Genomic DNA, 55,763 nt, shown 5'->3' with positions numbered 1-55,763 from the left:
GTCAGGCGGGTGGTCAGACGGCCGTTTGATGGCGACGCCGGATATATGATCGTCGACGCGTCGAGTCCCTGATTCCCCATGCGTGGCGCGTGAGTTGTTTTCACAATGGAATCGCAATAATTTCCTAGACGTTGCTCCATTGAATGAAGCTTCTCACAAACGAGGTCATCATGCGCTACGTCGCTCCCGTCGCCCTTGCAATGCTGGTTTCCACGGCTTCGCACGCCGCTACAGTCGAGCATTTCGCTCCTGAGGGAGTGCCAGCGAGTGTCACGACCGCTCCGCCGTTCAGCAGCGCAGTTATGGCTGGCGACACGCTCTACATCTCCGGCACCACTGATCATGACCCGGCCACGGGCAAACCGGCCCTCGACGCGACCGCCGGCGCCAAAATCGTGCTGGATAACATCAAAAAGACGGTCGAGAAGGCTGGTCTGACGATGGACGACCTCGTCTGGGTGCAGATATTCGCCTCTGACCTCAAGAATTTTGCGGCCTTCAACGCCGTTTACCGGACCTATTTCAAGGGGCCGATGCCTGCGCGCGCTTTCATCGGGGCGGGAAGCCTGCTGGGCGGCGCTCACTATGAGGTCATGGGCATCGCCGTCAAACCGAAGTGAGCGCCACAAAGTCAGGTCGTTTTAAGGTGGGGCGGGACGCAGCTGCGTCCCGCGTTCTCGTCTGTTGGCTGTTATTTAATTTGTGAGGCGTGATACTAGTCGGTGATATCAGAGGCGAAATATACCTATGTGCGCCAAATGGAGGGTGTATCGATTTTCGTTTTTGTAGTAGTTTAGGATAGCAAGATTCGTAGTGTATGTGAGTTGTGGGCACGAATTTCCATAAATGGTATTTGATCGATATTTTCCCGCGCAGCGTTTATAGCCCATTCAGGAAGAAATGTATTCTCTTCTAAGTCGCGGAGATATTGATCTCGCATTTCATTAAATTCTCTGCTTTCCATCTCTCGGAACCACGGCTCCGCGAATTCCAGTACAAGAGAACCGCCGATGAGCCGACTGATCTCGAAAATCTCTAGGAGTGTGCTCGCAAAAGGTTTGAATGGCCCCTTCTTGCGGTGGCGATCGAAAATTTCCTCTGGTGCAATAGCTCGAACGTGATTTGATATGACTGTGCCTGAAGAGGCTATGTCCATGCCGCGATGGATAGTAGCGTTACGTAGCTCTCGCAAATATCCTTCATTATTTTCTCCAGTTTGACCTCCGGTGCCATCCAGTTTTTTAATGAACTGCTGCTTAAACAGCGGACCGTAAAACTCTACTGCGAGGTCTATGAGGGACATAAAATTGATAATGAAAAGCGAGTGATGAAATCGTACGTCTCTGGCTGGGGGACTGAATCCGCGGATCTCCGCCAAAGCCCTATTCATACATTCCGCATACCAAGCCAACTGGCAAATATTTTCGTCGATATGGTGCCCCATTTTTTGCCCTTTGGAATAGAAATTCAATATTTATATCATACCTTTAATGGTGGTCGAGTGCCTATAACGATAGATGCGCTTTATCTTCATGTTGTTCATCTCGTGAGCGCACGATGTACGTAGCGCGTATTGTCCGTTTTGAGGTGGTAGTCATGGTGGTGTAGACGTCATTAAACCGATATCGTAATAAAAAATATATATTATGGATGTTGTTACCATGAAAACAGTTCCTTCAGCGTGGACGAACGTCATCGAGCAACGCGACGCTGGAAAAGCGGAGCTTCTGGCGCGCGTTTATGACGGCGCGCTGCCCCCCGCCCGGCAGGTCGAGGTGTTCTCGGCATTGCGCGACATTCTGCCATGCCGCGTTGTCAAGCATGGCGAGCCGCGGCCGCTGGTTTACGATGACGGCGCGTTGCGAAATCTGCTCGGCCTGAAAGTGGAGACTGCAGGCAAGGTAAACGATTTTTATGACTACCTCTCCCTAAACCGGGTTGCGGGAATGCTGATCGCGCATGAAGGTCGGGTCGTTCTGGAGCATTATGACCTCGGGGCTGGGCCGGACACGCTCTGGCCGTCCATGTCCGTCGCCAAGTCTGTCAGCACCACTCTGATCGGCATGGCGATCAGGGATGGCCTGATCGGCAGTCTGGACGACAGGCTTGAGCAATACCTGCCGGAGTTGAGGGGCGGCGCTTATCAGGGCGTGTCTGTCCGCAATCTGTTGCAGATGACATCAGGCGTTGGGTGGAACGAGACCTACACCGACCCGACGTCTGATCGCCGCAGGATGCTGGCGCTGCAATCCGCTGGTCGCCCCGGCGCGATCATGAATTTGATGACGAGCCTGTCGCGCGTGGCGGAGCCCGGTGCGGTCTGGAATTACAGCACGGGTGAGACTTGTGTCATGGGCTATCTGCTGCGTGCAGCGCTGGGGCGGCCGCTATCGGAGTATCTTTCGGAAAAACTGTGGAAACCGCTTGGGATGGAGCATGACGCGCATTGGTGGCTCGACAGTCCTGATGGGACGGAGACGGCGGGTATGGGTCTGAACGCGACCCTTCGTGACTTCGCGCGCTTTGGGCTGTTCGTCCTGGATGGCGGGCGCATCGACGGAAAATCCCTTCTGCCGGACGGATGGTTTGAGGAGGCGGGTCGCCCGAGGACGCTTTCGGGCGGTGATCGGCTGGAATACGGCTACATGTGGTGGCCGACGCCGGACCGTGATGGTGGATTTTCGGATGGCGCCTTTTCCGCGCGAGGTATTTTCGGGCAACGTATCTATCTGAATCCGAAGCGGAGGACGATGATTGTGGAATTGCGGGCGCGCTCCAAGCCGATCATGGAAGATCCTGTAGATTCGAACGCGTTTGCACATGCGGTCATGGATGCTTTGGCGGAGTAAAATATCCTCATGTTTTTCTAAGAAATTTTCCTTTTATTTTTATTTTGTTTATAAAATTTTTAAACACCGCAGGTTTGTAACTTGGTGCGTCAGGAACATATAGCTGTTCATGCATCCACTCACGAGCGTTGAGTATTTGGATCTGATATTCATTGTAGTTCTGCATCAAAATAGCTCCTATCGATTTTATTTCTTGTGAGAGAAAGTCTAAATCTCGTGTCATCGATTGTTATTTTTCTTCGGTTATTTTTGCAATGTTGTTGATACCGCTAATTTCGCGTTCTCTTTCTTGGTAAGAAAAACATTTTCTTTTGTATAATAAATTCATGGTGTTGTAAGTCATGCAGGCGTCGATGGCGATTCCGATGGGGCTGTCCTCTTCGAATTGGCTATAAAAAACACGCATGCAATCGTGAAGGATATCCTTCAGAGCTATCGTTGCTAATGGTTGATCAAGAATGGACGCTACTTCTTGAACTTTATTGCAGTAAGATTCGAATCTCTCCATTCGTTTTTCGTACAACGATATTTTATATTGATTTTCCGCAATTTTCATCTGTCCATTGGTTGCTCGCCAAGACATGGCTGATACGACCAACGATAGAAACGACACAAGAAGCGTCAAAAAATCATTTTTGTGAGATAGTGTCTTTGTAATTAGGTATAAAAATACCGAATTATCGGCTGCAATTTGATGCGCAGACATGGCGTGGTCCCGAGTGGAAAAATTTTATCGAAAAAGTTGTGCGCTTTCTAAAACTAAAGTCATGCTCTCTGAAACTATTACAGATGCGCCCAGCGTGTCGCCAGTGTATCCACCAATCTGTCGCCGTGCCTGCATTGTGACTGCTCCGGTTGCGGCAATAGATATGGCCCAGCTTACAAGCCCGTGGGAGGGGTTGGGCGTACTTAGTAAGAACGTGAGCGGCGCAACCAACCCAAAAACCACTGCGAATACCGGCGGTTTGCCAACAGACCGCCCCAACCCATCCTCGCGCGCGGGCTGCAGCAGGGTCATGACGAGCGGCAGCGCGCCGCGCGAAGCCGCCGATGCAAGGACCAGCGTCGCCAGCGTCATGTTGACGGGAATCGCGGCCATAGCGCCGGCGCGCAGCATTGTTGTCAGGACCAACGCCAGCGCGCCGTAACTGCCGATACGGCTGTCGCGCATGATGGCGAGTTTCCGTTCCCGATCCCGCCCGCCCCCAAAGCCGTCTGCGACATCGGCCAGCCCGTCCTCATGCAGTCCGCCAGTCAGCAACGTCTGGACAGACAGCGCGCACAGGGCGGCAACCGGCGCTGGTATCCCAAGAGCGCGCAGCGTCTCCATCGCGCCGCCACCGATCAGCCCGATCAGCCCGCCGATGAGTGGCCATGTCCAGGAGGAGCGCGCCATCGACATGGCCGCGCCGTTCACCCCTAGCCATCCTGTTGGTAGGCGGGTCAGAAGCCCCAGCCCGCAGGCGAGGTCGGCGCGGAGGGCTTGCGTCACGACGCGCGGGCGTCGCTGGTTGTGGCGACGCCCGCGGAATCGAAAGTCGCCATCCCGGTGTGGCAGGCGATCGCCGCCCGTACGAGCGGCGCCGCGAGCGCGGCCCCTGACGCTTCGCCGAGGCGCAGGCCAAGATCGAGCAGAGGCTCCATTCCAAGGGCGGCGGCGAGCCGTGCATGTCCAGCCTCCGCCGAGCGATGGGACACCAATGCGTGGTCGAGGCCGTCGCAGCTCAACCGGGCCAGAGGGGCGGCGGAGGCCGTGCAGACGAACCCGTCCAGCAGAACGGGCACGCCGTGGCGTCGGGCGGCGAGCGTTGCGCCCATGATTGCGGCGAGTTCGTAACCTCCCAGCCTACGTGCGGCTTCCAGAGGATCGGGTGCGAGACCACCATGCAGTGAAAGCGCGGCGTCTATGGCGCGCACCTTGCGGGCCAACCCTTCGTCGTCGATCCCGGCGCCACGTCCGGCCCAATCCGCCCCGCTTCCGCCAAACAGGCCGGCGGACAGAGCAGCGGCGACAGTCGTGTTGCCGATGCCCATCTCTCCCAGACAGAGCAGGTCGGCTTCCGGCGACACCGAGGCGTAACCGAGATTCACAGCGGCGAGGAACGCGCGCTCTTCCATCGCCGGACCGGCTGTGAAGTCCCGCGTCGGCGCCAGATCGGCGACTTCGATGACACGAAGCGTTGCGCCTGCGACGCGCGACAACTGGTTGATCGCCGCGCCGCCGTTGCGGAAATTCTCCACCATCTGCGCGGTGACGGCGGATGGCCATGCGGAGACGCCCTGCGCCACGACCCCGTGATTGCCTGCGAATACGAGGACGTCGATGCGCTCCAGCACCATGGGCCGTCCACGCCTCCAGCGGGCGTGCCATTGGGCGATGCGCTCCAATCGTCCGAGGCTGCCGGGCGGCTTGGTCAGTATCCGGTCGCGGGCGGCGGCCTGGGCCTCGGCGTTCGCGTCGCCGCGCCAAAGCGAGGTGGCGGCGTCGCGGAGGGCGGCGATGGTAAGGAAAGATTCTGACATGTCCCGGTATGTGCGGCCTTCGGGCGTGGGCGGCAAGCCAGAGTGGGGCATTCGCTCGCCTGTGATACAGGGATGAAGATGCTTGCGGACGTCAGGTTGCGCTGAGTCAACTGCAAAGATGGCGTCAAGGAAAACATACTCTAAGTTATTATTTTATCGATGATATTTACCCGTTCAAACGAGTTTTTTGAACGAAACCCGCTCCAGCCCCCTCTAGGCAAGAATGCTCACCCCGTTCCGAATGCGACACAAAAAAGCCCGGAACCTACATCATCAAGTGCAACACACTTAATCCCTCAACTCAGGCGGAACACATGCGACGTCGGCGCTTGCTTCAGTATGGCTCGGTATTGCTGGCCTCTCCTGCTTACGCGCTGCCGCCCCCGCCACAAGCGATCGGGACGTACGAGCGCGAGAGCGGCGGCCACATAGGTGTTTATGCCGAAAATCTTGCGACTGGCGGCAAGTTGCTGTGGCGGGCCGACGAACGTTTCGTAATGTGCAGCACGTTCAAGGCTTCGCTCGCCGCCTGTGTGTTGCGCCGCGTCGAGCGAGGGCAGGAGAAGCTCGATCGAAATGTCGCCTATACGAAAGCGGATGTGCCGGACTGGTATGCGCCTGTGGCCAAGGAGAAGTTGGCGCGCGGGTCGATGACGGTCGCTGAGATGTGTCGGGCCGCTGTGGAGCAGAGCGACAACACCTGCGCCACGCTGCTTCTCTCAAGTGTTGGCGGCCCGGCGGCCCTGACGGCGTTCTGGCGTTCGATCGGCGATACGCAGACGCGCCTCGACGATCCGGAACCGTATCTCAACCGGACGCCTCTCGGCGGCGTTCGCGACACGACGACCCCGGAGGCGATGGCGAAGGTCCTGCAACGCGTGGTGCTGGGGGACGTGCTGTCGGACTCGTCGCGGGCGTTGCTGACCGGGTGGCTGGTCGGGTGCCAGACTGGCGGAAACCGCCTGCGCGCCGGTCTTCCCAAGACGTGGCGCGTGGGCGACAAGACCGGCAACAACGCGAAGGATGCGGCTGGAGACATCGCGGTGCTGTGGCCGAAACCGGACGCCCCGATCATTGTGGCGGTTTATACGAGGGGCGGAGCGCCGACCGACGCGCAGCTGACTGCGGCTTTCTCTGGCGTCGGCGCGCTTGTCGCAAAGACGCTGGGTTGAGGCTCCGGGCGGGTTGCGTGGCAAGATGTCGCGGCGCCTTGGAGTAGGAAAATTACGCGCGGCGTCCGTTCGAGAAAAGTCGCGTGGCGTGTGGGGAGCAAGCGGTTCTGATGACGCCTGAGGTGGTTCTGACGCCCGTTTTGACGGGGCTGGACGGAACGGTTCTCGTTCTTGGCGGCGCGCGCTCGGGCAAGAGCCGGTACGCGGAGGCCCTGATCACCGCAATGCCCGCGCCGTGGGTTTACGTAGCGACCGCGCATGCCGGAGATGACGAGATGGCGCGGCGGATCGACAAACATCGCGCGGATCGGAAAGACGGATGGCGGACCGTCGAAGAGCGTTTCGATCTTCTCGGTGTTCTGGACCGGGCGGGAACCGCTCCGGTGCTGGTGGACTGCCTGACGCTTTGGCTGACGAACCTCATTTTAGATGATCGCGATATCGCGGCGGCGTCGGAAGGGTTGATGGAGGCGCTGGTCCGGCGTGCTGCGCCGACGGTTCTGGTCGGGAACGAGGTAGGGTTGGGGCTGACGCCGGAAACTCCGCTCGGCAGGTGTTTCCGTGATGAAGCGGGATTGCTGCATCAGCGCATCGCGCGTGACGCGGGACAGGTCGTGTTTTTGGCTGCGGGGCTTCCGCTGCGTCTCAAATAGGAGTCAGGACGGCCCCGGCGCGCTGAACGGGCGCGAGACGCCGTTATCGACCTCCCGGCTGTTCAGATTGAGATCGTAATCGTGCAGATCGGCCGCGCGCGGACAGGCCTTTGCGACGCCGCGCACCACTTCGTCGCGATACATATGCAGGCTGGCCTCTCGGAAAGGATGGGCGCGCAATCTGGCGACTTCCTCCTCGGTATAGGGTTGGGCGCCCTGCGGGGCGCTGCCTGCGCCCAGCCTGAACACGACGAAATTCATCATCGTCGCCAGATCCGCTGACGACAGGTTGGCAAAGGCGACGTTGGGCAGGCGGATCAGATACTCGCGCCCGGCGGGAGTGCAGAGGAAATAACCGACATGTCCGGCAAGATCCGGGACCACGCTGCGGCCGGAATGTCCCTGCACGCCGTGGCAGCCGCCGCAACCGGTCAGATAGTTCCCCTGAACGCCTGGCAGAACGGGGACGGAGGCCATGGGAACCGGCGCCACGTTCACGGAATTGTCGCCCGCAAGTGCAGCGGCGCTTCCACCGAGCAGCGTCGTCCCAACGAACAGGGCGGCGAGCCAGCGTCCGGGCGCGCGGGACACCGCAGTCGTTTCAGAGCTGGTTGTGCGCCGGGTGTGTCGCCGGACAGGAAGCGCACGCTCCATAAACGGTGCCCGCAGGCGCGACGCGAAGCGGGGACCGAACATGATGGAGCCTAGCTGGCCTGACCGATGATCGCCGCCGTTGAGCAGTGATACGTGGTGGATTTGGTGCCAAAGCACCAGATGATGTCGTTGCTCGTCTGCGGGCGGTAGATCGGCATTTCACGGTCGGACGTATTGCAGTCGCACTCCTTCGGCACGTTGCACATATTGCGACCGCAGCAATCACGGTAGGCGATGACGTAGGAACGGCCGTCCTCCGGGTTGCGGCAGGTGCCGATCCATGAAACCGGGGAGGGTTCCGTGCCCGGAGGGCAGGTGTGCACGCCGCCTCCGCAGCAGCCGCACAGCACGCCGTCGATGGCGCAGTGCCGCCAGTAATCGCAGCGATCCGGATCTTTGGACTGCGCGTTACGCTCGAAATCCGTCAGAGTCGGCGGCGGGTTCGGCGCCGACGCTTCTGCACGCGTGACGGGCAACAGCGGGAAGGCGGGGGCGACGGCCATGGCCGTGCTCACCTTGCCGAGGACGCTGCGACGGGAAGAGTTGACGGCAAGGTAACGGGCGAATTTCTCGCTCAGTGTGTCGAACAGCGACACGGACATGCTTTACTCTCCCCTGACCAGTTCGAACTTCAGTTCTGCGGGCGCCCCGAAGGCGCCCGTCAGGACCGGCGATGTATGTGCGACACCGCTGCGCGTCAGATCATGCCGCATGGGCGTGACCGGCGTGCGACCGCGCTGCGAGATAAGACTGGACCGTCGCGAAACCGGTCTCGTGCGCTGTCAGCAGGCTTTCCAGATGCTCGCGGCTGTTGACCAGGCCTTTCGCCACGATCGCGCCTTCCGTGCCGAGCAGCGCCGCGAACGGCAGCTTGTCGACGCCAATCATGCGGCCATAGCGGTCATCGTTGACCATCTGCCCGCGCGGCAGGCCGAACGACGCGACCAGACGCTCCTGCGCTTCAGCGCTGTCGTCGCCCATGAACACCAGATCCAGCGCTTCCCGCCGGGCGAAATCGCGTGCGATCGGCGCCAGTTTGCGCGAGATCGGGCATCCCTCGCCGACGAAGAGCAGGAGTTGCATCCTGAATCGCGGGCCACCGAGAACGACGGGCGTTCCGTCCAGGGCGGAGCCGCTCCAGGTTGGCGCCTGCGCGCCGGGGGGAGGGCCGCCTCCCGCCATCAGGGCGCCGGCCGGGGCTACGACGCGATAAAAGCCGCGCAGGGATCGGAACAGCAGGGCCATCACGACCGCCACTGCAGCCACGAGCAGCCATATCAGCGCCTGCGCTGCGGCGAGCGTGATCATGCGGACGCCCGCCCGGCGGGGCTGGACGACTGCGAAGCGTGCGCCGGAATGTGGATCGATTGAGCCATTCCGCTCACATATCCGGCACGATCGACATCCCGCCGACGCGCGCCTCGACAGTGCGGCTCACCTGTCCGGTGGCTGCGTCGATCACGGTGATGGGGCCGTCGTGGTCTGCCGTTACGTAGACGAGGGAGGCCTTGTCGGGGCTGACGGCGACGCCTTTCGCGGGCGAAGGCAGGTCGATTCTGCGGAGCAGGACCTGTTGCGTCGGGTCGAACTCCCACAACTCCGTGCCTGCAGTCTTGTGCGTCCAGTGGTTGCCGGAATGCATCAGAACGAACAGATGGCCGGTAGCGCTGTTCCAGGCGAAAGGCTGCTGGCCACCCGGACGCCACGCCAGTTCCTGTACGCCGGTTCCAGCCTGCGGCAGGCCAGCGGCTTTCTGTAGGGACCATGTGGCGTCGATCGTCGGATTCTGGCCGAGCGTGACGTTATAGACCTTGCCTGTGTAGCTGATGAACAGCGCCTTGCCGGATTTGTGATCGACCAGCCCCTGTTCGAAGACGGGGTCGTTATTCGCGTCGAAGAACGGCTTGGTGTGGGTGATCGTGGGCTGCGATCCATCGTTCACGCCGACATTGGTCAGAGAACCGTCGCCGCAGAGGCTGGAGAAACCGCCGGATTTCCATGGGAAGATCAGAGCGCAGCCGGGGATGTCCACAGTCCGCGCGACAGAGCCCTTCGAAAGGTCCACCAGGGTGACGGCGGTCGCGGGGCTCATGTCGAAAATATACGCCCAGCGGCCGTCGCTGCTGACGTCCAGATCCTGCTTTTTATAGACGGCGAGGGCGCGGGGCGGCAGCTCGATCTCTTTTGTGAGGGCGAGCGTTTTGGCGTCGTAGACCTGAAGCAGATCCTGTCGCGTGCCATGATCGACGCGCGAATACATCGTGTCCGCGACGTAGATAACCTTGTGATCCGGGGAAATGGCGATGTTCGCCAGCATGCTCGCGGGCACGGTGCCCAGCATCCGCCCCTTGTCCATGTCGAAAATCTGATAGGTGTAATCGGTCGCGGACGGGATGAACCAGTGCGGCCCGATCGGCGGCAACGTGGCGACGTCGTTCTGTTCCGCCTGCAACACCGGGTGGGCGCCAGTAGCCTGAGCCATGGCCGGGGTGTGTGACAGCACGGCGGCGAGACCGAACCCCAGCGGTCCTATCGCGCGGCGGGCGCAGGTCTTCAGCCAATCCGTCATCTCGGTCCTCCACGTAACGCGTGCAAGACAAGCCGAATTACGGGACGCCGCCAAGGGGATGAGAAAAAAAATCTTTCACGATCGCAACAATACCTTCGCGATCAACGCCACCTGAGCGTTTAACTGCGCCTTCGTCGTCAGGCCTTGCGGATGAACAGGGTGCCTGAGCCGTCGGTCTCGTCGCGCTGCGATATGATCGCGTGGCCCAGAGCGGACGCCGATCGGGACACGTTTCGCAGCGGCTCTTCCCCGCGCAGCGTCACTGCCAGCAACTGCCCGGAGCTCATGGTGTCGAGCGCGAGACGCGTACGGACAAACGTCATCGGACACGTATCGCGCGTGATGTCGAGGGTTCGGTCGACGTGACCGACTCGGGAATAATTTTCGGTGGCCGCCGGGGTCGGCTTGGTCGTGTTTTCAGGCGCTTGCATGCCGAGAAAATGGGCGCAAGGCGCCGGTTCGGCAAGGTGTCGAGAGGCTCGCCCTCGTCGAAGGCGGGCTGAAACGGGAACGGCGGACGATGGCGCGGACGCGCGTCTTGGTAATGTACCAGTGGACAAACTTCGGTTGAGTCGGCTACGCGACTTGCTCATGGATCGCAAACAGGTCGGCGATAGGATAAGCGCCGTGAACGCACGTTCGATCGTATCGGAAGACGCGCCCGTCCACGGGACGAGCGCAACGTCTGTACAGGAATCTCGAATCGCCAGGCTGTGCGTTGAGCGCGGCCTGAAGATGACCGGCCAGCGTCGCGTGATCGCACGCGTTTTGTCGGACGCAGAGGATCATCCGGACGTCGAGGAGCTTTACCGCCGGGCGACTGCTCTGGACTCCCGTATTTCGGTGGCGACGGTGTATCGCACCGTTCGCCTTCTTGAAGAGAAGGGCATCCTTGAGCGCCGCGATTTTGGTGGCGGCCGGGCGAGGTACGAGGCGAGCGAGCATGGTCGCCATTACCATCTGATCGACATTGACACCGGCAAGGTGATCGAATTCGAGGACGAAGAGCATGAGGCGCTGATGCGCCGCATCGCCGAGCGTCTGGGCTTTGACCTGGTCTCGTTGCGGATGGAGCTGTTCGGTCGACGCGTTCCCGCGCAGGAAAGCGCCGGTGCGGGCAAAGCAAGCGACAAGGCGGGCGCGGCGGGGCGCGAGCGCAAGACGCCTGCCGCACGTGGCGGGGGAAAAGCCTGATGAGCGCTGAAAAGCCGAGAGGTTCGACACTTTCCACGCTGGACCTTGATCGCACAGGGTTCCACGAGCTTCGTGGCGGCAATCTCGGTGTGCGCATCGCCACGACGGACGCGGAGAAAGACGCGGCGCAGGCGCTGCGCTATCGCGTGTTCTTCGAGGAAATGGGCGCCCATCCCGACGCGCAGGCGCAACGGTTGAAGCGCGACGTCGACGAATTCGATGATTATGCGGATCATCTGCTGGTTATCGATCACGCGATTTCCTCAGGGCCGGAGGGCGTTGTCGGCACCTATCGCCTGATGCAGGGAGACGCGGCGTCGAGACTGGGACGCTTCTACAGCCAGAGCGAATTCGATATCTCGCCGTTGACCGAATTTCCCGGAAGGCTGCTTGAAGTCGGACGCTCCTGCGTTGACGCGCGTTATCGGGGGCGGGCGGCTATGCAGCTGCTCTGGCGTGGCATTGCGTATTATATCTTTCTGCATCAGATTGATGTCCTCTTCGGCTGCGCGAGCTTGCCCAGCCCGAATCCGGACGATCTGAGCGAAGAGCTGACATATCTGTACCAGAACCATCTGGCGCCGCCCGCGCTGCGTGTTCGCGCGCTGCCGGAGCGCCGCGTGGAGATGCTCCGGCGCGACCCGCTGACCATCGACACGCGAAGCGCGCTCGCCAAGCTGCCGCCCTTGATCAAGGGGTATCTGCGGCTGGGCGGTTATGTGGGGGACGGGGCGGTCGTTGACCCGCAGTTCAACACTACCGACGTCGCGGTCTTGGTCAAAAGCGAGCTGATGGCCGACAAGTACTACCGGCATTACGAGCGGCGGCTGCGCGACGCGCTCGACTAAGTCGAGTCCGGCGCTTCGCGGGTTGTTCGTAAGAGTTTAGGCGAACGCTTCATTCAGAATGGGCCGCGTGCGGTCCATCTTTTTTCAGGATTGGCATCGCTGCATGAACGCCCCCATCGCGGACACGCTTTCGTCTAGGGCGAGGCGTCCGCGTTTTTTGCAGCGCCTTCTTCCAAAAGCCGGCGTGTTTCTGAAGTTGGCGGCCTCTGGCGCTGTCGCCGCCTTGGCTTTTCCTCCCGCGCATCTCGTATTTGTGCTGCCGTTCGCATTTCTGATGCTGATGCGTGCGATCAATGGCGCGCGCGACATGCGGCAGGCGGCATGGGCCGGGTTCGCCTTCGGACTGGGGCTGCATACGGCGGGGCTATACTGGCTGACCAACGCCATTCTCATTCGTGCGAGTGAATTCTGGTGGTTCGTGCCGCTGGCGGCCCCCGGTTGCGCCGTCATTCTGGCGCCGTTCGCCGCCGTGCCCGCAGCCCTGTCGCGCCTCGCGCCGCGCGGCTGGCGGCGTGGCGCGTTATTCGCCGGGGTTTGGACGCTGTGTGACATGGGGAGGGCGTTCCTCTTCAGCGGATTCACGTGGAACCCTCTGGGCAGCGACTGGGCGTTCCATGGTTTTCTTGGCGATGTGATGATCCAGCCTGCGGCGTGGATCGGCGTCGACGGGTTGACGCTGCTGACGGTTCTGCTGGCTGTGCTTATGCCGCTCGGACGTCGGGAAGCGCTTCTGGGCGTCGTCGTCTTATTCCTTTGGGGCGCGGTCGGCGCCTGGCGTTTCGAGACTGTTGCCTCGGGCGTGAAGACCGATGAGCGTGTGTCGCCGATCGTGGTGCTGGCGCAGGGCAATGTGGCGGAGAAGGACAAGATCGGCCGCGCTGATGTGCGGACGGTGTTCGAGCGCTATCTGCGCCTGACTTCGGAGGGCGTGAAGGCGGCGGTGGCTGAGGCGGCGTCTGCCCAGGGTCCCGCGCGCCCGGTCGTCTATGTCTGGCCGGAGACCGCGTTTCCGGGCGTACTCGAGGAAGAACCGGTGGCGCGTTCCATGGTAGCGCGAGCGGCTACCGGCGCGGCGGCGGGAATGATCGGCTCCCTGCGGCAGGCGAGCGACGGGCACTGGCGCAACTCGGTCATCGCTCTGGATGATAGCGGCGCGGTGAAAGGCGCCTACGACAAGGCGCGGCTGGTGCCGTTCGGCGAGTATCAACCGGCGTTCATCCCCCTGCAGATTGTGCCGGGCGGGGGCATGACCCCGGGACCGGGCCCCGTGACGTGGCGTTTGCCGGGGCTGGCCTCTGTCGGTCCGCTGGTGTGCTACGAGGTCATTTTTTCCGGCCATGTGGTCGACCGGCGCCATCGACCGGACTGGCTGGTCAATGTGACGAACGACGCCTGGTATGGCGACAGCGCGGGCCCCCGTCAGCATCTGGCGGCAGTCAGGATGCGTGCGGTGGAGGAGGGATTGCCCGTCGCACGTGCTGCGAACACTGGAGTCAGCATCGTATACGACGCGCGCGGTCACGATATGGGGCGGCTGGAATGGGGACGCGAGGGCGTGCTGGTCCGGGCCGTACCCCCCGCCTTGCCGCCACCTTTTTTCGCGCGGTTCGGGCAGGAGATACCGCTGGTTTTCTGTGTATTGACGATCGTCGTTGCGGTTTTTGGGCGTCGCCTCCCGCCGATTAGTCGATAAACGGTTAACAAACACATCTTTTGGTTGTAAAATTAGCATCTGTTTGAATGTTTTGCCGCTGTGCGGTCGAAGTTAAGGATGCTGAACGGGGATGGGAGAAGAAACCGGGCGGAGTACGGAGCGTGACGTTCACGTTGGTGGGCGTATCCGCTTGCGTCGCACGCTGCTTGGCTTGTCGCAGGAAAAACTGGGCGAGGCGATCGGGCTGACCTTCCAGCAGATTCAGAAATACGAGCGGGGCACAAACCGGGTCAGTGCGTCTCGCCTCTACGATATCGCTCACGTTCTCGATGTGCCGATCGGCTTCTTCTTCGATGACATGAACGCAGATGCGCCGCCTGCTCGTCCCGTGGCGGGGGGCGGTCTTGTGGCTGGTTTCGCTGAGGCGCAGCAGGGTTTTGGTGGCCCGCCTGCGGGCGGCGCCGGTTCGACCGGCGTTGATTCCGGCGTGCTGAATCGCCGAGAGACCATCGAACTGGTGCGCGCCTATTACCGTATTCCCGATGAAGGCGTTCGCAAACGGGTCCTCGATCTGATTCGCTCCATGGCGCCTGCGGAATAACGCAGCGAAGCATCGTCCACTCGTAACTTCCGTCAACTGCAACGCGGCGTGACGACGATGATCAGCGTGAGCCGGGTGCGGGGGGAATGGGCATCCAGTGGGTGGCCCGCGCCTTCGGGGCAGTAATCCAGCGGCCGTATTCCGGGTCCCAGCGGTCCAGCCATGTATAATCGCCGCGCCCGTCGATGTGGTTGAACAGCAGCACCGCCGTCCCGTCTTTCGGGGCGCTTGCTATATCGCGCCAGAGGGTCGCCACGAACGTGTTCAGGGCCAGCCGCATACGGGTGCGGTAGAGCGACTGGGCCATCGGGTTCAAGGTTTCCCAAGATCCCTCGCAATAGTCGTAGTAAGAGCGGGCTGCAGCTTCCAGTTGTTCTTCAGAAATCATGCGTCACTCTCTCCGAACCTTTGTCCTGCCGGACGGGCTGCCGCGCCGGGCGTTCCCAAACGCTGGCGTCTTTTCGGTCGACAGGGCGGAGGCGGGCGAGCGGTCGGCGTGCGTCCTGAAGTCTGAAGTCGCGTTTGAAACATTAGGCCGAATGCGTCGGTCAGGTTCAAGACGAACTGCGTCACGTTACGTTTTTATAGCGTTAAGCCTTAAGAGGCGGTTTCCGGCGAGCGGGCGCTTTTGCCCGGCCGAGTCCGCCTCGCTCATTTTCGAAAACCACGGGACGCGGGATGTCACGCATGTTCGTCGCCTGACCGGGGATGCAATCCTCTGACCGGCTTTCATGCAGCGGGCGGCGTTCACGCAGAGGGTAGGGCTGCGCTCGGGTCGTCTTTAAGATTTACGCCTGTGCCGCCGATCCTGACCGCTTCACGCAGCAACCATGCGAGTTTGTCAGCCGCCGACTCCGGCGAAAGGCCGCCTCGGGGTTGGATGTTGGAGATGCAGTTCCGTTCCGAATCCGCGCGTCCCGGACGCGGGTTCGCCGTGATGTAGAGGCTGAGGCTGTCGGCCACGCTCAGCCCCGGTCTCTCGCCAATCATAATGACGACGAAACGGGCTGCGAGCCTTTCGCCGATCTCGTCGCCCAGTGCGACGCGCGCCTGATGCGCGACGACGACGGGAGCGACGCTCCAGCCGGGCAATGCTTTGAGGCAGGCGGCGAGAACGCCAGGGGCTTGTCGCGTGACGGCGGTTGCGGAGAGACCGTCGGCGAGGACAAATACGACGTCATACGCGCCGGGCGGCAGACGAGGGGCGTCCTTTTCGGCCAGTTGGCGTCCGAGATCTGGCCGCTGGAGAAAGGTCGCTCTGTCTGTCGCGCGACTGTGAACCTCGACAACGTTGTCCAGTCCAAGGGTTGCGGCGTCGAGCGTCGCGCCGACGGCGTTGCGCGCCTGTGCGTGGGCGAGTTGAAATGCGAGCACGTCGCGAGCCGGGATAGCGTCTCCGCATCGACCGAGACCCACTCGGGCGATGGTCAGATCCCGCAGATCGGCCCACGGATCGACGCCCCTTGGCTCCGGCGTCCGATCGTTCATGCCACGAGGCCTCCCGTCGGGCCGAGCACGCGGCCAAGCTGCTGCGGCGCGGAGACGCGCATCCTGCCTTCCGCCGTCAGCATGTCCTGACGACGCAGCCACGCCTCGAATTCCGGCGCGGGCGGGCGGTCAAAGGTGGAGCGGAGCGTCAGGATGTCATGGTACGACAGGCTCTGATACCCCAGCATCACGTCGTCAGAGCCTGGAACTGCGATCAGAAAATTCACGCCCGCCACCGTCAGAAGCATCATCAGGTCGTCCATGTCGTCCTGATCAGCCATCGTGTGATTGGTGTAACAGACGTCGCAACCCATCGGCACGCCAAGCAGCTTGGCGCAGAAATGATCTTCAAGCCCGGCGCGGATGACCTGTTTGCCGTCGTAGAGATATTCCGGGCCGATGAATCCGACGACGGTATTCACCAGCAACGGACGGAATGCGCGGGCGACGGCGTAAGCGCGGGCCTCCATGGTTTGCTGGTCGACGCCGTGATGCGCGTTGGCGGACAGAGCGGCGCCCTGTCCGGTTTCGAAGTAGAGCGCGTTGTCGCCTACCGTCCCCCGCGCTAGCGAGCGCGCTGCGTCGTCCGCTTCGCGCAGGATGTCGAGCGTGACCCCGAAGCCCGTATTCGCGGCCTGTGATCCGGCGATCGACTGGAAGACCAGATCGACCGGCGCGCCGCGCTCCATCAGCCGGATGGTGTTGGTGACATGTGTGAGCACGCAGCTTTGCACCGGCATGTCGTAGCGCTCCCGCACGCCGTCAACCATGTCGAGAAGGACTTTGATGTCCGGCAGGCTGTCGCTGGCGGGGTTGATGCCGATTACCGCGTCTCCGACGCCCATCAGCAGCCCGTCGAGCATCGATACCGCGATGCCGCGCACGTCGTCCGTCGGATGATTGGGCTGTAACCGCGAGCCGAGCCGACCGCGCAGCCCCTGCGTATTGCGAAAGGCGGTTTTCACCTCGACCTTGCGAGCGACAGTGATCAGGTCCTGATTGCGCATCAATTTGCTGACTGCAGCCACCATCTCCGGTGTAAGGCCGGGCGCCAGCGCGGCGAGGGTCGGGCCGTCAGCGTCGTAACCGAGGAGCCAGTCGCGAAAGGCGCCGACCGTCATATGTGCGACGGGCGTGAAGGCTGCGCGGTCGTGTGTGTCCACGATCAACCGCGTCACGTCGTCGGTTTCGTACGGAACCAGCGGGTTTTCAAGAAAGTCGGTCAACGGAACATCCGCCAGTGCGTAACGCGCAGCGACCCGTTCCACATCGTCGGCTGCTGACAACCCGGCGAGTTGATCGCCGGAACGCGCCGGGGAGGCGCAGGCGAGCAATCGCTTCAGGTCTGTGAACGCGTAGCTGGTTCCATCAAGTGCGGCGCGGTAGGTCATGACCGTTTTTCGTCCGGGCGCAGGGGCGATGCCTGATTGTTTCGGGTGCGACGTTATCACGCCGTGCCGATTCTGCGACCCGCGATGTCACGCAGTTGCGACTTCAGGCTCGACTGGCGCCTCCGCCTCCAGTACAGCAGGCGCAACGGATACATAGCAGAGCGTAAGGGACGGCCCATGGCAGGCAGCGTCAACAAGGTGATTCTGGTCGGCAATCTGGGCAAGGACCCGGAGACCCGCACCAGCCAAAATGGCATGAAGATCGTGTCGTTGTCGGTCGCGACCAGCGAGACGTGGAACGACCGCGCCTCCGGCGAGCGCCGCGAGCGTACGGAATGGCACCGCGTTGTGGTCTTCAACGAGCGTCTGGCCGACGTCGCCGAGCGGTTCCTGAAGAAGGGCCGCAAGGTCTATCTGGAAGGCACGCTGCAAACCCGTAAATGGACCGATCAGTCAGGGCAGGAGCGCTACACGACCGAGGTCGTGCTGGATCGCTTCCGTGGCGAACTGGTGCTGCTTGACGGTCGCGGTTCGGGCGATGGGGATGGCGACGAGGGCGGTTACGGCGGCGGTAGCGGCGGAGGCGGTGGATATGGCGGCGGTGGAAGCCGCAGCCCTGCCGCGCCGCGCCAGATCGGCGGTCCTGGCGGCGGTGGATCGCGCGGCGGCGGCGCTCCCTCCAGCGGTGGATGGGACGCGCCGGGCGGCGATCTGGACGACGAAATTCCGTTCTGAGGAGCGGCGGCCGAAAATATTGTTGGGGTGTTTCGGGGGCTGCGGAAACGTGGCCCCTTTTTTGTGCAGTTATGAGCCGCCGTAATCTGGACGGGCGGTATTTTTTGACTGAGGTGATTGTCCAAGAATTGGAAAAATTATTTTAGCAAAGGCCTTTGTCGATTTTTGTGGCTTTTTCTGAGCGATCCTGAGGAGGAGGTTCGTCGTCATCGCTGCTTTTTACGAACGCAGGAAAAAGTAGGGTGAGTTCATGAGATTAGGAAAAGCGGCAAAAGGAAACAGGAAAAATCTTTTGATAAAAATAAAAAAGGTTGTATGCGCGGAATCGCGTTGTGATGATCGGTTTACCTCAGGAAAATAACAGCTCTCAGGTTCTTTCGTGTTCTCCTCAGCGTGCGGCCGGTTGATCTGATGCATTCACCATAACTCCTCGATCGTCGTCTCCAGATCCTCTTGTGATGGTGTCGCGATGGGAAAGTCCCCATTCAGCCATAGACTGCATGACGGGTCGCAGCGTTTCCCCCAGATTGGTGAGGCTGTATTCCGTCTTTGGAGGGATCACGGGATATGCCATGCGTGACAGCAACCCCCACTCCTCCAGCTCACGCAGTTCTTTTGTCAAAATACGATCACTGATCGGCGGGCATGCTCTTCGTATTTCCGAGAACCGTAGTGGTTGGCCGCGTATGAGTGACCATACGATACGAGCTTTCCATCGTCCGCCTAATATTTTCGACGTAAACGCGACAGGGCATGGGGTCGTGAGTTGCATGGTCCCGACACTAACAAATATATCCGCACTTGTGTAAAATTGGCGTTCATACTTCGTTGTCCCGGAAGACGATTTTCATAAAATCGACCGAAGGGGATGCGAAGATGAAGGCGATTTGCGTAACGAAAACCCGGCAGCTTGAGGTGCGCGAGGTCCCATCGCCAACGTCGCCTCCTGACGGCCATATTCTGGTGGATATTGCCGCTGCCGCCATCAATCATGGTGATAAAACTTTTCTCTCAAGGCCGACGATCGCCGCAGGTTTGAAGACCAGTCTCAATGAAATCTGGGGAGCTTCCGCTTCAGGAAGGGTGCGCGAAATCGGCAACGGCGTGCCAGCGGAGTTCTTGGGAAAAAACGTGGCGCTCTATCGGTCGCTGACGTCAAGCCCGCACATCGTCGGGTTATGGTCTGAGCAAGCCGTCGTGCCCTGCACCAGCGCCATCATTCTTCCCGATTCTGTCTTGGTCGAGGATTATTCGGGGTCTTTGGTCAATACGATAACAGGATACGCGTATCTGGAGGAGGCTCTTTCGGAGGAGCGCGGAGGCATTATCGTAACGGCGGGAGCGTCTGCGACGGGGCTGGCGATCTCGGCGATCGCTCGCAGAAAGCAGATTCCGGTGCTGGCTCTTGTGCGCTCTGAGCAGGCTGGTGAAATCCTGCGCAGATCAGGCGCAGAGCATGTTCTCTGTACAAAGGCGAATGATTTTGAACGTCATTTTTCGTCACTTGCTGATCGGCTCGGCGCGACGGCTGTCTTCGACGGAGTTGGGGGCGAGTTGATAAATCGGATCGCTCCTCTGTTGCCGTCAGGATCTACGGTGTCGTTTTATGGCTTCCTTGGCGGAGCAAGTCCTATCTCGATTCCGTCTGCGCTTTTTGTAACAAAGACTCTGGAAATGAAAGGATTTAGCAATTTCAACAGCGTCACGGTCAAAGATGCAGGCGCGCTTCGTGGCGCACTGGCGTATCTCGAAGGCATCATCATTGATCCGCTGTTCAGAACGCAATGTGGCGAGAGATTCAGCTTTGATGAGATTGAAGACGCCATGGCTTATGAAACAAGGCATGGCGCACGAGCAGTTCTCGTCCCGAAACTATGACACGTGAGCGACAGGAAGTTAGAGACGCCACGATGAGAATATAGCAGGCGCGCAGTCAGAGCCCAGATAAGCGGGTGCGCGTCGCGTCCATGACGCGCCTGGGAAACATTTCACCCCGCAGCGAGGCCCCGCTTCAACCTCGCGATGGCGCCAGGCAGGCCGCGCACCGTCAGCACACGACCTATCTCGTCATGTTCCTCAGACAGAACCCGTGCGCTTTCGTAAATCTCGCCGATCAGGCTTTGCTTTGCGTAAGGCAGCGTGAGCACGTCGTCCACCATTCCGGCTTCGAAGAACGCGATAATGGTTTCGCGCAGATCGCTGACGTTTTCGGGGTTGTGGGCGGAGAGCATGATTGCGCCCGGATGTTTCTCCATCAGAGCGGCGCGCTTTTCGGCGTCCACGCGATCCATCTTGTTCAGAACGAGCCGGGAGGGGACAGCATCTGCGTCGATTTCATGCAAGACGCTGCGGCTGACCTCAAGCTGCGCTTCGTAAGTCGGGTCGGAAGCGTCGACCACGAACAGCAGCAATGACGCCTCCAGCGCTTCGGACAGGGTCGAGCGGAACGAGGCCACCAGATCGTGGGGCAACTGCTTGATGAAGCCGACTGTGTCGGAGACGAGCACGCGCGGTCGTGTTTCGGGCTGAAGAATGCGAACTGTCGTGTCCAACGTTGCGAACAGCTTGTCCTGTACGAGAACTTCGCTTCCGGTCAGGGCGCGCATCAGCGACGATTTACCTGCGTTGGTGTAGCCGACCAGAGCGACGCGTAATTGATCCCGGCGAGTGGATCTGCGGTGGTCGCTGTCCCGCTGCACGACTTCCAGCTGGGTTTTTATCTCCGCCAGTCGGTCACGAATCTTGCGGCGGTCCAGCGAGAGGTCACTTTCACCCGCGCCGCGTCCCTGTTGCCGCCCGCCGCCGCTAGCGGATTCACGCAGACGTGGCGCGACATATTTCAGGCGCGCCATCTCCACTTGCAGCTTCGCTTCGCGGGTGTTGGCGTGGCGATGAAAGATTTCGACGATGACGCCTGTGCGGTCCAGCACCTGCGCGCCCGTGGCGCGTTCGAGGTTGCGGATCTGGCTGGGCGACAGTTCGTGATCGACGATGACGAATTCGGGTTTGCGGGTGGCGCCCGCAGAGGTTTCGGCTGGCTCGTCCGGTTCGTCGGCCTCCTCGGCCTCCTCGGCCTTTTCGAACCGACGTCGGGCCTTGGTCATAGGGGCCGTCGCCATGGACGTTACGACGCCGCTGCCTCCGGTTATCGCCGCCAGTTCCTCCAGTTTCCCCGCGCCCAGCAAAAGTGCGGCGCCCGTGCCCTCGCGTTTTTGCGACACCGAGCCGACGACCTGATAGCCCAGCGTTTTCACCAGCCTTCCCAGTTCTTCGAGGCTGGCTTCATGCGCGATGTCGTCCACATCGGGCGTCTGGATGCCGACAAGCACGGCGAGCGGAATTGGGGAGGCGGTTTCCATAATGCCCGCCATAGCACGGAAATGTTCGGGTCCGTAGGGCGCCGAATGGAGGCGAGCGACCGCTCCCCGCTGAAACGGCTACGGCGATTGGTGCGCGTTTGCGGCAGGAAAGAGCCGCACTGCGGAGGCGTACACGAGGCGGCTCCGTCAGGAGGCGGGCGAAGACCTGCGTAAGAGCACGTCAGACCGGCGTCGGGAACGCAACTGACCACTTGGCTGCGTCACGGCCCCGGGGTGGCGAGCGGCGCCAGTTATAACGGTATCGAGTGTAGTTCGACGCGGGCAGGGAGACTGCAGGTGAAAGCTGACGACCCGCTATTACGGCTCGCCAGCGGCTCCCCATGCGCCCGGCGCGTTGCGGCCGTTGCCCGGCTGTCCGCCGTAGGTCGTGTAGGTAAAGGCGCCGTTATAGGGCGGCACCACCGGCGCGGTCACGTGCAGGGTATATCCCCCCATTGTCGCGAGCGGCGTCGAACTGCGGTCGTCGCGCGGCGTCTGCTGGGCGTCGACCGGGGCTAGGCCGGGACCTCTATGCGCCGCGATCTGCGGGGAGTGCGCCTCGAGCACCACGTCCATGTCTTGAACCGGCACGTAACCATCTGGCGGCGGCGGGGCCTGCTCCTGCGATTCCAGCGATTGCGGCGAGGAATGATCGGACGTCGACGCGACTGCCGTGGATTGTGCGGAGCGGCCGTGTTGCGCGCCGCGCGCCCGGACGTGCTTCGTGGCGCTTCGTGCGGGGGCCTGTGTAAGCGACGAATCGGAAGGCTGCATCGCATCGTCAGGGGCGGCGAGCGCGTTTGTCGAGGACAGGGCGGTAGCGGCGCCGAGCGCAAGCAGGACGGCGAAAGTCTGCGGGCCCATGCGGCGCGTTAGGGCGCCGGATTCGCCGGGAGCGTTCGTTGTTCTCGCGGTCAAGCCAAGTATGTGGCGAATCATGATGAGCCTCCCTCAAGCGCTCCCGGTTTCTACTGGATCGCGGGCGACGCGCCAGCCCCCGCCCTGAGCGTCGCCGTGTAAGCCCGGCATGGTCGACACGTCGCCTGAACTCACGATCCGTCTTCGCGCAGGGCGAGGTGGATGAGCGACGTTTCGAACCAGCGAACAGGGTTCCACCGTGCGCCTTTAACGTTGGTTTCGCAACGCTTGCGGTCAAGGGGCGTTTCCGCAACCCTGAGTGGGGTCTGCGCGCTATAATCCACTCTGGATAAACAACTCCGAATCATCGATTCTGGCGCGCGCGACATAGTGAGACAGGACGGACTTACATGAATCTCAGCACGGGAAGCGACCTCGCTCCGCTGGCCCTTACGGGCAATCAGATCGCGGAGCTTGAACGGGCGCTCGATCAGGTGGAGTCAGGACGGGGCGTTCTGGTTCGTCTCGCCGATTTGATGGGCGGCGCCGTCGGTCACGCCACACGGCTTGGTCTGCGTGGGTTGGGCATGGCCCCGAACATGCAGGAAAAGCTGCGCGGGATCGCGGAAACCGCGATTGCCCGCGCCTTCGACATGGCGATCCTCGGACTTGGCGGCCCGGCCGAGACAACGCCCCGGACAGGCGAAGGGGAAAGTCTTGCGCCGTCGTCCGGCCGTTCCATGCGCGGGACGGCGGTGCAGGCGGCTGTCGCGGTGTCGGGCGCTGTTGGCGGCTTCGCCGGGATCGCCGGGCTTGCGCCGGATATAGGGTTCACCACCCTGACGATCATGCGTGAGATCGCGCGCATAGCGCGCGAGGAAGGAGAGGATTTGTCTGATCCGGACGCGCGTCGGGCGTGTCTGGAGGTGTTCGCGCTCAAGGCGTTCCCGAATGCTGGCGAAGGGCGGGAGAGCGAACTTGGCTATTTCTCCGCACGGACGGTGTTGCGTGGACGCCCCGTGGTTATGCTGATCGCCGAGGTCGCGTCGCATTACGGCCTTGCGATCGGGCAGAAGATTTCGATGCAGTTGATGCCTGTGGCGGGCGCGTTGTGTGGCGCGTCGTTGAACGCGGCGTTCCTGGCGCATTACAGGGCGCTTGCACGGGCGCATTTCACGATACGGCGGCTTGAGCGCGAGCACGGGCCAACGGTTCGTGAAACAGCCCTCGCGTTGCGCGATCAGGCGTTCAGCCGCGCGGGCGGCTGAACCCGCTTTTCCGGGCCGAATTTTGAGTATCTGAATGTCCGTTGACGACGCGTTCATACGCGCGGTCAACGGACTGCCCGGGCAGGGTTCGGAGGCTGCGTACGCCTCATCGCGCGGGACATCGGCGTGCGGGACGTTTCGCGTGAAACATCGTTTCGAGGTGGCGTTTGAAATCAGTCCCGGCGTCTGCGTTGGTCAGGCGCGTTCGCGTAGCGTGAACACGGCGGCCGGTATTCCCAGAATCATGTAGACGACGCAGGCGACGTCCGCAGCGTTCGCGTAGTGCGGCGCGACAAGGCCGACCACGCGACTCCCGACGATACCGATCAGGCAGACGATAAGCATATGCATTGCGTGGTCTTCCTTCGTCTCGAACGCCGGTCGGGTTCACCGGGCGCGAGTGCGACGGCATAAATCCAACCTGTCGGATTTATGCCGCCACGTCAGGAATATGGAAATACCTGAGATCAGACGGGGGAGGGCAGAGGCGCGTCGGCGACCGCCGCCACGACGTTGTCGAGCGCGAGCATGCCCATCGCCGTTCGCGTCTCGACGGTCGCGCTCCCAACATGAGGGGTCATGTACACGTTCGGGGCCGCGAGCAGCCGAGGGTCGGGGTTTGGCTCGTTGCGGCACACGTCCAGACCAGCCGCAGCGACTTGTCCTGAGGCAAGGGCGGCCAGCAAAGCATCCTCGTCGACAAGGCGCCCGCGCGCCGCATTGACGAAGATTGCCCCGCGCGGAAGAAGCGCCAGCGTTTCGGCGTTGATCAGGGAGTCAGATTCAGGGCCGCCCGGCAGGTGCAGACTCAGAATCTGCGTCTTCGGCAGCATCTCTCGCAAATCGGCGACCCATGTGGCGCCGTGCTCCAGTTCCGGGGAAAGGCGACGGCGGTTGTTGTAGAGCACGGTCATGCCGAAGCCCTGCGCGCGGCGAGCGACAGCCTGTCCGATCCGCCCCATGCCGATAATGCCAAGCGTCTTGCCTGATACGCGCTGGCCGAGCAGTTCATCCATGGCGAGTGTCCGGCCCCAGCCGCCGCGCATTACCGCGGAATATTCGCTCGCGCGCCGCGCGGCGGCAAGCATGAGAAAGAGCGCGAGGTCTGCGTTGCATTCAGTCAGCACGTCGGGCGTGTTCGTCAGGGCGATTCCCCGCGCGTGAATGGCGTCTACGTCGAGGTGATCGAGACCGACGCTGACCGTGGCGATCAGCTTTACGTCGGGTGGCATGCGATCGAGAACGTCCTTCGTGATCGGCGTGTGGTGCGTGACCAGCAAGGCGACGGCTTTTCTCTCTCGCGCGGCTTCCAGCAGCGCGTCGGTGGACAACGGCGCGTCTGGCGGCGGCGGGGCGTCGAATTCGGCGGCGATGCGGGCCTCGACCGCATCCGGAAGGCGAAGGCTGCGGACGATGCTGGGGCGGCTTGCGGACATGACTGTCTCCGATCTCGGGATATGCGGGGGCGGGACCCGACGGCGCTTTGCTACCCTATGCAGGGTTCTTCCGTCGCCTCAACACAGTGTAAGCATGAGTTTGCTGTTTCGTGGTCGCCGGGAAGGTTGCGGGCCGGCGGGAGGCTGGGATTGCGGTCGGTGTCTCCGGTAGGCGCCGGAATCGTTCGTCGTCCCGATGGAAACGGTCCAGAGGACGATGACGCGGGATAAAATATTCACTGAAGGCATTTCCCTTTAACCGATGTTTCGTGAAAATACTTTGGAGCGGATCGGGCCTCCCGCTGGTCGGAGATGTGCGGCTGCTTGGCTGCCTGCGAACCGAAATGTAGAAATCCGACCCGGGTATTGACGCAATCGGATGCGCCCTTCGGAGGTGAGAGACGCGATGCGTATGCGGCGAATGCCATCGTTGACGCCCGCAATGATGTTGCGCGCCTATGCCGCCGGGCTGTTTCCGATGGCCGACGGCGCCGATTCATCGCGCCTGCGCTGGTACGACCCTGATCCACGCGGAATCATGCCGCTCGACGCCTTTCATCTGCCGCGCAGGCTGCGCAAGACGGTTCTGGGGCCTCGTTTCACGGTGACGGCTGATCGAGCGTTCGAGGAGGTGATGCGCGCCTGCGCGGCTCCAGCGCCGGGACGTGAATCGACCTGGATCAACGAGGACATCGTAAGGGTGTTCTGCGCGCTTCATGAGGCGGGATGCGCACATAGCATCGAGGTCTGGCGAGACGGAGTGCTGGTTGGCGGATTGTACGGGGTTTCCATCGGCAGGGCTTTTTTCGGCGAAAGCATGTTCAGCCGCGCAACCGATGCGTCCAAAACCGCGCTCGTGCATCTGGTCGCGCGGCTACGACTGCGGGGCTTCGTTCTGCTCGATACACAGTTTGGGACTGCGCATCTGGCGCGTTTCGGGGGGATCGAGATTCCGGCGAACGATTACAAGAAGCGACTGGACTTGGCGGTGACGGCGCCGCCTTGCTGGGAGCGGTTTGAAGATCTCGATCCGAGATTGGTTGACGATGAAATCCGCGCGATGGGTGGCCGGCCGGAAGTCGACGCCAGATCCTTACCCTGTTGACTTCCTGTCTGTCCGCGCGTTGCCTGCGCTGAAACATGTGGGAGGAGCGTCGTGAAAATACAGGGTCACATCCCCCCGGAGAACGGGGTGTCGCGGCGGTCGGCGGCAAAGAGGCGCGCCGTTGCGTCGGGGCTGCTTTCGTGGGGATTCGCACTGGTGGCGGTATGCGCGTCCGTCGGACAGAGCCGTGCGGATGTTGATCATCCTGCGCTGATGCCAACGCGCGACGCAGTCGTCACATACGAGGTGCGCGCCGACGGTTCGCAGGAGCCGCAGAGTGTGAAGGTCTGGTTTTCGGCGCAGGGCGCGCAGCAGCGTATCGATTCGCCCGACGGCTCCGGCTCAACGATTCTCAACCGCACCAGCAAAGAAGTGGTCATCGCGCTGCACAAGCCGAGGATCTACACGAAGCTCGAACAGCGCGACGGCGTACGCAGCCCGTTCCTTCTCGATGTTTCGATGCAGTTCAAGCGCGAGGGTGAGTCGACGATTGCAGGGACGCACTGCACGGACTGGACAGTGACGTCAGGCAGGGGGCAGGCGACTGCGTGCGTGACTTCCGATGGTTTGATCCTCCGCGAGAATGGCGTGGACGCGGACGGGATCAACGGCGCCCTCGTCGCCAAAACGATCAGTTACGAGCCGATACCGCAGAGCGTATTCTCGCCGCCTGCCGGTTATCAGGAAGTTCACCGTCATCGTATCGCCCCCGGAGGCGGCGCTGGCGCGCCGGTGCTTGGCCCGGCTGGTGCGGCCGGGGAGGGGGAGGCGACTGTGGCGCCCGTGACGCCTGCTGCCGGACAGTCAGGCGCGGTAGCGAGTGATGCGGCGTCAGGCCGTTGATGCCGAGAGCGTTCCGTAAAGGGAAGCTGGTTCTTCTGTTTGCCGCCATGTGTGGGGCTGCGTCGATCTCTCATAGTCTGGCTGCGGATGACGCCGCGACGGGGCCATTCGTGACGCCGTCGGTTGATGTCGATGTGCGGTATGAAATGGCGTCTCCCGACGGCGGGAAGCCGGTCGGCCAGCGTATGCGCTGGCAGGTCTCGTCGCTGCGGCAGAGAATCGATCCGGAAGGATCGGCGGTCTACATGGTCACCTCCTGGCGCGACGGGACTCTGGCTGTCGTGGACACGCTGCATCGCCGACGGAGCGTCATGCCAGCCCCCGGCGCCGCCTTGACGCCGCCCGGGCAGGTCGCCCCGGGATCTTTTCAGCGTCTGGGTTCGGACATGGCGGCTGGCCAGAGCTGCGTCCTCTGGCGCACGGCGGATCAGGACGGGCGCCCTGTGGACGCGTGCTACACTGCGGACGGGATACTGGTTCGCGTATCGCAGCAGGGGCAGGTAAAAGTGAACGCCGTATCCGTCTCCAGAACAGCCCAATCCGATGACGTGTTCGCTGTGCCGTCTGACTTTGCCGTCGCGGCTCCGGCCCGCTGATATAACCCGGACAAGTCCGCAAGAGTCTTCGGCGGGGAAGGTGGAAGCGCCGTAGGCGGGAAGTCGGGTTTTGAGTCACCCGGCGGGATATCTGTGCAGGCGGCTTTCAATCTTCGAAGACCGCCTGCGCTGTGATGTCAGCCAGGGCCGTGGCCGCCAGGTCCTTGTCCTCCGCCGCCTTGCCTGTCGCCCCCCTGTCCCGGTCCACGTCCTCCTTGTCCGCCGCGATCGTCTCCTCCTTGGGGGCGGCCCTGATCGCCGCCGCGCGATCCGGGTCCCATTCCGCCGCCTTGCTGGTATCCGGATCTGAATTCTGAATGCTGGCCCATGCCGCCCATGTTGCCGCGTCCGGGCCCTTGCCCGCCGCGATTGTCCCAACCGCCACCGCCCCACCTGTCACGATCGGAAAACCATGGCTGTGAGCGGTAGTGGTTGTTCCAGTAGGAGCCGAACGCGAACGAAATGAGCGGCAATCCCATCATCGCGCCATAGGTCATGGGCGACCCCATGCCCCCCTGATAGGGCAGTTGAATGTTCTGCCCCGGAACCCATCCGCGCAGAGGCCCAACCGCGACGTCGCACCACCCCCATCCGGACAGGCAGCCGAAGGTAGCGACTTGGGTTCCGGGCTGAAGAGAACCGACCAGCGGGTAGGAAGGGTCTGGGCCGGAGTAGAGATAGCTACCGCCAGGAATGAACGCGGGCGTCTGTGCGTGCGCTGCGTTGATCGCGGCGGGCAGGGTGGCGAGGAGCGTGGCGGACAACGCTACGAGACGCATCCGGGCCTGAGGAGTTTCAGCGTATTTTCTGAGCCGTGGCATGAAGGGCGTTCCTGATCTGTCGCGCCGCGCCCGTTGATCACGGTGCGGCGTGGGCATGATTTCGCGATATTATGGCGGGACGATGAACGCATGTTCGTCGTGGCGGGACGCGGCTTTTGCTCCCGGTGTCACAGGTCCGGCGGATAAAGCCGTGTTTGCATTTATGGAGAGGTGGGCGGGCCATATGTTTCGGTCTGACGGTCGTGGCCTGAGAGGCTGCTCGTCGTCTGGAAAATCGTTCCACACTGTAAAGATGTCAGTAAGCACGCGACCATGTTTCGCGCGAGAGGCGTTCTGCGTTCGTCATTTATGTTCATCGTGAGGGTTGGTGCGAGCTCAGCCGGCTGTTGTGAAAATTGACCCGTTCCGCCGAATTCCGCCCCGTGAGGAGAAGCAGATATGTCGTCGCTGTTGTCTGGATTGCATCCGCCATTTGGGTCTCGGGGGATTTACGCACTTTTGTGCGCAGTCCGGCGCGACGCCGCCCAACTGTGACGTGGACTATTAAATGCAAAAAGGCGGCCCGAAGGCCGCCTTTTATCGAATCTGGCGTGTCTGACGTCAGGTGCGGTTGTAGCTATCCTCGATACGCACGATGTCGTCTTCTCCGAGATATGAGCCCGTCTGGACCTCGATCAGCGTCAACGGGATTTTGCCGGGATTCTCCATGCGGTGGATGCAGCCCTGGGGCAGGTAGATGCTCTCGTTCTCACGAACCAGAACCTTGTCCTCGTCGCGAGTCACCAGCGCTACGCCGCCGACGACAACCCAGTGTTCCGCGCGGTGGAAATGCTTCTGCAGCGAGAGCTTCTGGCCAGGTTGGACCACGATCCGCTTCACCTGGAAACGGTCGTTTTGGATCAGGCTCTCGTAGAAGCCCCAGGGGCGATAGCAGCGGTTATGAACTGCCGCCTCGGGACGCTTCTCACGCTTTAGACGATCGACAACTTTTTTGACGTCCTGTGCCTTATCGCGATGCGTGACCAGTACGGCGTCTTCCGTAACGACTACGATCGCGTCCTCGACGCCCGCCACCGCCGTCAGCAATTTATCGGACCGGACGTAGCAGTTCGCCGAATCTTCGATCAATACGTCGCCGATGCTGACATTGCCGTGCGAGTCTTTGCCGCTGATGTCCCACAGAGCGTCCCAGCTGCCGACGTCCGACCAGCCGAGATCGGCTGGCACGACCGCAACGTGTGCGCTCTTTTCCGCGATCGCATAGTCGATCGAGATATCAGGCACGCGCTTGAATTCATCTGCGCCAAGGCGCTCGAAATCCAGATCGCTGGCGCGGGCGGCATAGGATGCGCGGACGCCTTCCATCACCTTCGGCGCGTGCTGCTCCATTTCACGGATCAGGGTGTCAGCCCGGAACACGAACATGCCGGAGTTCCAGAGGTAATCGCCTGAGTCGATGAACTCTTCGGCCTGTTTCACGCCCGGTTTTTCCCGGAACGCTTTGACTTGCGACAGGCCCGGGACGCCGGGCACCGGCGCGCCCGTCTCGATGTAACCGTAGCCGGTTTCGGGTCGTGTCGGGTGCATGCCAAAGGTCACGACCATTCCGCGCTCCGCGCCGGCGACGGCCAGATCCATCGCTGCAGGCAGGGCGCCGGGTTTGGTCATCGCTGCATCGGCGGCCATCATCCAAAGCACCGCACCGGGGTCGGTCTCTGCAACAAGCAACGCGGCGGCGGCGATGGCGGGGGCGGAGTTGCGCCCTATGGGCTCCAGCAGAATGCGTGCGTGCTCGACTCCTGCTTCCCGAAGCTGCTCGGCGATCAGGAAGCGATGCTCCTCGTTACAGACGATGATTGGTGAGGCGAGGGAGACCTGTCTGGCTCTCGCTACCGTTTCCTGAAGCAGCGAATATTCGCTCAGCAGCGGCCAAAGTTGCTTGGGAAAGCTGGCGCGCGACATCGGCCAGAGACGCGTTCCTGATCCTCCCGAAAGGATGACCGGAACGACAGTGACGCCGGAACCAGGCGTCGGTGACGTCTGCTCGGTCAACGGCTTCAGTTCGGGGGAATCAAGCATTGCGTTTCATTCTCCATGCGCGAAACGGAAAGTCCGCTGAGTATCCTGCTAGGTAAGATTTGCGCCGCAGGAACTGGCCGTACATGACGCGCTCAGAAACCCGTGCGGTTCAAAGAGGAGGCTGGCGGCCTGCCGAATTCAGGGTAACAGAATCTTTTTTTGGCTGCGAGTGCGCCTGACAGTCAGGCAGCGATAATTACGCGTCAATATTATCCTCGATGTCGGGCGTGTTTTCCCGGCATACACCGCCCTTTGGCGTCAGTGTAATACATCGCGTGACCAACTGGGGCGAAAAGTCGCCCGCCATGGCCGATCGGACGCATGGATCGGTTATGGGCGGGAATCACTGCGCCTGCAGAAAGGCACCCTCGCAGCATGAAGTGGTGTTTCTTCGAATGAATGTGCGCAGCGCGCGTGCGCGCCGTGGTGTGAGCGTCTGCGACGCTGACGGTCAGCCACAAAATGGCGCAAACTGCGAGGATAGGGATCGCCCGCGCCGGATCATGGAGCGCGGCTATTATCCACCGGCCAGACGGTCGGTGGAGCGGTGGAGCGGTCCAGAAGGTCAGGCGTGACGGACGAATCATAATCCCATGTCTCAAATCGACCATGAGGTAATGACGAGCAGCGCGCCCTGTCTATATTTTTATTATTCGTGACGGGGGCAGGTAAGCACTTTACGCTAAACAGGCCAAGCCGCGGTCAAAAAAAGCGCCATCCGCCAACGTCAGGCTATCGAGTCAGCCTTCTTTCTTGGGCAGGCCTCCGGTATTGACCCGTTCGCGGAGTTCTTTGCCCGCCTTAAAAAACGGCACCACTTTCTCGTCTACGACGACAGTGTCGCCAGTGCGGGGGTTGCGGCCAGCGCGTGCGTTGCGTTTCTTCACTGTGAACGCGCCAAAGCCTCTAAGCTCGACGCGATCGCCGCGCGCAAGAGCTCCGCCAATCTCGTTGAAGATGGTGTGGACGATCAGCTCAACGTCTTTAAGAAGAAGATGCGGATTTTCCGCAGCAATCTCGGCCACGAGTTCGGATCTGGTCATCGCGTCCCTCTCGATGGGGGCTAAGGTTTCCAGATCGCAACGGGGCCGTCAATGCCAAGCGTTTCGTTTTGCAGCAATTCTTCGGCGCCGAAACCGAAAAGTGTGGCGAAGGAGCCGCCGATCATACCGAGCAGGCGGTGGCGGAGAGAGAACTGTTTCGACTTCTCGCCGATTGTCTCAATTTTTGCATCTTCTGGAAGCGCGCATAGCTTGGCAAGGGACGCTTTGGCGTCGTCTTCGTCACCGAGGCTATCGATCAGGCCGAGAGCAAGAGCCTGCTGGCCTGTGTAGGGCCGTCCATCCGCGAGTGTTTTCACTTTTTCTTCCGGCATATGTCGCCCGGTAGCCACCATGGTCACAAACTGTTCAAACAGGTTGTTCACCACCCCCTGAAGCATGGTTCGGCCCTCAGGAGAGAGAGGTTTAACCATTGACGGCTGTCCTTTGAGCGGACCGGACACGAGTTCGTCCACCGAGACGCCCACCTTGTCCAGAAGGCTGGACACATCCGGCGATTGCATCAGAACGCCGATCGAACCGGTCAACGTGCCCCGCTGGGCGAAGATGCGTTTTGCGGGAACGGCAATCATGTAACCTGCCGACGCGCCCATTCCCCCCATGGTCACGACGACAGGCTTCATTTTAGCGAAACGTTCGACAGCGTCGTGAAGCGCCTCTCCCCCCGTGACGGCACCCCCGGGACTGTCGATATCGAGTAAAAGTCCCTTTATGGAACTGTCTTTTTCCGCGGTTTTCAGCGCGCGCGTCATAAGCGACACGTCGGAGCCTATCGTGCCGTGGACCTTAAGACGCGCCAGATGCGGGCCGAGCGGCGATGCATGTCGGTGGACGGAGACGCCTGCGACAAGTAGCGCGACGCTGAACGCCGCGACAGACGCTCCACGCCACAGCCGAAGACGACGCCGATAAAGGGCGCTGACCACGGCTGCATCGACATCCTCGGTCATACGAACCATTTACTCCAGTTTCTGCACACAACGCGTGATCCGGACGCTCGTTTAAGAGCGCCTGAACCGTCAAGGCTGCTGTTTAGCCTGCCGACTGAGGCTTGCGTCCGCGTTTGCGCGGAGCGACCGCCTCGTCGTCCTCGCTGACGCTCGCCGCAGGCGCGCTGGTCGCCGCGCTGATCTTGCGGCCAAGGCCGATCTCGCGAGCGAGTGTCGAACGGCGCTCGGCGTAATTCGGCGCGACCATCGGATAGTCGGTGGGCAGGCCCCAACGCTCGCGATACTGCTCAGGGGTCATACCGTAGGCGCTCTGAAGATGCCGCTTCAGCATCTTGAGCTTTTTTCCGTCTTCAAGGCAGACGATGTAATCCGGGAATACCGAACGCTTGATGGGAACGGCGGGCTGCAGCTTCTCGGGCTCCGGCGCGGCCTGACCAGCGGCCTCAAGAGCTGTGTATACGTCGCGGATAAGGGCAGGCAAAGCTTCCGACGCAAAAGTATTGTTCGAAACATGCGCGGAAACGATCTGTGCAGTCAGGTCAAGAAGGGGGGAGCCCTGCTTTATCTCAGTCATGAAAAACTCCGTTACGTTCGGATGACTTGGCTCTTCGGTCAGAAGAGCCATCAGTTTTTGGAGAAAACGTGGAATCGAACGGTTGACAAATAATCGCAGCGCGCTTTCACCGCAATACCGTTTGGGAAAGTTTTTCGAGATACTTTTTCTGTTCTGCGATATCCGAATTTACACCGCATGAAGCGAAAAAACATGATCAAACCGCCACTGAAGGGTGATTGTTCTATGGGTTGAACAGTTTTTTGGATGACTTCAACCGCTGATTTTCTTCCGACGGCATGCCATGAATTTGAAACGAAAAGGAATTTTGTTGCGCTGTCGGTGTAAAATTTTGCTTATGTCGGAGAGTTTTTTGATATCTCTCGCAGAGACAAGTTCGTTGTGACAGTCAATTACGACTTGCGCATTGTCTGAAAAATTACGAATAAACGGTAGTGGGTGGATATTTTTGGGTTAAGGATTACATATTTTTACTTTTTATCGTGCGCGTGCGATTGATTACTGTCGGTTTCTGTTTTTGTTTTGTGTATTTTTTCTAAAATATTCAATAAATAATACCACCCGTCATGTTTAATTCGATCAATTATTTCCTTTTCCAAGGTATGTCATTGAAGTTGTCGATAGATAGCAAATTTTTTGTAATGGTGCAGGGAATGCAGGCGCCGGCTGGATCAGCTCAATCGAATCAGAAATACGCTTGAGTGGTCATTGCTCACTCTCTGGGTTTTTTTGGCGCGTCGTTTGCGCATGAGAGCAAGGCAAAGATTTATTAAGAAAATTTTTAAATACAAAGAGCGATCCCGGCGGCCCAAGCAGACGCGCGCGAAGCTGCGCCGCAGCGGCATTGTAATTCAGAATATTTTGCAAGGGGTTGCATAAATTTTCCACGCCGCATCGCGCAGTCGAAAGCGTTGGCGTGATCAGGTCGGATAATCAACCAGCTTGATAGGCTGGGCCATCCGACCTGCGCGTTTTCTGGTTACTCTTTGCTGCGTTTTTTTAGAAAAAAGAAGACAGCGGCTCCGGCGGCGACAAGCCCCAGAACTTTCCTGCAGCAACGGCGGCCGGTGGTGTTCTCGCCGTTCTTGGAGGACGTTTTACAGCACTTTAACATAGGGCGTACTTCTCTTCCGTCATGTGGCTGTAGAATGTAAAGCAAACATGGCGCGCCGTCGTCAACGCGGCGTCACGCCGCTATATTCACATCTACGTAGTAAACTTAATGTATTGGGCAGCATCCGCCAATTGTGTAAAAAAAAATTATAAATCTATACAGAAAGCGCGTTAAGCAGGTTTGGAGCGCAGTGTCCTCGTTCCACCGTCAGGTTTCCGCCAGAGTCCCGCGACGCGTCGTCTCAACCCTTCCATCAGTAGATAAACGGCGGGTGTCGAATACAAGGTCAGCAACTGACTCATGGTAAGACCGCCAACCACGGCGATCCCGAGAGGGCGTCGCAGCTCCGCGCCATATCCGTTGCCTAGAACCAGTGGAACCGCGCCGAGAGCGGCGGCGAGCGTCGTCATCAGGATTGGTCGAAACCGCTTGTGGCAGGCTTCGCGGATCGCCGCCTGCGGGGTCATGCCGCCCTCACGCTCGGCTTGCAGCGCAAAGTCGATCATCAGAATCGCGTTCTTTTTGACGATGCCGATCAACAGGATCACGCCGATCATGGCGATCAGCGAGAAGGACTGGCCCGTGACCCATAGAGCGAGTACCGCCCCAATCGCGGCCGAAGGTAGCGTGGACAGGATCGTCAGTGGATGGACGTAGCTTTCGTAAAGCACGCCCAACGTCACGTACATCGTCGCCAGGGCGGCGATGAAGACAAGGAGCTCATTGATCAGCGTCTTGTTGAAATCCGCCGCCCGGCCGGTGAAGCCGCCCTGAATTTCGGCAGGCATGTGAATGAGGGTCCGCACGCGCTTGATCTCGGTTTCCGCATCGCTGATTCCCTTGCCTTTAGGCAGGTTGAACGAGACCGTCCCCGACACGAAGCTGTCGGTGTGGCTGATGCTCAGCGGCGTCGGCAAATACGATAAAGACGCGACGGTCGTGAGCGGCACCATTGTTTCGGAGGACGACGAGACTGCCGACCCGTTTGAGGCGCCGTTTCCGCCCGCCAGTCGGTTGGCGATCTGATTGCGGAAAGATTGCTGGCTAAGCGAGGCCTGCTTGGATTCCGTGGTGTCGGGGAGTTTAACGCGTATCGAGTTCGACACCGTGCCGCCGCCTGCCGTGCCGCCAGAGGTTGAAACCCACATACTGTTGAGGATGTCGGGGCTCTGACGGTAACGCGCCGCGGCCTCCATGACGACATAATAGGTCGTAAGCGGCGTCGAAATACTGGACGCCGTCCGTTGGCCGTAAGCGTCCTCAAGCGCGTTGCCGATCAACTGGGGGGTGATCAGGCGCCGCGCGGCGTTGTCGCGATCGATATTCACATGAACCGAAGCGCCAGTGTTCTGGATGTCGGTGCTGACGTCCTTGAGGATCGCGTTGTTGCGCAATGCTTCCGCCAGACGGGGCACCCAGACGTAGACGTCGTCTGCGTTCTCGCCGTGGAATACATAGTTGTAATTGCCTCTGTGCTGGCGCCCGCCGCCGCCATTCACGTCGCCGGAGTTGGAAATATGCGCGTCCAGCCCGGCAATGTCGGCGACGCGTTTCTGAACGCGCGCAGCGATGGTTTCCGGGGTTTCGCTACGCGTGGATTTGTCAGTCAGTTCCGAGAAGGCTTCGGCCTCGTTCGCGGCGTCGTCTCCCGTGAACGCGACGACCGACGTGACCTGTCGGTCCTTCATCATGGCGTCGACCACGGCGCGAGTCTTTGTCGACACTGACGAAAAGGAACTGGTTTCGTCCGCATGCAGGTAGGCGGAGAGCAGCGCGATGTCTTCGGCGGGCAGGATGGTCTTTGGCATCACAATGATGACCCCGACCGTCGCCACCAGACTCAGCGGGAGAGAAGCGAGAACCAGCCAGCGGCGGCGGAGCGTGCGGTCGAGCGAGCGCATATAGAGACCGACCATCGCGTTCAACGTGTTCTCCACTGCGTCGAACGCCAGATGCGCCAGCCGCGCCAGACCTGAGCCCTGCTGGGCCGGGCCGCCATGGTGCACCTCAAGGAGGTATGCGCACATCATTGGCGTAAGGCTGAGCGAGAGTAGGAGTGAGATTGAGACTGCGGTCGCCAGCGTCATCGCGAATTCGAAGAATATCTTGCCCGCCGTGCCGTTCAGCAGCAGCAACGGCAGGAACACCGCGATGAGCGAGATGGTGATCGACAGCACGGTGAAGGATATTTCTCGCGATCCGAGAATCGCGGCCTCCATTCGGTCCATGCCGTCTTCCATGTGACGGGCAATGTTTTCGACCACGACGATGGCGTCGTCGACGACGAAGCCGGTCGCGATGGTCAACGCCATCAGCGACAGAGTGTCGAGCGAGAACCCGAGCAGATGCATGATCGCAATGGAGCCGGCCAGCGACACAGGTACGGTAACGGCCGGTATGAGCGTCGAGCGCCACGAGCGCAGGAAAGCGAGCACGACGATGACGACCAACGCCACTGAGATCAGCAGTGTCAGCTGCGTGTCCGCCAGCGCTGAACGGATGCTCTTTGACATGTCGTCGAGCAGTGTGAGCTTCACGTCGCCGGGCAGCACGCTCTGCAACATCGGCGCGTGCGCCTTGATCTGATCCGTGACCTCAATGACGTTCGCGCCGGGTTGTGGACGGATGATGGCGAGCACGGCGGGATGACCGTCGAACCATGCGGCCTGCCGTTCATTTTGCGGGCCATCGCTGACCGATGCGATATCTGTCAGACGGATTGGACGGTTGTTGCGATACCCGACGATGAGGTCGCGATATTGCGCCGCCTCACGCGCCTGATCGTTGGTGGCGAGCGTCATGCGCAGGCCGCCGGCGTCGATGAATCCCTTCGGCGTGTTGGCGTTCGCCGACGCCAGCGCGGAACGGATGTCCTCAAAACCGAGCCCGAACTTGTAAAGCGCGTAGGGGTTCATTTCGACCCGGACGGACGGCTTTGCGACGCCCTCTGTCTGCACCCAGCCGACGCCGCGAATGCCTGCGAGTTGCGGCATAAGTCGTGTTTCGGCGAAGTCGCGGAGTTTGATCAGCGGACGCGTGTCAGAGGTCAGGGCGGCGACGATGATGGGATTGTCGCTTGGGTTGGCCTTGTAATATTGCGGATTGTCGATGAGCGTGCTCGGCATGTCCTGCCGCGCCGCCTGTAACGCGGCCTGAACGTCGCGGGCGGCGCCGTCGATATCCCGATTATCGTCAAAGAAGAGTAGCAGGAACGATGATTTGTCCGTCGTGTCGGACGTCATCTGCGTCAGTCCGGCGATGGTCCCCAGCCGCCGCTCCAGCGGCGTCGTCACGGCGCTCGCCATCTGTTGCGGCGAACTGCCCTGCTGGTTCGCGATCACATAGATGACTGGCACCGAAATATTCGGCAGATCGGCAATTGGCATTAATCTGTAAGCCAAAGCGCCGGAGACGAGGAACGCCAAGGCCATCAGAGTCGTCGCGACCGGCCGAAGAATGAAAATGCGGCACAGGTTCAAATGCGGGGGCTCCCGAAGCGTGCAGTCGCGTTCGATTTCGGCGCGGGCTGATTCTCCAACCGTTACGGCGGCCGACCGTGAACGGAGAGGTATCCATGAAAGGATACGCCTTTGCCGCTCCGTATTTCAAAAACGTCCGGATCGGAAGGCGTGCCTGACAAATGCTTCTGAGCGTATCTGTTTCGGGAGTTTGAAAAAACCGGATAGTGAGTTGGGCCGAAGGAGAGGTGGGACGCCGGCCCCACCAGGGTTTCTCTACCCGCGCAGGCCCATTTCGCTGGTGAGAAAGTCGCGAAAGACGGCGACGCGCTTCGAACTGCGCAACTCTTCAGGGTAAACGAAAAACGCCTCCACAGCCGGGTGCTTTATGTCCGGCAGGATTTTGACGAGGTGTGGGTACTCCGCCGCCGCGTAGCCGGGGATGGACCCGATGCCGAGCCCGGAAGCGATGGCGTCCGCCATGGCGGCCATGCTGTTGACTTCAAGGCGCGCCGCGCGGCGCGTTCCGTCGTTTAACCCGGCTTCAAGCAGCCAGTTTATGTGGGGCACCGGAGGATGGTAGCCGCCAAACGCCACCAGCTTGTGCGTCGCCAGATCGTCGAGCGACGTCGGCATGCCGTAAGATTCGATGTAGGACGGCGCGGCGTATACCGGCAGTGGGAAGTCGGCGAGATGACGCTGGATCAGATCCGGTTGACGGGGCGCGTGCATGCGTACTGCGACGTCTGCCTCCCGCATGCCGAGATCGAGGTCGTTATCCTCGAGGATCATGGTGATAGCGATCTCGGGATTCTGCTCCATGAAACGGTGCAGGCGCGGCATGAGCCAGCAGCTTCCGAAGCCGGTCGTCGTGGTGACGCGAAGCCTTCCGGCTGCTTTTTCCTTGCTCTCTGTCAGGAGAGTCTGGGTCATTTCCAGCTTGGAGAAAACCTCGCGGACGGTCTGGTTGAGCGTCTCGCCCTGCTCGGTCAGGATCAATCCACGCGCGTGCCTGTGAAACAGCGGAACCTGAAGCACATCCTCAAGCGCAGAAATCTGCCGGGATACGGCGGACTGGCTGAGGTTCAGAACTTCCCCCGCGTGAGTGAATGACCCGGCCTCTGCGACCGCGTGGAAAATTCTTAGTTTATCCCAGTCCACATCTGTCTCCCTGTCTGGACGCGGGTCGCCTGCGCGCCGGACGCCCGAAAACACGATGCCTGTCGTTCTCGTGCAGGAATCGGCGGTTCAGGTCAAGCGTTTGCAACCCGCAGGCGTAACGATTTCAGACTGCGGCGATTCCGGAGAGGAACCGCTCGGCGTCGAGAGCCGCCATGCATCCCGAGCCCGCCGCCGTGACGGCCTGGCGATAGATCTTGTCCTGCACGTCGCCCGCCGCGAATACGCCGGGGATGGAGGTGCGCGTCGAGCCGGGCTGGGTAATAATATAGCCCTCGTCGTCGAGCATGAGCTGATCGTGAAACAGCGCGGTGTTGGGGGAGTGGCCGATGGCGACGAACACGCCGTCGACGTCGATGGTCGACATTGTTTCGGTCAGCGTGTCGCACAGACGCACGCCGGTCACCGCGGGCGGCGTTCCGTCATGAAGGATGTCTGCGACGACCGAGTTCCAGACTACGGAAATCTTCGGGTTGGCGTGCAGGCGGTCCTGCAGGATCTTTTCCGCGCGCAGTGAATCGCGACGATGGATCAGCGTTACGTGTTCCGCGTGGTGCGTCAGGTAAAGGGCTTCTTCCACGGCTGTGTTGCCGCCACCGATAACGGCGACTTTCTTGCCGTTGAAGAAGAACCCGTCACAGGTCGCGCATGCCGACACCCCGGCGCCCTGCAGGCGCTTTTCATTGGGCAGACCGAGCCATTTCGCCTGCGCGCCTGTGGCGATGATGACGCTGCGGGCGTGCATGACGTCGCCGCCGTCGAGCGTGACGCGGAACGGGTCGCCGTGGCGAAACTCCACCTCGGTCACGATGTCATGCACGATCTCGGCTCCGACATGCTCCGCCTGCGCCGCCATCTGCTCCATCAACCACGGTCCCTGAATCGCGGAGGCGAAACCGGGATAGTTCTCCACGTCGGTCGTGATCATCAGCTGGCCGCCGGGTTGCAGGCCTGCGACCAGAACCGGTTTGAGGTTGGCGCGGGCCGCGTAGATCGCGGCGGTATAACCGGCGGGACCGGCGCCGATGATTAAAAGGTCGGTCGTGACGGGTTCGTTCATGGGGTCGATTATCCGTGGGCGTCTGCGTGCGGCTTGGCGGATACGCCGCCGGGCGCCGACGAAGTGACTGTGAGTTACATATGGCGGCGTGAGAACGTCCCGGCAAGTCGCGCCGGGTTTGCGCGCCGTCACAGTCGGGTCATCTGCGCCGTCACTGAAGGCGGCTTTGCGCAAGCAGCGTCGTTCGTCCTATACCCGCCGCCGAACCGTGCGTGAAAAGGCGGAATCTTGTGACGGAACTGGATGCGGTCGACCGGCGGATCGTGGCCGAACTTCAGGCGGACGGGCGCATGACGAACGTGGAGCTTGCGCGCCGCGTCGGCATCTCGGCGCCGCCATGCTTGCGCCGCGTCCGCAGGCTGGAGGAAGAAGGCGTCATACGAGGGTACCGCGCCGACACTGATCCGCAGGCTTTGGGGTGGCCGATCACGATGTTCGCGCTGATCGGACTCGACAGTCAGAAGGAAGCAATCCTGTTGCAGTTCGAGGAGATGATCGCCGCATGGCCGGAAGCTTGCGAGTGTCACATGCTTCGTGGCGGCGTTGATTTCCTTGTTCATCTGGTGGCTCGGGATACGGCGCATGAGAACCGGTTGACTCGTCGTCTGACCGAAGCGCCGCATGTCGCGCGCGTTCAGACGCTTCATACGATTCGCACCAGCCTGTCTCAACCTGCGAGACCGGCAGATCTGAACGAGGCCGCGTTATGACGGTAGAGACTGTAACGCCGATGGCCGCCGGACGCTCAGGCGGGCTCGAAAACGGAACGTATTTCGCTATCGAGACAGACGCGGAGCGTCACGGCGGCCCGGAGATCACAGTCGTTGTGCCGTGTTACAAGGAGGCGGCGAACGTCCGGCCTCTGGTGGACGCGCTGACCGTTGCGCTTGAGGGGCGCGACTGGGAAGTGGTGTTCGTCGACGACGATTCACCCGACGGTACGATCGACGAGGTCCGCGCGCTTTCGGAGGAGAACTGGCGCGTGCGTGGAATCAGCCGTATTGGGCGGCGCGGCTTGTCTTCGGCGGTGATCGAAGGGGCTCTGTCGTCGTCAGCCCGCTACGTCGCCGTCATGGACGGGGATCTGCAGCACGACGAATCGCGATTGCCCGCATTGATTGACGCCTTGGCGGAAGGGCGCTGCGACATCGCGGTCGGAAGCCGCCATGTAGAGGGCGGCGACAACAGCGGTTTGGCGAATGCCTGGCGTCATGCCTTGTCCGATGGCGGCATCCGTCTGGCGCAGATGGTGTTGCCGGTGAAGGTCGGAGACCCGATGAGTGGCTTCTTCGCGTTGCGCCGGACGCTGTTTCAGCGCATTGCGCCGAGGCTATCGGGGCAGGGCTTCAAGATCCTGATGGATCTGATCATGTCTGCCCCTGAAAAGGTCCGGGTCGAGGAAATACCGTGTGTGTTCCGCCCGCGCGTCGCTGGCGAAAGCAAGCTGGACGTTCTGGTTCTGCTGCAATTCGCCGGGCTTTTGCTGGACAAGCTGTTTCATGGCTGGCTGCCGGTGCGGTTCCTGACGTTCGCCTGTGTGGGCGCGATCGGCGTTGCAGTGAATCTGATCGTCATGAACGTCATGCGTATTGGGGGCGCGGATTTCGAGGTCGCCCAGACCATAGGCACCGTCGCCGCCATTCTGGCGAATTTCTGGCTCGACAACACGTTCACCTATCGCGATCGACGCCTGCGTGGTCCGCGTCTTTTCGGCGGTTTCGTAGCGTTTCTTCTGGTGTCGTCGGTGGGCGCCTGGGCGAATATCGGCATAGCGCAACTTTTCCGTGCGGGCGGGGACGGTTGGGGACAGGCGAGCGCTGCGGGCGCAGTGATCGGCGTCGTGTGGAACTACGCCGTGTCGTCGACCCTGATATGGCGGCCGAGGTGACGACTGCGCGGCTGGACGCCGGCTGCAAGAGAAGTCGGAAGTCGTCGTGAAAATCCGCCAGACGGTTCGCTCGCCTGCGGCCTGGCTGGCGGCGGCAACCCTGTTGCGCCTTATCGTGGCTGCGCTTCTGCCGGTGACGCCCGACGAGGCTTATTACTGGGTCTGGTCGCGGGGGTTGCAAGGCGGATACCTCGACCACCCGCCGATGGCCGCCTTGTGGATACGGGCGGGCACAGACCTTTTCGGCGACAATGCATTCGGGATTCGGGTGCTGGCTCCGTTGGCGACGGCGGTGGGCACAGTCATGATCGTAGCTGCGGCGCGTGATCTGTTTCGTCTCGTGCGGCCAGACGGGCGGGAGAACGCCGGCGCGATCATGGCGGGCGTTCTCCTGAACGCGACTCTGGCGCTGGGCGTCGGGTCTGTGACGATGACCCCGGACACGCCACTGCTGTTTTTCGTGGCGCTCTTTCTGTTGGCCTTGGCGCGCCTGTCCCTAGATGGCTCGCCGATGTGGTGGCTCGCTGTTGGCGTCGCTGTCGGGCTTGGCTTCGACAGCAAATATACGATGGCTCTGCCTGCTGCGGGTCTTGCGGTATGGCTGGTGCTCACGAAAGAGGGGCGAGGCGGGCTTGCGCGACCGTGGCCATGGTTGGCGGCCGTCACGGGAGCAGTTTTGACTGCGCCGGTCTTCTGGTGGAATGCGACGCATGGCTGGGCGAGTTTCGTCAGGCAAGGCGGACGGGCGGCGGACTGGCGACCCGCCCGCGCAGCGCAGTTTCTGGGGGAGTTGCTTGGTGGGCAGGTCGGCCTCGCGACGCCCGCGATTTTCGCCCTGTTCATCGCAGGCGTATGGGTCGCGTCGCGTCGGCGCGACGCGGCCGACAGGCTGCTGCTTTGTCTGGTTGGCGTCCCGCTGGTGGTGTTTGCGCAGCACGCGCTTGGCGACCGGGTTCAGGCGAACTGGCCGGTCATCATATATCCCGTTTTCGCTGTTCTGGCCGCGCGGGTGGATGTCCGCTGGCGGTTCGCCGCCGCGTTGACGGGCGGGGCGCTGAGCGTGTTGGTGATTCTTCAGGCTCTGACTGCGGTGTTTCCGCTGGGACGTCATCTTGACGTCGCGTTGCGGCAGGGTGGTGGGTGGCCCGCCTTCGTGCGGGACGTCGACGCACGAACTGCAGGCGCGGCTTTCGTCGCCGCCGACGATTACGGACTGGCTTCGGAACTGGCGTTGCGTCTTCCGGGACGCGTCGTAGCGGGGGCCGACGATCGCTGGGCATATTTTGGTCTTCCCCCTGTCGCATGCGGCGGCGGCGGTTATCTGCTGCATAACGCTCGTCGTGATCCGCCCAGGAACGCGGGGTGGATGCGCGGGGCGGAAACGGTGGCGACGGTGGTCCGCGCACGACGCGGCGTCGAGGCCGAGCGCTACGTTCTTTACCGCCTGTCGTGTCCGCAGGCGGGTTTCTACCGCCTTCCGCCCGCCCGTTAAGCCGCCCTTAAGCTGCGCCCGCCAGCATGTCGGCGGAGGCGTGGGAGCGGATGGCGAAACGGAACGGACATAACAAGGGACCGACGATCATCGTGCGTCGCGGCGGCGGCGGCGGCGCCGGACACCACGGCGGCGCGTGGAAGATCGCCTACGCCGATTTCGTGACCGCGATGATGGCGTTCTTCCTTGTCATGTGGCTGATCAACGCCACGACCGAGCAGCGACGGCGTGGCATCGCCAATTTCTTCAACCCGATGGCTAATAGCGGCTCGCCCGCCTTGCAGGTTCAGCCGCAGGACACCCCGACAAACGCATCGTCATCTGACAACAAGCAGACGGCGACAAGCGCTGACAGCCGAAGCGCAGGCAGCGCGGCGAGTGCGGGAAGCGCCAGTGCGTCCGGCGCGGCGGGCGTAGCAAGTCTCCGTGCCGCGGCGAGTAAATCGCTTGGTGTGATCGCGGTGTCCGAGCCTGGGCGGGTCGGAGGATTCGGGCCCGAGCCCGGAGCTGTTCCCGGACGCAGTGACGCAGGCTCCGGCCCTGCGCATGAGGAGCGCGGAGCGATGGTCGCGCCGCAGCCGTCCTTCCTTGACCGCAGTCTGGGTCGCCAGACACTCGCGCCACCAGCGATCCTGCGCATCGTGCCAGTCGGCGGTGATCGGGCAGGACCATCGATTGCGGTTGGGGAGGCGGATGCGGCCAGAGCGGAGCAGAGGGCTCTGGAGGCAGGGGCAGATCAATTAAAGCGGGTGCTTGCCCAGACGCCGACGGTGGCGGCGGATGCGGGGCAGGTCGCCGTAGCCGTTATTCCTGCCGGGTTGAAGATCGAGCTGAGTGAATCTGATCGCAAATCGATGTTCGATAACGGTTCGGCGCGGTTGACCGACCGCGCGGTCGCTTTGTTGCGTGTCATAGCTCCGTATCTGACGGCTTTGCCTGAGAAGCTCTCTGTCTATGGATATGCGGATGGCGCGCTCTATCGCGGACGCAAAATGTCGAACTGGACACTGTCTGGCGCGCGGGCGGACGCGGCGCGGCAAATTCTGACGGACAATGGTTTTCCGGACCAGAGGCTCAGAGAGGTGGTTGGCGTCGGAGACCATGACCTAGCGCGTCCCGATGATCCTGGCGCGCCGGAAAATCGCCGCGTGGTGCTTATCCTTCATCGCGATCATCTGGCCCCAGAAAGCGTAGGTACGTCGGCGGCGATCTCTGGTGCAGGCGCCGCCAAATGACGCGAATGGTTTCCGTTTCAAATAGTAATGGCGCTCAAGAGTGGGATTTCAGTAAATGCTGGTGATCGGCGGCCTCGTTTTTCTGCTGCTGTGTGTGTTCGGATCGTTTGTAGCGTCAGGAGGGGCCATCGCGCCGCTTCTGGCCTCGATGCCTTTCGAGTTGCTTACAATTCTCGGCGCCGGAATTGGTACGTTCATCATGGCCAATTCCATGGGTGATCTGAAGCATGTGCCCGCTGCGTTCAAATCCGCGTTGAAAGGGCCGAGCTATGGCAAGCGCGATTATATGGATTTGCTCGGCCTGCTGTTCTTCTTCACACGTCTGGCGCAGTCGCAGGGTCTGATGGCGCTGGAGAGCCACGTCGAGACGCCGACAGAGAGCACTGCTTTCGCTGCCTATCCCAAGATTCGTGACAATGAGCGCGCTCGCGACATGATCTGCGATTATCTGCGGATGATGAGCATGAATATGGACGACGCATTTCAGATCGACGACGTCATGACGCGTGAGTTGGCGAAAAACCTGAAAGAAGAAACGCATATTTCGCATGGCATGCAGCAGCTCGCTGACGCGTTGCCTGCTCTGGGCATTGTCGCCGCAGTGCTGGGCGTGATCAAGACGATGGGTTCGATCACTAAGCCGCCAGAGGTGCTTGGTGAAATGATTGCGGGCGCTCTGGTTGGAACTTTTCTCGGCGTGCTGCTGGCTTATGGGATCGTGGGGCCAATTGCGACACGTATGCGCAGCGTCGCCGAAGAGGAGGCCAGTTACTACGATCTCATTCGCGTGGTATTCGTGGCTCATCTTCAGGGCAACGCCCCGCAGGTCAGTGTCGAGATCGGTAGAAAGGACATCCCCGTGCATTACATGCCCAGCTTTCTGGAGATGGACACGGCGATCAGCGAGCAGGCGATCGGCTGACGTCGGACGTTGATGTGAAAGGGTTGGGTGTATGACCGCCGCCGCGCCCGACGCTGGCGCCGAACTGGCGCGCTACGTGACGCCGGGTGGCTTACAGACGATGCGGCTGGAGCTGACGCGTCTGCTGAAGCAGGAGCGGCCGTCCGTGGTCGAAATCGTGTCGTGGGCGGCTGGCAACGGCGATCGTTCCGAGAACGGCGACTATATCTACGGCAAGAAGCGACTTCGTGAGATTGACAGGCGCATCCGGTTTCTCACGCAGCGCGTCGAAAACGCCATTGCGGTCGATCCAGCAGCCCAGACCAGGCGGGATCGCGTGTTTTTCGGCGCTACGGTGCTGTATGTCGATGAGAGTGATCGGGAAACCACCGTGACTATCGTCGGCGCCGATGAGGCGGATTCTTCTCAGGGGCAGGTCAGCCTGCTGGCGCCGGTCGCGCGTGCGTTGCTCGGGCATGGCGTTGGGGATGAGGTGGTTCTGAACACACCGCGCGGGCCCGAGCGACTGGAGCTGCTGGAGATTTCCTACCCGCCGCCACAGGGCTGAGCGTTTTCGGCGGGACGAAACTGTTCTAGTGTCGACCGCTCAATGGAGGAAATTCGGCTATGGCCCGTAAGCTTGACGTCGGGGTGCAGATGGACCCCCTCGAGGGGATCGACATCAACGGCGATTCGACATTCGCCCTGATGCTTGAGGCACAGGCCCGGGGCTATAATCTTTTTGTCTACGGCGTTGAGTCGCTTGCGTTGACGGAAGGCGCCCATACTCCGGGGCGTGGGCGGACGAGTCGCGTCACGGCGAGCGTGCGACCGGTCAGTGTGCAGCGGGAAAAGGGCGATCACGCGCGTTTTGGCGCCGCTGTTCGTCGTGATCTGGGCGACATGGACGTGATCCTGATGCGTCAGGATCCGCCGTTCGACATGGCGTACATCACCGCGACGCATCTGCTCGAGCATATTCACGGAACCGGTCCCGGACGTGCGCTAGTCGTGAACGATCCCCGGTCGGTGCGCGACTCACCGGAGAAGCTGCTGGTCACGCACTACCCGGAATTGATGCCGCCGACGCTTGTCACGTGGGATGTGGCTGAAATTCGTGCGTTTCGCGCCAGATGGCGGGACATCATCGTCAAGCCGCTGTTCGGCAACGGAGGTAGCGGCGTTTTCCGCATTCGCGAAGACGACCAGAATCTCAACGCTTTGCTGGAAATGCATTTCGCCCGTTCTCGCGAGCCGCTGATGATCCAGCGTTACGAACCAGCTGTACGGGCTGGCGACAAGCGAATCATTCTGGCGGATGGGAAGCCTATTGGCGCCATCAATCGCGTTCCGGCGGAAGGCGAGGCTCGGTCTAACATGCATGTAGGCGGCGTTGCTCAGAAGGTCGACCTGACTCCGCGTGACCGAGAGATATGTGAGACGATCGGCCCGATGCTTCGGGAGAAGGGTTTGATTTTTGTCGGCATCGACGTGATTGGCGACTGGCTGACAGAGATCAACGTTACGTCGCCGACCGGTCTGCAGGAGTTGGCCCGGTTCGACGGCGTCAACCCGGCGGGGCTTCTCTGGGATTGCATCGAAGCCCGCCTGTCAGCGGGTTGACGCGGGCTCAGGCGCCGTCCGGCCTCGCCGGAGGCTCTGGCTGCGCTGCGGTGTGCTCTGTTTCCGGCACAGGCCCCTTGGGTTTGTCCGAGCCGAAACGGTCCCTCAGATCCCACAACTGTTGGCGGAAGTAGTAGCCGAACATGCCGCTCCAGATGATGACGCACAGGAGGGGCATAATGATTTGCAGCATGAGTGTCCTCGCGTTTCCGGGCTGTTTCGCTCAGGTCCGTGTTCCGGGCCAGCGCGGGGGCTTCCATTATGCTGTAGGTCGGTCGCTGCGTTTGCAAGCGCTCGACGAAGTGTAACGATACGCAGCCTCTTGTAGAACTTCGCGGTGGCGGGCAGATAGGGGGCATGAGCGAAGTCTTGCAAGGCGTCCGCGCCGAGTCGGTGGAAGTGGCCTCTTCGATACCCGAGTCTCATGGACCCAAGGTCGCCCTCGACGCCGACGCGGTTAAGGCCGCCTATAAGCGTTGGGCTTCAGTCTATGACGCTGTGTTTGGCGGGGTGTCCGCGTTTGGTCGCCGCCGCGCCGTGGCCGCCGTCAATGCCCTGCCGGGTGAGCGCGTGCTTGAGGTTGGCGTAGGCACTGGGCTTGCGCTGCCGCATTACGTCCCGGGTAAGCGGATCACTGGGATAGACCTGTCTTCCGACATGCTGGCCCGCGCCAGGGAGCGGGTTCGCCGCGAACGCCTGAACAACGTCGAAATGCTTCTGGAGATGGATGCGGAGGACACGCGCTTTCCGGATGCTTCGTTCGACATTGCAGTCGCAATGTTCGTCGCTTCGGTCGTTCCGCATCCGCGCCGTTTGCTGAAAGAACTGAAGCGCGTTGTTCGGCCCGGCGGTCATATTCTGTTCGTGAATCATTTTCTTGCGCCGAACGGTCTGCGTGGCGCGGTTGAGCGCGGCATGGCGCGCGCGTCCCACTCTCTGGGCTGGCATCCTGATTTCGCCATGGAGGCGTTGCTGCCGCCCGAAGACATACGCCGCGCCCGGATCGAAGCTGTTCCGCCGGCGGGGATTTTTACTCTGGTGACGTTGAAGCACGAACAGGTCGCCGCGCCGCAGCCTGAAGGCGCCTGACGCTACGCATCGGTTTGTTGGGATTGGCGTGCGCGTAGGTGCAATGTCGGTGATGCAGGTCTGTCCCGCTGACGCCGTCAACGGGCTTCATGGCGACGTGAAATCCCGTTAAGGTTGATGAAATAGATGCGATGACGCCGCGCCGCTTCGTCGAACAGACGTGGGTGGCGGTTCAGGAGGCGTATCGTCGGAGGTGGAGAGACACTCGGCGCCATGTCTGAAACAGTAGACGCTTTGTCCCGTTCGATGTCCGGGTTGACCGCTGAACGGTCTTCATCTCCTCGATCTGGCGTGGGATATGTAGTGTTCTCCTGCGCGGTCGGAGCAGCGGCCGGCGCGGCTACGCTCGCGTCGCAATTTGGCCTTCTTCCCTCCAATCTCGCAAAGAAGGCCGGTCAGGCGCATTCGATCGCAATGGTGCTGTATGTTGCGCTGCCTGCGTTGCTGGGCGGTTTCGGAGCGCTTTTGGCTCCGGCGGAGCTGCGACGCGGTGTTGGCGCCAGCGCGATTTGTGCTCGGCTTTTATCGCTGTCTCTCGTGTTTATGATCGCCAGTCTGCTGCTGTTCTTTGGTGCGGCAGGGGCGGCGACAAGCGTGTGGGGCGGGCTCGTGTGGTGTCTGGGAGCCGTCGTGATGGCGACGTCGGTTCTCAGCAGAATTCTGGATAGCCGGACATCTGTCGCTTCCGGTGAACGCGGTTCGGTGCACCGTTTCTCCCTGTTTTTATGGACGCAGGTCGCGGCGGCAGCCGGGTTGTTGTTCTCGGTTCCGGTGCTGGCGGCAGGCTTGACCCGAACGCTGGTGTCTGGAGCGTCAGCGTCGGATGCGCTGACGTCTTTCGAGACGCCCGCGATGATTGTCGTGCTCGTTGCGGCGCTTGGTCTGGCGTCACGTGCGTTCGAACCCGCCGCAGGTCAAGACGATGATCGGGGAGCTTCTGCTCTTGAAAACCACGTCGGGCGCGCTGTGGCGGTGGCGGCAGGCGTCGGCGGGCCGGTAATTTGGGCTCATGCGATGATGACGCATCAGGCGCTGGCGCCGGTCGTCTCTTTCGAGACAGGGCTGGCGGCGTTGTGCTCGCTCACGTTTGGCGCCCTTTGGATGTCGCGTTTGTGGCGACGGGCTGTCTCGTTTGCGGGACGCGGAGGCGTGCAACTGTTATGGACGTCCGGTTTCTTCGTCGTGCTGCTTTCGGGCTGGACGGTTGGTGTGGCCGAGGGTGACAGCGTTCATGCCGCCGTACTGAGCGCATCCGCTCTGGCGTTATTCGGGGCCTTTTACGGTTGGCTCGATAGCGCCGGGCGTTGGTACCCTGCCGCCGCGGCGCGATTCCAGTTTCTGTTTATGTTTGCCGGGTCCATTCTGGGCAACCTGGCGGTTTCGCATGCTGGAGGGGTGCTGCAAATCGTCAGCGGCGTCGCGTTCGGTCTGTCATTGCTGGCTTTGGCTGTTGTTGCTCTTGGTGTTTTCCTGGGTGAGCGATCGACTGATGGCGCGACGATTGCGCAGGTTGCGCGATGAGCGGCGCGAGCCTTGTCGATCGCGCTGCGCGGCCCCGTTTTCGCGCTGACCGCGTCGGGACCCGGGCGCATGACTGGGTTCAACTGTTAAAGCCGAGAGTGATTTCTCTGGTGGTCTTTACGGGGGCAGCTGGCCTTGCTGTCGCGCCCGGCCCGGTGAATCCCGTTCTCGCAGCGATCAGCATTTTATGTATTTGCCTTGCGTCTGGCGCGGCCGGGGCGATCAACATGTGGTACGACCGCGATATTGATGCGGTCATGCAACGTACTGCGACGCGCCCTATTCCCGGTGGTCGTATTCCCGCTGATGAGACACTTGTTTACGGCGTCGGTCTTTCCGTTCTTTCCGTTGCATTGATGTGGCTGGCGACAAACGCGCTGGCGGCCGGGATTCTGGCGTTCTCGATCTTCTTTTACGCGATTATTTACACGATGTGGCTGAAGCGTTCGACGCCGCAGAACATCGTCATCGGTGGGGCGGCGGGCGCTTTTCCGCCAATGATCGGCTGGGCCGCCGCGACGGGATCGCTGTCGGTGCTGCCGGTCGTCATGTTTCTGATCGTGTTCCTGTGGACGCCGCCGCATTTCTGGTCGCTGTCGCTTTACGCCTGTAAGGATTATGGGCGTGCAGGCATTCCAATGTTGCCTGTCGTGCGCGGAGCGCGGCACACGCGCTGGCAGATTCTTCTCTACACGCTGATTCTTCTGCCGGTGTCGCTGACGCCTTCCGTGCTGGGGCTTTGCGGCTCGCTCTACACCTTGACGGCGACTTTGCTCGGTCTCGGGTTCGTGGCCTGCGCCGTGCGGGTGCTGCTGGAGAAGCAAGACGATGCGGGCGTCAGCCTCGCGGGTGATCGTGCTGCGCGGGTGTCGTTCCGGTTTTCGCTGGCTTATCTTTTCTTGCTGTTCTGCGGTTTGCTCGGGGATCATGCACTGACATGGTGGCTTTCATGAGCATGATCGAACAGCAACCCTCCGTCAGCTTGACGGAGGCTGAGTTACGTGAGGCTGATCGTCGCCAGCGTGGCCGGATTGTCGGCCTTGTGAGCTTCACGCTGGCTATGGCGGCGATCATCTATGTGATCGCGCTGATCCGTCTGTAGAATTTTTTCTTTTACTCAATCGGCCCGAATCAGTTCGTAGAGGCCGACCGCAGCCGCTACGGAAACGTTCAGACTTTCCATATGGCCCGGCATGTATACGCCGGCGATCTCGTCGCAGGCTTCTCGGGTGAGGCGTCGCAACCCGTCTCCTTCCGAGCCCAGCACAAGTGCGGCGCGTCGCCCGCCCAGCGACGACCCGTTGAGGCGGCTCCCTCCTGCGTCGAGGCCGATCGTCCAGATATCCTGACGCTTCAGCGTCTCCAGACTCCGCGCAAGATTAACGACGCGTATCAGCGGCACAATCTCAAGAGCCCCGGAAGCGGCCTTGGCGAGCGCGGCGCCCTCATCTGGCGCGTGGCGATCCTGCATGACGATACATGCGGCGCCGAACGCCGCGGCTGAGCGGAGAATCGCGCCGACGTTGCGGGGATCCGTGACCTGATCGAGCACGAGCACAGGGCCAGGGCGCTCCAGAGCGTCCTCAAGATCCATGGATTCCAGAGGTTCGACCAGCGCCGCGACGCCCTGATGTACCGTTTCAGCTCCAAGAAGAGCCGCGAGATGCGCCCGGTCTGTGGTCTCAGCCAAGGCGGGGAGCGGCGTTGACAGTCTCTCGATGAAGTCTGGGCGGGCTTCGGTGGTCAGCAGGACGCGGAGAATGGTGCGCGCGGGGTTTTCCAACGCGGCCTGCACCGCGTGAACGCCAGCTAGCCAGTACGGCCCGCCGGGCTTACCCCCTTGCCGCCCACGGCCACGATGCTCGCGAGGCGCACGCTGGCCCTCGTTGCGGGAGGCTGATGGCTGCCCCGGGTGCTCATGCGGTGCGGCGCGTTCTGAGCGCCTCTGCTGGGGGCGGGAGGAGGTCTGGGGGCGGGGAGTTGATGAGCGGGGTTTGGGCATGAATGCAGCTATACGATTACGGTGCGCGTCCGTCATCATTCCGCGTGTCCCCTGTTCGCCTGCACACGGAATACGTTTGTGTGACGAAACCGCATTGACAGGAGGGGACGAGCGCCGTAATTCGTCTCCGCGTCGGAAGGGTGCCCGAGTGGCTAAAGGGGGCGGACTGTAAATCCGCTGGCGTACGCCTACGTTGGTTCGAATCCAACCCCTTCCACCACGATCTTGAAAATTCAATGAAATCAGCGCATTACACTGTGTTGTCGGTAGTGACCAGCTACCTCGGCGGTAGTTGTCTGGCGGTAGTCCCTCATGGCTAAAAAGGGACCGGACATGCATGGTTTGAAGCGCACCGTGGGCGGCACTTGGCAGGCTCGGATGCACATCCCCCGTGACCGGCGGGCGGACGTAGGCAAGGCGCTGGGCATTGCATCCGGCACCCGTCAAGACATGCTTGGAACGCTTGAAACCCGAGACCTGAAGACGGCCCTGCGGAGGCGTGACAAGAAGCTGGCGGAGATGCGGGAGAGCGTTGACCGCAAGCTGATTGGAGCGGGTTTCAAACCTCTTCATGAGGATTGGGTGTCGGGTTGGAGCCGTGAAGGCAGCCTGACGGATGAGGCGTTAGAAGCCCGCAGGCTGATTCAGACGACCTCCGACAAGCCGGATTACCATGACGACCTGTATGGTCCGATCAGCCCACGCGACAGGCTCCGGGATGGCATGGCCGACTTCCTAGAGGAACGGGCCGCCCGTCTTGATAGCCAAGGCAAGGATGGGGCGGCATATGCCGAGCGGTATCGGGAGATAGCCGAGGGCGACGTCACGCCCTTTTCGGCCTTTCTGGATCGGTGGATCAGAGAGCGTGAGCGCGACGTGTCGCCGTCTATGGTCGCGATGGACCTGACCACGCTTCGGCACTTTGGAACCTATCTGTCTTCCTGTCAGGGACTAGAGAAGCCCGCCGATCCCGTGGCCTTCCTGCGGACACAGGCCGTCGAGGATATCCCAAAGGCCGTGCTAGGCGAGTTCGGGGAGTGGCTGGCGGATCAAGACCTGTCGCCCAAGACCGTGAGCCGCATTATCAGCCCGCTCAAGGTGATGTGGGATTGGGCAATCAGGCATCATCTCATCGACGGGCTAAACCCGTGGCTTGGCGCGACGGCTGGGCTGAAGAAGCGTGCGGAGCGGGACGGGCGGACAAAGATCAAGGGACGAGAGTTCAGCGAAGGGGAGTTGATCAAGCTTCTCACCGCCGATCCGAACGAAGGACACCGGGGCGTCTGGTCATGGACAGCACCGCTCACGGACCTGATGCGCATTGCTCTCCTGACGGGAGCGCGTGAGAACGAACTGTGCAGCTTGACGGTGAGCCGCATCGTGAACCGTGATGGCGCTCATGGGTCGCTATGGGGCATCGAAGTGACCGAAGAGCACGCCAAGACTGATAACTCCGTCCGTAAGGTTCCGCTCCATCCGCTGCTGATGCCTATTATAGAGAGACGCTTGCGGGATGCCGAAGCCACGGGTGAGCCTGACGCCGTTCTGTTTCCTGAGTGCAGGCCGGGCGGTGTGGGCAAGAAGCGCGGCCATGTCTTCTCGCAGCGCTTCACGGGCCTGCGGCGGGCCGTGCTGGGTTTGGAAAGTGACGGCGTGGTGAACTTCCACAGCTTCCGGAAATCGTTTGGCACCTTCATGCGCCGGGCGCACTTGGCTGGCGTGACTGAGTGCCAGCTTTCGGTTGCACAGAAGCTCATCGGGCACAAACCCCAGACGCTCACCGAAGCCGTTTACATGGAGCAGGAGCTACAGTGGGGCATTTATGAGCGGGCCATCATCGGCATGGTCGAGAAGGGTATGCCGGAGGGCGTGCTGGCAACTTTGACCTGAGCTCTAGCCCGCCAAGGCATTGAACGTTGGTACAGGGCTGACATACAGAAGCAAAATGGTCTACCACCACGTTTCGTTACAAATCGAGACACTGGATTGCAAGGTGATCAAAAAAGTATCTCTCGTTTCTCTGCTTTCACTTTCTGCCTGTTTTTCCCCAGAACCAATTAATGATGGCTCTACCGAAGGTATTCAAAAGTTGCGAGCGGCGGAAACCGCTTGCGTCAAGCGCGTGCAAGGCAACGCACCTTCGATACAGATCGGTCAATTCACGGCGGTTTCCACGTGCGACCTTGATGCTCTCAACAAATATGGGAAGGACGCTTTCGGAGAATATGTCCCTGCCCATAGGCGAGCCATGATGCGCGAATTAGACATCACTACCCTCGTCGATACCGGACGCATCTCCATCAAGGACGCGCAGGTGCTGCTAAATCGTTCAAATGCGTTGCTCAGTAATGATCTTGGGCAATCAAAAGATAACTTGATCAAAGAGCATCAAGACGCCGCCGACGAGCAAAGAGCACGCTTCTCCGCAGCGATGGCAAACCTGTCGCAGTCTAGCCTACAAGCACAGCAGCAAATGAACACGAGCGCACCCGCGTCTTACACGATTCAGCAAAATGGGCCATTCACGAACATCTCTGGTTCAGACGGTAGCAGCACGACCTGTAATCGCGTCGGAACATTCACGAACTGCACGCACATGCCATAGAGCCCCACCTTCCTGATCGTCGGCGTGCCCGGCAAGTCGCCCAATCTTGGAAGAGGGCGTGCATTGGGTTTGGCTACCCTAAGACAGACTTAGGGTATCAAACATGGTGACGAAGGCGTCCGCTTTGGGCTGTATGCCGAAACGAGCGTCAGCACTTCGCCGAGAAACAAACGCACGGACAACATATTCGATCAAATTCTCCCAGCCAGCCCCCTCAATCCCCAGACCCACCCCGTCGAATTTTCGCAGAGGGTAACTGCGGGTTCTGGGGGGATAATTGCTGGCCCACAACCGGGGCCTTTCGGAATTGTATGAAACACTAGGGCCGACTGCGGTTTTTTAGGCGTTTTTGGCAGAAACCACACCCACTAGACAGAACAGACCAAAGCAATGAAGACAGAACAGACCCCTTTAAGGTTCCTTTAAGGCTTCCTTTCGGATGACGATGTGTGTGGTTGTCAACCACCACAGATTACGGTTCCAGATAGGTCTCCTTAAAGACCCTTAAAGACCCTTAAGGGGCAGCTCTGCATTGCTCTGAGGCGAGCCGTAAGGCCCGCATGACCCTCACAAGTCCTCTCGGGGAGCCAATGCCACTAGACAGAGGCGAGCAAATCCGGCTCCGCGTCTGCCCCTTTTTTCGATGGTCATAGCGCCCCCGGCCTGACCTCCAAATAATCCAGACAGGATCACACAATGCCACATCAGGACACTTCGGCCCCCAGCCGGAGCGATAACGCACGCCTACACGCTGGGCCGCCCCAGCCTTTCACCACGACCACCACACGCAAGACACGCTCCGACAAGGGCATCCTGCGCGGCCCTGCGCGGCCCTGCCCGCCCCCGACAGGCTTCCTACCCGGTTCGCCATGCTGATCACGTCGCAATCCCGCTGACTGGCGCTCACGGTAACGGGCATCGGCTCGAACTGGATACGGCAGACGCCAAGATCGTCCTCGCCATGTCCGACGAAGGCCGAAAGCTCTACGTGGTCCAGAACGGCGACAAGACAGCCGAGACGGTCAGGATCGGCGGCCCTTGCGCTCAGGCGTTCGCAGGCAGCACGAACCGTCAACACAATATCACCGTCGCCCGTCTGCTTCTTGGCGAAACCCATAAGGGCAGGCGCGTCCGCTTTCATGACCACAACCCGTTCAACATGCGTCGCGCCAATCTCTACCTTGAAGTGAACGCCACGAGATCACGGCACGATATCGACTGGATCAAGGCGGAGCAGAGGCGGGCCGGACTGGTCGAGTATGCGCTTGGCTCGGTTCATGGCTGACGACACATCCCCACCGAACTTTCTAGGCTCAGGACTCATTCTTTGAGATAGAAGATGAAGGATGCGGCG

The 55,763-nt window shown here is 61.1% G+C and carries 57 protein-coding genes and 1 tRNA gene; 29 read left to right on the top strand and 29 right to left on the bottom strand.

Annotation, left to right across the window (positions count from 1 at the left end; translation table 11 throughout):
• Positions 1-143: 143 nt before the first annotated feature.
• Positions 144-620: a RidA family protein gene (locus tag HK28_RS04665; protein ID WP_086643449.1), complete on the top strand. Its 477-nt coding sequence runs from the start codon at positions 144-146 to the stop codon at positions 618-620.
• A 173-nt stretch (positions 621-793) separates the two neighbouring features.
• On the opposite strand, the gene HK28_RS04660 is transcribed toward HK28_RS04665, so the two are convergent.
• The gene (locus tag HK28_RS04660; protein ID WP_143217318.1) at positions 794-1,471 is read right to left on the bottom strand and encodes a hypothetical protein; all 678 of its coding nucleotides are present in this window, start codon (positions 1,469-1,471) and stop codon (positions 794-796) included.
• Between the two features lie 190 nt (positions 1,472-1,661).
• On the opposite strand from HK28_RS04660, the gene HK28_RS04655 reads away from it, so the two are divergent.
• The gene (locus HK28_RS04655; RefSeq protein ID WP_086643472.1) at positions 1,662-2,849 is read left to right on the top strand and encodes a serine hydrolase; all 1,188 of its coding nucleotides are present in this window, start codon (positions 1,662-1,664) and stop codon (positions 2,847-2,849) included.
• A 7-nt stretch (positions 2,850-2,856) separates the two neighbouring features.
• On the opposite strand, the gene HK28_RS13705 is transcribed toward HK28_RS04655, so the two are convergent.
• From HK28_RS13705 to cobT, 4 genes are read right to left on the bottom strand one after another with little or no spacing between them, the layout of a single operon-like run.
• The gene (locus HK28_RS13705) at positions 2,857-3,072 is read right to left on the bottom strand and encodes a hypothetical protein (RefSeq protein WP_143217317.1); all 216 of its coding nucleotides are present in this window, start codon (positions 3,070-3,072) and stop codon (positions 2,857-2,859) included.
• 6 nt (positions 3,073-3,078) lie between these two features.
• The gene (locus HK28_RS04650; RefSeq protein ID WP_143217316.1) at positions 3,079-3,555 is read right to left on the bottom strand and encodes a hypothetical protein; all 477 of its coding nucleotides are present in this window, start codon (positions 3,553-3,555) and stop codon (positions 3,079-3,081) included.
• A 24-nt stretch (positions 3,556-3,579) separates the two neighbouring features.
• Complete coding sequence (gene cobS, locus HK28_RS04645) at positions 3,580-4,341, bottom strand: adenosylcobinamide-GDP ribazoletransferase (protein ID WP_158093395.1); 762 nt, start codon at positions 4,339-4,341, stop codon at positions 3,580-3,582.
• Positions 4,338-5,372: a nicotinate-nucleotide--dimethylbenzimidazole phosphoribosyltransferase gene (cobT, locus tag HK28_RS04640; RefSeq protein WP_086643471.1), complete on the bottom strand. Its 1,035-nt coding sequence runs from the start codon at positions 5,370-5,372 to the stop codon at positions 4,338-4,340. Before cobT ends, cobS begins: the two co-directional genes overlap by 4 nt.
• A 314-nt stretch (positions 5,373-5,686) precedes the next feature.
• On the opposite strand from cobT, the gene bla reads away from it, so the two are divergent.
• Together bla and cobU are read left to right on the top strand one after the other, a co-directional pair.
• Complete coding sequence (gene bla / locus HK28_RS04635) at positions 5,687-6,544, top strand: class A beta-lactamase (protein WP_086643445.1); 858 nt, start codon at positions 5,687-5,689, stop codon at positions 6,542-6,544.
• A gap of 110 nt (positions 6,545-6,654) precedes the next feature.
• A complete protein-coding gene (cobU, locus tag HK28_RS04630) occupies positions 6,655-7,197 on the top strand; it encodes a bifunctional adenosylcobinamide kinase/adenosylcobinamide-phosphate guanylyltransferase (protein WP_086643444.1) in 543 nt (180 codons plus the stop codon).
• Positions 7,198-7,200: 3 nt separating this feature from the next.
• On the opposite strand, the gene HK28_RS14120 is transcribed toward cobU, so the two are convergent.
• The 5 genes from HK28_RS14120 to HK28_RS04605 form a co-directional block, all read right to left on the bottom strand.
• Positions 7,201-7,893, bottom strand: a complete 693-nt coding sequence (locus HK28_RS14120) for a hypothetical protein (RefSeq protein ID WP_198945791.1) — start codon at positions 7,891-7,893, stop codon at positions 7,201-7,203.
• An 8-nt stretch (positions 7,894-7,901) separates the two neighbouring features.
• On the bottom strand, positions 7,902-8,453 hold the full coding sequence (locus HK28_RS04620; protein ID WP_086643443.1) for a methylamine dehydrogenase light chain: 552 nt from the start codon (positions 8,451-8,453) through the stop codon (positions 7,902-7,904).
• Between the two features lie 100 nt (positions 8,454-8,553).
• Positions 8,554-9,159, bottom strand: coding sequence for a methylamine utilization protein MauD (locus HK28_RS04615; RefSeq protein WP_086643442.1), 606 nt, complete (start codon positions 9,157-9,159; stop codon positions 8,554-8,556).
• Positions 9,160-9,232: 73 nt separating this feature from the next.
• Positions 9,233-10,420 carry an amine dehydrogenase large subunit gene (locus HK28_RS04610; protein ID WP_198945790.1) on the bottom strand — a complete coding sequence of 396 codons (1,188 nt, stop codon included), beginning with the start codon at positions 10,418-10,420 and terminating at the stop codon, positions 9,233-9,235.
• A 137-nt stretch (positions 10,421-10,557) separates the two neighbouring features.
• Positions 10,558-10,851: a sulfurtransferase TusA family protein gene (locus HK28_RS04605; RefSeq protein ID WP_086643441.1), complete on the bottom strand. Its 294-nt coding sequence runs from the start codon at positions 10,849-10,851 to the stop codon at positions 10,558-10,560.
• 211 nt (positions 10,852-11,062) lie between these two features.
• On the opposite strand from HK28_RS04605, the gene HK28_RS04600 reads away from it, so the two are divergent.
• The 4 genes from HK28_RS04600 to HK28_RS04585 all read left to right on the top strand — a co-directional run bounded on the left by HK28_RS04600 (position 11,063) and on the right by HK28_RS04585 (position 14,717).
• Entirely contained in the window at positions 11,063-11,614 is a 552-nt protein-coding gene (locus HK28_RS04600; protein WP_255376455.1) for a Fur family transcriptional regulator, read from the top strand.
• Positions 11,614-12,462 (top strand): GNAT family N-acetyltransferase, encoded by an 849-nt coding sequence (locus HK28_RS04595; protein WP_086643439.1) that lies wholly within the window; start codon positions 11,614-11,616, stop codon positions 12,460-12,462. Before HK28_RS04600 ends, HK28_RS04595 begins: the two co-directional genes overlap by 1 nt.
• A 103-nt stretch (positions 12,463-12,565) precedes the next feature.
• Complete coding sequence (lnt, locus tag HK28_RS04590; RefSeq protein WP_086643469.1) at positions 12,566-14,155, top strand: apolipoprotein N-acyltransferase; 1,590 nt, start codon at positions 12,566-12,568, stop codon at positions 14,153-14,155.
• A 91-nt stretch (positions 14,156-14,246) separates the two neighbouring features.
• Entirely contained in the window at positions 14,247-14,717 is a 471-nt protein-coding gene (locus HK28_RS04585; RefSeq protein WP_086643438.1) for a helix-turn-helix domain-containing protein, read from the top strand.
• Positions 14,718-14,778: 61 nt separating this feature from the next.
• Here HK28_RS04585 and HK28_RS04580 read toward each other — a convergent pair whose 3' ends face one another.
• The 3 genes from HK28_RS04580 to HK28_RS04570 form a co-directional block, all read right to left on the bottom strand.
• Positions 14,779-15,105 (bottom strand): hypothetical protein, encoded by a 327-nt coding sequence (locus HK28_RS04580; RefSeq protein ID WP_086643437.1) that lies wholly within the window; start codon positions 15,103-15,105, stop codon positions 14,779-14,781.
• 359 nt (positions 15,106-15,464) lie between these two features.
• Positions 15,465-16,205: an ethanolamine ammonia-lyase subunit EutC gene (gene eutC, locus HK28_RS04575; protein WP_086643436.1), complete on the bottom strand. Its 741-nt coding sequence runs from the start codon at positions 16,203-16,205 to the stop codon at positions 15,465-15,467.
• On the bottom strand, positions 16,202-17,596 hold the full coding sequence (locus HK28_RS04570) for an ethanolamine ammonia-lyase subunit EutB (RefSeq protein ID WP_086643435.1): 1,395 nt from the start codon (positions 17,594-17,596) through the stop codon (positions 16,202-16,204). Before HK28_RS04570 ends, eutC begins: the two co-directional genes overlap by 4 nt.
• A gap of 177 nt (positions 17,597-17,773) precedes the next feature.
• Between HK28_RS04570 and ssb the strand changes: the two genes are divergently transcribed.
• Positions 17,774-18,331, top strand: a complete 558-nt coding sequence (gene ssb, locus HK28_RS04565) for a single-stranded DNA-binding protein (RefSeq protein ID WP_086643434.1) — start codon at positions 17,774-17,776, stop codon at positions 18,329-18,331.
• Positions 18,332-18,719: 388 nt separating this feature from the next.
• On the opposite strand, the gene HK28_RS04560 is transcribed toward ssb, so the two are convergent.
• The gene (locus HK28_RS04560; protein ID WP_086643433.1) at positions 18,720-19,103 is read right to left on the bottom strand and encodes a helix-turn-helix domain-containing protein; all 384 of its coding nucleotides are present in this window, start codon (positions 19,101-19,103) and stop codon (positions 18,720-18,722) included.
• Between the two features lie 104 nt (positions 19,104-19,207).
• On the opposite strand from HK28_RS04560, the gene HK28_RS04555 reads away from it, so the two are divergent.
• Entirely contained in the window at positions 19,208-20,209 is a 1,002-nt protein-coding gene (locus HK28_RS04555) for a zinc-binding dehydrogenase (protein WP_086643432.1), read from the top strand.
• A 110-nt stretch (positions 20,210-20,319) separates the two neighbouring features.
• Here the strand turns inward: HK28_RS04555 and hflX are convergent, their stop codons facing one another.
• The 3 genes from hflX to HK28_RS13945 form a co-directional block, all read right to left on the bottom strand.
• The gene (gene hflX / locus HK28_RS04550; RefSeq protein ID WP_233140355.1) at positions 20,320-21,690 is read right to left on the bottom strand and encodes a GTPase HflX; all 1,371 of its coding nucleotides are present in this window, start codon (positions 21,688-21,690) and stop codon (positions 20,320-20,322) included.
• A 318-nt stretch (positions 21,691-22,008) separates the two neighbouring features.
• Positions 22,009-22,629 carry a hypothetical protein gene (locus tag HK28_RS04545; protein ID WP_086643431.1) on the bottom strand — a complete coding sequence of 207 codons (621 nt, stop codon included), beginning with the start codon at positions 22,627-22,629 and terminating at the stop codon, positions 22,009-22,011.
• Positions 22,630-22,739: 110 nt separating this feature from the next.
• Positions 22,740-22,892 carry a hypothetical protein gene (locus HK28_RS13945; RefSeq protein ID WP_158093394.1) on the bottom strand — a complete coding sequence of 51 codons (153 nt, stop codon included), beginning with the start codon at positions 22,890-22,892 and terminating at the stop codon, positions 22,740-22,742.
• Positions 22,893-22,958: 66 nt separating this feature from the next.
• Here HK28_RS13945 and HK28_RS04540 point away from each other — a divergent pair, with 66 nt between their 5' ends.
• Positions 22,959-23,816 (top strand): EcsC family protein, encoded by an 858-nt coding sequence (locus HK28_RS04540; RefSeq protein WP_086643430.1) that lies wholly within the window; start codon positions 22,959-22,961, stop codon positions 23,814-23,816.
• A gap of 195 nt (positions 23,817-24,011) precedes the next feature.
• On the opposite strand, the gene HK28_RS13940 is transcribed toward HK28_RS04540, so the two are convergent.
• The gene (locus HK28_RS13940; protein WP_158093393.1) at positions 24,012-24,167 is read right to left on the bottom strand and encodes a hypothetical protein; all 156 of its coding nucleotides are present in this window, start codon (positions 24,165-24,167) and stop codon (positions 24,012-24,014) included.
• A gap of 116 nt (positions 24,168-24,283) precedes the next feature.
• Positions 24,284-25,252 (bottom strand): D-glycerate dehydrogenase, encoded by a 969-nt coding sequence (locus HK28_RS04535; protein ID WP_086643429.1) that lies wholly within the window; start codon positions 25,250-25,252, stop codon positions 24,284-24,286.
• 412 nt (positions 25,253-25,664) lie between these two features.
• Here HK28_RS04535 and aat point away from each other — a divergent pair, with 412 nt between their 5' ends.
• From aat to HK28_RS04520, 3 genes are read left to right on the top strand one after another with little or no spacing between them, the layout of a single operon-like run.
• Entirely contained in the window at positions 25,665-26,357 is a 693-nt protein-coding gene (gene aat / locus HK28_RS04530) for a leucyl/phenylalanyl-tRNA--protein transferase (RefSeq protein WP_369823596.1), read from the top strand.
• 51 nt (positions 26,358-26,408) lie between these two features.
• The gene (locus HK28_RS04525; RefSeq protein ID WP_198945788.1) at positions 26,409-27,200 is read left to right on the top strand and encodes a DUF4412 domain-containing protein; all 792 of its coding nucleotides are present in this window, start codon (positions 26,409-26,411) and stop codon (positions 27,198-27,200) included.
• Entirely contained in the window at positions 27,200-27,796 is a 597-nt protein-coding gene (locus HK28_RS04520) for a hypothetical protein (RefSeq protein ID WP_233140353.1), read from the top strand. The genes HK28_RS04525 and HK28_RS04520 overlap by 1 nt, the downstream gene beginning before the upstream one ends.
• Before the next feature lie 137 nt (positions 27,797-27,933).
• Here HK28_RS04520 and HK28_RS04515 read toward each other — a convergent pair whose 3' ends face one another.
• The 8 genes from HK28_RS04515 to trxB form a co-directional block, all read right to left on the bottom strand.
• Positions 27,934-28,617 (bottom strand): SH3 domain-containing protein, encoded by a 684-nt coding sequence (locus HK28_RS04515; RefSeq protein ID WP_143217315.1) that lies wholly within the window; start codon positions 28,615-28,617, stop codon positions 27,934-27,936.
• A 561-nt stretch (positions 28,618-29,178) separates the two neighbouring features.
• The gene (locus tag HK28_RS04510; RefSeq protein ID WP_086643427.1) at positions 29,179-30,657 is read right to left on the bottom strand and encodes a mannose-1-phosphate guanylyltransferase/mannose-6-phosphate isomerase; all 1,479 of its coding nucleotides are present in this window, start codon (positions 30,655-30,657) and stop codon (positions 29,179-29,181) included.
• Positions 30,658-31,397: 740 nt separating this feature from the next.
• Positions 31,398-31,700 carry an integration host factor subunit beta gene (gene ihfB, locus HK28_RS04500; RefSeq protein WP_086643425.1) on the bottom strand — a complete coding sequence of 101 codons (303 nt, stop codon included), beginning with the start codon at positions 31,698-31,700 and terminating at the stop codon, positions 31,398-31,400.
• Between the two features lie 20 nt (positions 31,701-31,720).
• Positions 31,721-32,668 carry a signal peptide peptidase SppA gene (sppA, locus tag HK28_RS04495; protein WP_086643424.1) on the bottom strand — a complete coding sequence of 316 codons (948 nt, stop codon included), beginning with the start codon at positions 32,666-32,668 and terminating at the stop codon, positions 31,721-31,723.
• An 82-nt stretch (positions 32,669-32,750) separates the two neighbouring features.
• Positions 32,751-33,242, bottom strand: a complete 492-nt coding sequence (locus tag HK28_RS04490; protein WP_086643465.1) for a MucR family transcriptional regulator — start codon at positions 33,240-33,242, stop codon at positions 32,751-32,753.
• Between the two features lie 1,284 nt (positions 33,243-34,526).
• Positions 34,527-37,835, bottom strand: a complete 3,309-nt coding sequence (locus HK28_RS04485; protein WP_086643423.1) for an efflux RND transporter permease subunit — start codon at positions 37,833-37,835, stop codon at positions 34,527-34,529.
• Between the two features lie 255 nt (positions 37,836-38,090).
• Complete coding sequence (locus HK28_RS04480; protein WP_086643422.1) at positions 38,091-38,975, bottom strand: LysR family transcriptional regulator; 885 nt, start codon at positions 38,973-38,975, stop codon at positions 38,091-38,093.
• 124 nt (positions 38,976-39,099) lie between these two features.
• The gene (gene trxB / locus HK28_RS04475) at positions 39,100-40,053 is read right to left on the bottom strand and encodes a thioredoxin-disulfide reductase (RefSeq protein WP_086643421.1); all 954 of its coding nucleotides are present in this window, start codon (positions 40,051-40,053) and stop codon (positions 39,100-39,102) included.
• Between the two features lie 230 nt (positions 40,054-40,283).
• Between trxB and HK28_RS04470 the strand changes: the two genes are divergently transcribed.
• Genes HK28_RS04470 through gshB form a run of 7 tightly spaced genes read left to right on the top strand, consistent with a single transcriptional unit; the run spans position 40,284 to position 47,192 of the window.
• Positions 40,284-40,763, top strand: a complete 480-nt coding sequence (locus HK28_RS04470) for an Lrp/AsnC family transcriptional regulator (protein WP_086643420.1) — start codon at positions 40,284-40,286, stop codon at positions 40,761-40,763.
• The gene (locus HK28_RS04465; RefSeq protein WP_233140352.1) at positions 40,760-41,941 is read left to right on the top strand and encodes a glycosyltransferase family 2 protein; all 1,182 of its coding nucleotides are present in this window, start codon (positions 40,760-40,762) and stop codon (positions 41,939-41,941) included. The genes HK28_RS04470 and HK28_RS04465 overlap by 4 nt, the downstream gene beginning before the upstream one ends.
• A gap of 46 nt (positions 41,942-41,987) precedes the next feature.
• The gene (locus HK28_RS04460; RefSeq protein ID WP_086643418.1) at positions 41,988-43,433 is read left to right on the top strand and encodes a glycosyltransferase family 39 protein; all 1,446 of its coding nucleotides are present in this window, start codon (positions 41,988-41,990) and stop codon (positions 43,431-43,433) included.
• 50 nt (positions 43,434-43,483) lie between these two features.
• Positions 43,484-44,668, top strand: coding sequence for a flagellar motor protein MotB (locus tag HK28_RS04455; RefSeq protein ID WP_086643417.1), 1,185 nt, complete (start codon positions 43,484-43,486; stop codon positions 44,666-44,668).
• A gap of 55 nt (positions 44,669-44,723) precedes the next feature.
• Entirely contained in the window at positions 44,724-45,590 is an 867-nt protein-coding gene (gene motA / locus HK28_RS04450; RefSeq protein WP_086643416.1) for a flagellar motor stator protein MotA, read from the top strand.
• Between the two features lie 31 nt (positions 45,591-45,621).
• Positions 45,622-46,137: a transcription elongation factor GreB gene (gene greB / locus HK28_RS04445; protein WP_086643415.1), complete on the top strand. Its 516-nt coding sequence runs from the start codon at positions 45,622-45,624 to the stop codon at positions 46,135-46,137.
• Positions 46,138-46,196: 59 nt separating this feature from the next.
• Positions 46,197-47,192 carry a glutathione synthase gene (gene gshB, locus HK28_RS04440; protein ID WP_086643414.1) on the top strand — a complete coding sequence of 332 codons (996 nt, stop codon included), beginning with the start codon at positions 46,197-46,199 and terminating at the stop codon, positions 47,190-47,192.
• Between the two features lie 7 nt (positions 47,193-47,199).
• On the opposite strand, the gene HK28_RS04435 is transcribed toward gshB, so the two are convergent.
• Positions 47,200-47,385 (bottom strand): hypothetical protein, encoded by a 186-nt coding sequence (locus HK28_RS04435; protein ID WP_086643413.1) that lies wholly within the window; start codon positions 47,383-47,385, stop codon positions 47,200-47,202.
• A gap of 164 nt (positions 47,386-47,549) precedes the next feature.
• Between HK28_RS04435 and HK28_RS04430 the strand changes: the two genes are divergently transcribed.
• The 4 genes from HK28_RS04430 (at position 47,550) to HK28_RS14115 (ending at position 50,904) form a co-directional block, all read left to right on the top strand.
• A complete protein-coding gene (locus tag HK28_RS04430; protein ID WP_086643412.1) occupies positions 47,550-48,281 on the top strand; it encodes a class I SAM-dependent methyltransferase in 732 nt (243 codons plus the stop codon).
• Between the two features lie 213 nt (positions 48,282-48,494).
• Entirely contained in the window at positions 48,495-49,802 is a 1,308-nt protein-coding gene (locus HK28_RS04425) for a hypothetical protein (RefSeq protein WP_086643411.1), read from the top strand.
• The gene (gene cyoE, locus HK28_RS04420; RefSeq protein WP_086643410.1) at positions 49,799-50,755 is read left to right on the top strand and encodes a heme o synthase; all 957 of its coding nucleotides are present in this window, start codon (positions 49,799-49,801) and stop codon (positions 50,753-50,755) included. The genes HK28_RS04425 and cyoE overlap by 4 nt, the downstream gene beginning before the upstream one ends.
• Positions 50,752-50,904, top strand: a complete 153-nt coding sequence (locus tag HK28_RS14115) for a hypothetical protein (protein ID WP_198945787.1) — start codon at positions 50,752-50,754, stop codon at positions 50,902-50,904. Before cyoE ends, HK28_RS14115 begins: the two co-directional genes overlap by 4 nt.
• A gap of 15 nt (positions 50,905-50,919) precedes the next feature.
• On the opposite strand, the gene rlmB is transcribed toward HK28_RS14115, so the two are convergent.
• Positions 50,920-51,840, bottom strand: a complete 921-nt coding sequence (rlmB, locus tag HK28_RS04415) for a 23S rRNA (guanosine(2251)-2'-O)-methyltransferase RlmB (protein WP_408736424.1) — start codon at positions 51,838-51,840, stop codon at positions 50,920-50,922.
• Positions 51,841-51,938: 98 nt separating this feature from the next.
• On the opposite strand from rlmB, the gene HK28_RS04410 reads away from it, so the two are divergent.
• The 4 genes from HK28_RS04410 (at position 51,939) to HK28_RS04395 (ending at position 55,694) form a co-directional block, all read left to right on the top strand.
• Positions 51,939-52,024, top strand: a tRNA-Tyr gene (locus tag HK28_RS04410).
• Between the two features lie 92 nt (positions 52,025-52,116).
• Positions 52,117-53,694, top strand: coding sequence for a tyrosine-type recombinase/integrase (locus HK28_RS04405; RefSeq protein WP_086643409.1), 1,578 nt, complete (start codon positions 52,117-52,119; stop codon positions 53,692-53,694).
• A 55-nt stretch (positions 53,695-53,749) separates the two neighbouring features.
• Complete coding sequence (locus HK28_RS04400; RefSeq protein ID WP_086643408.1) at positions 53,750-54,409, top strand: hypothetical protein; 660 nt, start codon at positions 53,750-53,752, stop codon at positions 54,407-54,409.
• Between the two features lie 961 nt (positions 54,410-55,370).
• A complete protein-coding gene (locus HK28_RS04395; protein WP_086643407.1) occupies positions 55,371-55,694 on the top strand; it encodes a hypothetical protein in 324 nt (107 codons plus the stop codon).
• Positions 55,695-55,763 lie beyond the last annotated feature (69 nt).

This window comes from Acetobacter sp. DsW_063 (genome assembly GCF_002153745.1).
In the GTDB taxonomy this organism is placed as follows: Bacteria; Pseudomonadota; Alphaproteobacteria; order Acetobacterales; family Acetobacteraceae; genus Acetobacter.
The sequence above is the reverse complement of the archived record's forward strand: the minus strand, read 5'-3'. Positions and strand labels throughout refer to the sequence as shown.

Coding starts and splice junctions, on each gene's coding strand:
- greB (WP_086643415.1), top strand. CDS start 45,622: ATGACCGCCGCCGCGCCCGACGCTGGCGCCGAACTGGCGCGCTACGTG.
- HK28_RS04595 (WP_086643439.1), top strand. CDS start 11,614: ATGAGCGCTGAAAAGCCGAGAGGTTCGACACTTTCCACGCTGGACCTT.
- HK28_RS04510 (WP_086643427.1), bottom strand. CDS start 30,657: ATGCTTGATTCCCCCGAACTGAAGCCGTTGACCGAGCAGACGTCACCG.
- bla (WP_086643445.1), top strand. CDS start 5,687: ATGCGACGTCGGCGCTTGCTTCAGTATGGCTCGGTATTGCTGGCCTCT.
- HK28_RS04585 (WP_086643438.1), top strand. CDS start 14,247: ATGGGAGAAGAAACCGGGCGGAGTACGGAGCGTGACGTTCACGTTGGT.
- motA (WP_086643416.1), top strand. CDS start 44,724: ATGCTGGTGATCGGCGGCCTCGTTTTTCTGCTGCTGTGTGTGTTCGGA.
- aat (WP_369823596.1), top strand. CDS start 25,665: ATGCGGCGAATGCCATCGTTGACGCCCGCAATGATGTTGCGCGCCTAT.
- HK28_RS13705 (WP_143217317.1), bottom strand. CDS start 3,072: ATGACACGAGATTTAGACTTTCTCTCACAAGAAATAAAATCGATAGGA.
- HK28_RS04430 (WP_086643412.1), top strand. CDS start 47,550: ATGAGCGAAGTCTTGCAAGGCGTCCGCGCCGAGTCGGTGGAAGTGGCC.
- HK28_RS04520 (WP_233140353.1), top strand. CDS start 27,200: ATGCCGAGAGCGTTCCGTAAAGGGAAGCTGGTTCTTCTGTTTGCCGCC.
- HK28_RS04615 (WP_086643442.1), bottom strand. CDS start 9,159: ATGATCACGCTCGCCGCAGCGCAGGCGCTGATATGGCTGCTCGTGGCT.
- rlmB (WP_408736424.1), bottom strand. CDS start 51,840: ATGACGGACGCGCACCGTAATCGTATAGCTGCATTCATGCCCAAACCC.
- HK28_RS04560 (WP_086643433.1), bottom strand. CDS start 19,103: ATGCAACTCACGACCCCATGCCCTGTCGCGTTTACGTCGAAAATATTA.
- HK28_RS04540 (WP_086643430.1), top strand. CDS start 22,959: ATGAATCTCAGCACGGGAAGCGACCTCGCTCCGCTGGCCCTTACGGGC.
- cobU (WP_086643444.1), top strand. CDS start 6,655: ATGACGCCTGAGGTGGTTCTGACGCCCGTTTTGACGGGGCTGGACGGA.
- HK28_RS04400 (WP_086643408.1), top strand. CDS start 53,750: ATGGTCTACCACCACGTTTCGTTACAAATCGAGACACTGGATTGCAAG.
- cobT (WP_086643471.1), bottom strand. CDS start 5,372: ATGTCAGAATCTTTCCTTACCATCGCCGCCCTCCGCGACGCCGCCACC.
- cyoE (WP_086643410.1), top strand. CDS start 49,799: ATGAGCGGCGCGAGCCTTGTCGATCGCGCTGCGCGGCCCCGTTTTCGC.
- HK28_RS04545 (WP_086643431.1), bottom strand. CDS start 22,629: ATGATTCGCCACATACTTGGCTTGACCGCGAGAACAACGAACGCTCCC.
- HK28_RS14120 (WP_198945791.1), bottom strand. CDS start 7,893: ATGTTCGGTCCCCGCTTCGCGTCGCGCCTGCGGGCACCGTTTATGGAG.
- HK28_RS04570 (WP_086643435.1), bottom strand. CDS start 17,596: ATGACCTACCGCGCCGCACTTGATGGAACCAGCTACGCGTTCACAGAC.
- trxB (WP_086643421.1), bottom strand. CDS start 40,053: ATGAACGAACCCGTCACGACCGACCTTTTAATCATCGGCGCCGGTCCC.
- HK28_RS04465 (WP_233140352.1), top strand. CDS start 40,760: ATGACGGTAGAGACTGTAACGCCGATGGCCGCCGGACGCTCAGGCGGG.
- HK28_RS04395 (WP_086643407.1), top strand. CDS start 55,371: ATGTCCGACGAAGGCCGAAAGCTCTACGTGGTCCAGAACGGCGACAAG.
- HK28_RS04580 (WP_086643437.1), bottom strand. CDS start 15,105: ATGATTTCTGAAGAACAACTGGAAGCTGCAGCCCGCTCTTACTACGAC.
- HK28_RS04665 (WP_086643449.1), top strand. CDS start 144: ATGAAGCTTCTCACAAACGAGGTCATCATGCGCTACGTCGCTCCCGTC.
- HK28_RS14115 (WP_198945787.1), top strand. CDS start 50,752: ATGAGCATGATCGAACAGCAACCCTCCGTCAGCTTGACGGAGGCTGAG.
- ssb (WP_086643434.1), top strand. CDS start 17,774: ATGGCAGGCAGCGTCAACAAGGTGATTCTGGTCGGCAATCTGGGCAAG.
- HK28_RS04435 (WP_086643413.1), bottom strand. CDS start 47,385: ATGCTGCAAATCATTATGCCCCTCCTGTGCGTCATCATCTGGAGCGGC.
- HK28_RS04610 (WP_198945790.1), bottom strand. CDS start 10,420: ATGACGGATTGGCTGAAGACCTGCGCCCGCCGCGCGATAGGACCGCTG.
- HK28_RS13940 (WP_158093393.1), bottom strand. CDS start 24,167: ATGCATATGCTTATCGTCTGCCTGATCGGTATCGTCGGGAGTCGCGTG.
- eutC (WP_086643436.1), bottom strand. CDS start 16,205: ATGAACGATCGGACGCCGGAGCCAAGGGGCGTCGATCCGTGGGCCGAT.
- HK28_RS04490 (WP_086643465.1), bottom strand. CDS start 33,242: ATGACTGAGATAAAGCAGGGCTCCCCCCTTCTTGACCTGACTGCACAG.
- hflX (WP_233140355.1), bottom strand. CDS start 21,690: ATGGAAACCGCCTCCCCAATTCCGCTCGCCGTGCTTGTCGGCATCCAG.
- HK28_RS04620 (WP_086643443.1), bottom strand. CDS start 8,453: ATGTCCGTGTCGCTGTTCGACACACTGAGCGAGAAATTCGCCCGTTAC.
- ihfB (WP_086643425.1), bottom strand. CDS start 31,700: ATGACCAGATCCGAACTCGTGGCCGAGATTGCTGCGGAAAATCCGCAT.
- HK28_RS04455 (WP_086643417.1), top strand. CDS start 43,484: ATGGCGAAACGGAACGGACATAACAAGGGACCGACGATCATCGTGCGT.
- sppA (WP_086643424.1), bottom strand. CDS start 32,668: ATGACCGAGGATGTCGATGCAGCCGTGGTCAGCGCCCTTTATCGGCGT.
- lnt (WP_086643469.1), top strand. CDS start 12,566: ATGAACGCCCCCATCGCGGACACGCTTTCGTCTAGGGCGAGGCGTCCG.
- HK28_RS04405 (WP_086643409.1), top strand. CDS start 52,117: ATGGCTAAAAAGGGACCGGACATGCATGGTTTGAAGCGCACCGTGGGC.
- HK28_RS04605 (WP_086643441.1), bottom strand. CDS start 10,851: ATGCAAGCGCCTGAAAACACGACCAAGCCGACCCCGGCGGCCACCGAA.
- HK28_RS04555 (WP_086643432.1), top strand. CDS start 19,208: ATGAAGGCGATTTGCGTAACGAAAACCCGGCAGCTTGAGGTGCGCGAG.
- HK28_RS04650 (WP_143217316.1), bottom strand. CDS start 3,555: ATGTCTGCGCATCAAATTGCAGCCGATAATTCGGTATTTTTATACCTA.
- HK28_RS04535 (WP_086643429.1), bottom strand. CDS start 25,252: ATGTCCGCAAGCCGCCCCAGCATCGTCCGCAGCCTTCGCCTTCCGGAT.
- HK28_RS04655 (WP_086643472.1), top strand. CDS start 1,662: ATGAAAACAGTTCCTTCAGCGTGGACGAACGTCATCGAGCAACGCGAC.
- gshB (WP_086643414.1), top strand. CDS start 46,197: ATGGCCCGTAAGCTTGACGTCGGGGTGCAGATGGACCCCCTCGAGGGG.
- HK28_RS04515 (WP_143217315.1), bottom strand. CDS start 28,617: ATGCCACGGCTCAGAAAATACGCTGAAACTCCTCAGGCCCGGATGCGT.
- HK28_RS04425 (WP_086643411.1), top strand. CDS start 48,495: ATGTCTGAAACAGTAGACGCTTTGTCCCGTTCGATGTCCGGGTTGACC.